This is a genomic window from Methylobacterium sp. AC690, assembly GCF_979256535.1.
Genome location: NZ_CEEDOX010000012.1, coordinates 1 through 52295 on the forward strand (window position 1 = coordinate 1; position 52295 = coordinate 52295).

General features: G+C 67.9%; 66 protein-coding genes and 4 pseudogenes (1 of these 70 running past the window's edge). 46 read left to right on the top strand and 24 right to left on the bottom strand.

What is annotated here, in order from left to right; translation table 11 throughout:
• Positions 1-74: 74 nt before the first annotated feature.
• A pseudogene (locus AC0IY1_RS14795) lies at positions 75-584 on the top strand (IS5 family transposase); the annotation flags it as partial.
• A 44-nt stretch (positions 585-628) separates the two neighbouring features.
• Here the strand turns inward: AC0IY1_RS14795 and istB are convergent.
• From istB to AC0IY1_RS14815, 4 genes and pseudogenes are all read right to left on the bottom strand, one after another.
• Positions 629-1363, bottom strand: coding sequence for an IS21-like element helper ATPase IstB (istB, locus tag AC0IY1_RS14800; protein ID WP_471770448.1), 735 nt, complete (start codon positions 1361-1363; stop codon positions 629-631).
• 8 nt (positions 1364-1371) lie between these two features.
• Positions 1372-2859, bottom strand: a pseudogene (gene istA / locus AC0IY1_RS14805) (IS21 family transposase); the annotation flags it as partial.
• A 117-nt stretch (positions 2860-2976) separates the two neighbouring features.
• Positions 2977-3174: pseudogene (locus AC0IY1_RS14810) on the bottom strand (integrase catalytic domain-containing protein); the annotation flags it as partial.
• 422 nt (positions 3175-3596) lie between these two features.
• A complete protein-coding gene (locus AC0IY1_RS14815; RefSeq protein ID WP_471770450.1) occupies positions 3597-4487 on the bottom strand; it encodes a helix-turn-helix domain-containing protein in 891 nt (296 codons plus the stop codon).
• A 223-nt stretch (positions 4488-4710) separates the two neighbouring features.
• Here AC0IY1_RS14815 and AC0IY1_RS14820 point away from each other — a divergent pair, with 223 nt between their 5' ends.
• The 3 genes from AC0IY1_RS14820 to AC0IY1_RS14830 are packed head-to-tail and all read left to right on the top strand — an operon-like array spanning position 4711 to position 6516.
• Complete coding sequence (locus tag AC0IY1_RS14820) at positions 4711-5628, top strand: catalase family peroxidase (RefSeq protein WP_471770451.1); 918 nt, start codon at positions 4711-4713, stop codon at positions 5626-5628.
• A complete protein-coding gene (locus AC0IY1_RS14825; RefSeq protein ID WP_471770453.1) occupies positions 5615-6043 on the top strand; it encodes a cupin domain-containing protein in 429 nt (142 codons plus the stop codon). The genes AC0IY1_RS14820 and AC0IY1_RS14825 overlap by 14 nt, the downstream gene beginning before the upstream one ends.
• A 17-nt stretch (positions 6044-6060) precedes the next feature.
• Positions 6061-6516 (top strand): carboxymuconolactone decarboxylase family protein, encoded by a 456-nt coding sequence (locus AC0IY1_RS14830; RefSeq protein WP_471770454.1) that lies wholly within the window; start codon positions 6061-6063, stop codon positions 6514-6516.
• A gap of 796 nt (positions 6517-7312) precedes the next feature.
• Here AC0IY1_RS14830 and AC0IY1_RS14835 read toward each other — a convergent pair.
• The 4 genes from AC0IY1_RS14835 to AC0IY1_RS14850 form a co-directional block, all read right to left on the bottom strand.
• Positions 7313-7957, bottom strand: a complete 645-nt coding sequence (locus AC0IY1_RS14835; RefSeq protein ID WP_471770456.1) for a DUF1003 domain-containing protein — start codon at positions 7955-7957, stop codon at positions 7313-7315.
• A 435-nt stretch (positions 7958-8392) separates the two neighbouring features.
• Positions 8393-8509 carry a DUF2474 family protein gene (locus AC0IY1_RS14840; protein ID WP_471770457.1) on the bottom strand — a complete coding sequence of 39 codons (117 nt, stop codon included), beginning with the start codon at positions 8507-8509 and terminating at the stop codon, positions 8393-8395.
• 11 nt (positions 8510-8520) lie between these two features.
• Positions 8521-9534 carry a cytochrome d ubiquinol oxidase subunit II gene (cydB, locus tag AC0IY1_RS14845; RefSeq protein ID WP_471770459.1) on the bottom strand — a complete coding sequence of 338 codons (1014 nt, stop codon included), beginning with the start codon at positions 9532-9534 and terminating at the stop codon, positions 8521-8523.
• Between the two features lie 6 nt (positions 9535-9540).
• The gene (locus AC0IY1_RS14850) at positions 9541-10983 is read right to left on the bottom strand and encodes a cytochrome ubiquinol oxidase subunit I (protein WP_471770461.1); all 1443 of its coding nucleotides are present in this window, start codon (positions 10981-10983) and stop codon (positions 9541-9543) included.
• 263 nt (positions 10984-11246) lie between these two features.
• Between AC0IY1_RS14850 and AC0IY1_RS14855 the strand changes: the two genes are divergently transcribed.
• The 4 genes from AC0IY1_RS14855 (at position 11247) to AC0IY1_RS14870 (ending at position 14872) form a co-directional block, all read left to right on the top strand.
• Positions 11247-13163, top strand: coding sequence for a heavy metal translocating P-type ATPase (locus AC0IY1_RS14855; protein ID WP_471770463.1), 1917 nt, complete (start codon positions 11247-11249; stop codon positions 13161-13163).
• Positions 13164-13268: 105 nt separating this feature from the next.
• A complete protein-coding gene (locus AC0IY1_RS14860; RefSeq protein ID WP_471770465.1) occupies positions 13269-14084 on the top strand; it encodes a universal stress protein in 816 nt (271 codons plus the stop codon).
• Positions 14084-14407: a c-type cytochrome gene (locus AC0IY1_RS14865; protein WP_471770466.1), complete on the top strand. Its 324-nt coding sequence runs from the start codon at positions 14084-14086 to the stop codon at positions 14405-14407. Before AC0IY1_RS14860 ends, AC0IY1_RS14865 begins: the two co-directional genes overlap by 1 nt.
• Before the next feature lie 69 nt (positions 14408-14476).
• Positions 14477-14872 (top strand): BLUF domain-containing protein, encoded by a 396-nt coding sequence (locus AC0IY1_RS14870; protein ID WP_471770468.1) that lies wholly within the window; start codon positions 14477-14479, stop codon positions 14870-14872.
• Positions 14873-15128: 256 nt separating this feature from the next.
• On the opposite strand, the gene AC0IY1_RS14875 is transcribed toward AC0IY1_RS14870, so the two are convergent.
• Positions 15129-15989 carry a universal stress protein gene (locus tag AC0IY1_RS14875; protein WP_471770470.1) on the bottom strand — a complete coding sequence of 287 codons (861 nt, stop codon included), beginning with the start codon at positions 15987-15989 and terminating at the stop codon, positions 15129-15131.
• 333 nt (positions 15990-16322) lie between these two features.
• Here AC0IY1_RS14875 and AC0IY1_RS14880 point away from each other — a divergent pair, with 333 nt between their 5' ends.
• From AC0IY1_RS14880 to AC0IY1_RS14890, 3 genes are all read left to right on the top strand, one after another.
• Positions 16323-17873 (top strand): PAS domain S-box protein, encoded by a 1551-nt coding sequence (locus tag AC0IY1_RS14880; protein WP_471770472.1) that lies wholly within the window; start codon positions 16323-16325, stop codon positions 17871-17873.
• Positions 17863-18471, top strand: a complete 609-nt coding sequence (gene fixJ / locus AC0IY1_RS14885) for a response regulator FixJ (RefSeq protein ID WP_471770475.1) — start codon at positions 17863-17865, stop codon at positions 18469-18471. The genes AC0IY1_RS14880 and fixJ overlap by 11 nt, the downstream gene beginning before the upstream one ends.
• An 88-nt stretch (positions 18472-18559) precedes the next feature.
• The gene (locus tag AC0IY1_RS14890) at positions 18560-18958 is read left to right on the top strand and encodes a response regulator (protein WP_108040622.1); all 399 of its coding nucleotides are present in this window, start codon (positions 18560-18562) and stop codon (positions 18956-18958) included.
• Positions 18959-19472: 514 nt separating this feature from the next.
• Here the strand turns inward: AC0IY1_RS14890 and AC0IY1_RS14895 are convergent.
• Entirely contained in the window at positions 19473-19784 is a 312-nt protein-coding gene (locus tag AC0IY1_RS14895) for a phasin family protein (protein WP_471770476.1), read from the bottom strand.
• Between the two features lie 254 nt (positions 19785-20038).
• On the opposite strand from AC0IY1_RS14895, the gene AC0IY1_RS14900 reads away from it, so the two are divergent.
• From AC0IY1_RS14900 to aqpZ, 7 genes are all read left to right on the top strand, one after another.
• Positions 20039-20407 carry an SPW repeat protein gene (locus AC0IY1_RS14900; RefSeq protein WP_108040618.1) on the top strand — a complete coding sequence of 123 codons (369 nt, stop codon included), beginning with the start codon at positions 20039-20041 and terminating at the stop codon, positions 20405-20407.
• A gap of 95 nt (positions 20408-20502) precedes the next feature.
• Positions 20503-20727, top strand: a complete 225-nt coding sequence (locus AC0IY1_RS14905; protein WP_471770478.1) for a hypothetical protein — start codon at positions 20503-20505, stop codon at positions 20725-20727.
• Between the two features lie 116 nt (positions 20728-20843).
• The gene (locus AC0IY1_RS14910) at positions 20844-21536 is read left to right on the top strand and encodes a helix-turn-helix domain-containing protein (protein ID WP_471770480.1); all 693 of its coding nucleotides are present in this window, start codon (positions 20844-20846) and stop codon (positions 21534-21536) included.
• Positions 21537-21691: 155 nt separating this feature from the next.
• Positions 21692-22039, top strand: a complete 348-nt coding sequence (locus AC0IY1_RS14915; protein ID WP_471770482.1) for a DUF1476 domain-containing protein — start codon at positions 21692-21694, stop codon at positions 22037-22039.
• Positions 22040-22088: 49 nt separating this feature from the next.
• Complete coding sequence (locus tag AC0IY1_RS14920) at positions 22089-22739, top strand: BON domain-containing protein (RefSeq protein ID WP_471770484.1); 651 nt, start codon at positions 22089-22091, stop codon at positions 22737-22739.
• Between the two features lie 11 nt (positions 22740-22750).
• Positions 22751-23227 (top strand): hypothetical protein, encoded by a 477-nt coding sequence (locus AC0IY1_RS14925; protein WP_471770486.1) that lies wholly within the window; start codon positions 22751-22753, stop codon positions 23225-23227.
• A 242-nt stretch (positions 23228-23469) separates the two neighbouring features.
• Positions 23470-24210: an aquaporin Z gene (gene aqpZ, locus AC0IY1_RS14930; RefSeq protein ID WP_471770488.1), complete on the top strand. Its 741-nt coding sequence runs from the start codon at positions 23470-23472 to the stop codon at positions 24208-24210.
• Positions 24211-24351: 141 nt separating this feature from the next.
• Here the strand turns inward: aqpZ and AC0IY1_RS14935 are convergent, their stop codons facing one another.
• Positions 24352-25467, bottom strand: a complete 1116-nt coding sequence (locus AC0IY1_RS14935; protein ID WP_471770491.1) for an acetate/propionate family kinase — start codon at positions 25465-25467, stop codon at positions 24352-24354.
• Between the two features lie 9 nt (positions 25468-25476).
• Entirely contained in the window at positions 25477-28023 is a 2547-nt protein-coding gene (locus tag AC0IY1_RS14940; RefSeq protein WP_471770492.1) for a phosphoketolase family protein, read from the bottom strand.
• A gap of 145 nt (positions 28024-28168) precedes the next feature.
• On the opposite strand from AC0IY1_RS14940, the gene AC0IY1_RS14945 reads away from it, so the two are divergent.
• From AC0IY1_RS14945 to AC0IY1_RS14965, 5 genes are all read left to right on the top strand, one after another.
• A complete protein-coding gene (locus tag AC0IY1_RS14945; RefSeq protein WP_471770494.1) occupies positions 28169-28357 on the top strand; it encodes a hypothetical protein in 189 nt (62 codons plus the stop codon).
• 32 nt (positions 28358-28389) lie between these two features.
• On the top strand, positions 28390-29037 hold the full coding sequence (locus tag AC0IY1_RS14950; RefSeq protein ID WP_471770495.1) for a BON domain-containing protein: 648 nt from the start codon (positions 28390-28392) through the stop codon (positions 29035-29037).
• Between the two features lie 445 nt (positions 29038-29482).
• Complete coding sequence (locus tag AC0IY1_RS14955; RefSeq protein ID WP_471770497.1) at positions 29483-30298, top strand: universal stress protein; 816 nt, start codon at positions 29483-29485, stop codon at positions 30296-30298.
• 44 nt (positions 30299-30342) lie between these two features.
• Positions 30343-30639, top strand: coding sequence for a c-type cytochrome (locus AC0IY1_RS14960; protein ID WP_471770754.1), 297 nt, complete (start codon positions 30343-30345; stop codon positions 30637-30639).
• Between the two features lie 19 nt (positions 30640-30658).
• Positions 30659-31519, top strand: a complete 861-nt coding sequence (locus AC0IY1_RS14965; protein WP_471770499.1) for a universal stress protein — start codon at positions 30659-30661, stop codon at positions 31517-31519.
• A 41-nt stretch (positions 31520-31560) separates the two neighbouring features.
• Here AC0IY1_RS14965 and AC0IY1_RS14970 read toward each other — a convergent pair whose 3' ends face one another.
• The 7 genes from AC0IY1_RS14970 to AC0IY1_RS15000 all read right to left on the bottom strand — a co-directional run bounded on the left by AC0IY1_RS14970 (position 31561) and on the right by AC0IY1_RS15000 (position 37258).
• Positions 31561-32613: a linear amide C-N hydrolase gene (locus tag AC0IY1_RS14970; protein ID WP_471770500.1), complete on the bottom strand. Its 1053-nt coding sequence runs from the start codon at positions 32611-32613 to the stop codon at positions 31561-31563.
• A gap of 50 nt (positions 32614-32663) precedes the next feature.
• Positions 32664-33473 (bottom strand): universal stress protein, encoded by an 810-nt coding sequence (locus tag AC0IY1_RS14975; RefSeq protein ID WP_471770502.1) that lies wholly within the window; start codon positions 33471-33473, stop codon positions 32664-32666.
• A gap of 85 nt (positions 33474-33558) precedes the next feature.
• On the bottom strand, positions 33559-34206 hold the full coding sequence (locus AC0IY1_RS14980) for a BON domain-containing protein (protein WP_471770756.1): 648 nt from the start codon (positions 34204-34206) through the stop codon (positions 33559-33561).
• A gap of 566 nt (positions 34207-34772) precedes the next feature.
• A complete protein-coding gene (locus AC0IY1_RS14985) occupies positions 34773-36107 on the bottom strand; it encodes an NRAMP family divalent metal transporter (RefSeq protein ID WP_471770503.1) in 1335 nt (444 codons plus the stop codon).
• A 5-nt stretch (positions 36108-36112) separates the two neighbouring features.
• Positions 36113-36403 (bottom strand): hypothetical protein, encoded by a 291-nt coding sequence (locus tag AC0IY1_RS14990; RefSeq protein WP_471770504.1) that lies wholly within the window; start codon positions 36401-36403, stop codon positions 36113-36115.
• A gap of 25 nt (positions 36404-36428) precedes the next feature.
• Positions 36429-36644: a hypothetical protein gene (locus AC0IY1_RS14995; RefSeq protein WP_311274049.1), complete on the bottom strand. Its 216-nt coding sequence runs from the start codon at positions 36642-36644 to the stop codon at positions 36429-36431.
• Entirely contained in the window at positions 36641-37258 is a 618-nt protein-coding gene (locus tag AC0IY1_RS15000) for a potassium channel family protein (protein ID WP_471770506.1), read from the bottom strand. The genes AC0IY1_RS14995 and AC0IY1_RS15000 overlap by 4 nt, the downstream gene beginning before the upstream one ends.
• Positions 37259-37468: 210 nt before the next feature.
• Here AC0IY1_RS15000 and AC0IY1_RS15005 point away from each other — a divergent pair, with 210 nt between their 5' ends.
• The 5 genes from AC0IY1_RS15005 to AC0IY1_RS15025 all read left to right on the top strand — a co-directional run bounded on the left by AC0IY1_RS15005 (position 37469) and on the right by AC0IY1_RS15025 (position 40472).
• Positions 37469-37708 carry a biotin/lipoyl-containing protein gene (locus AC0IY1_RS15005; protein WP_471770508.1) on the top strand — a complete coding sequence of 80 codons (240 nt, stop codon included), beginning with the start codon at positions 37469-37471 and terminating at the stop codon, positions 37706-37708.
• Positions 37709-37824: 116 nt separating this feature from the next.
• The gene (locus AC0IY1_RS15010; protein ID WP_471770509.1) at positions 37825-38202 is read left to right on the top strand and encodes an SPW repeat protein; all 378 of its coding nucleotides are present in this window, start codon (positions 37825-37827) and stop codon (positions 38200-38202) included.
• Positions 38203-38252: 50 nt separating this feature from the next.
• Complete coding sequence (locus tag AC0IY1_RS15015) at positions 38253-38558, top strand: c-type cytochrome (RefSeq protein WP_471770511.1); 306 nt, start codon at positions 38253-38255, stop codon at positions 38556-38558.
• A 26-nt stretch (positions 38559-38584) separates the two neighbouring features.
• A complete protein-coding gene (locus AC0IY1_RS15020; protein ID WP_471770513.1) occupies positions 38585-39619 on the top strand; it encodes a glucokinase in 1035 nt (344 codons plus the stop codon).
• 34 nt (positions 39620-39653) lie between these two features.
• Positions 39654-40472, top strand: a complete 819-nt coding sequence (locus AC0IY1_RS15025) for a universal stress protein (protein ID WP_471770515.1) — start codon at positions 39654-39656, stop codon at positions 40470-40472.
• 406 nt (positions 40473-40878) lie between these two features.
• On the opposite strand, the gene AC0IY1_RS15030 is transcribed toward AC0IY1_RS15025, so the two are convergent.
• Positions 40879-41292, bottom strand: a complete 414-nt coding sequence (locus tag AC0IY1_RS15030; protein ID WP_471770517.1) for a hypothetical protein — start codon at positions 41290-41292, stop codon at positions 40879-40881.
• Positions 41273-41533, bottom strand: coding sequence for a PepSY domain-containing protein (locus AC0IY1_RS15035; RefSeq protein WP_471770520.1), 261 nt, complete (start codon positions 41531-41533; stop codon positions 41273-41275). Before AC0IY1_RS15035 ends, AC0IY1_RS15030 begins: the two co-directional genes overlap by 20 nt.
• A 393-nt stretch (positions 41534-41926) precedes the next feature.
• On the opposite strand from AC0IY1_RS15035, the gene AC0IY1_RS15040 reads away from it, so the two are divergent.
• The 18 genes and pseudogenes from AC0IY1_RS15040 to AC0IY1_RS15125 all read left to right on the top strand — a co-directional run bounded on the left by AC0IY1_RS15040 (position 41927) and on the right by AC0IY1_RS15125 (position 51501).
• Complete coding sequence (locus AC0IY1_RS15040) at positions 41927-42391, top strand: Mov34/MPN/PAD-1 family protein (protein WP_471770522.1); 465 nt, start codon at positions 41927-41929, stop codon at positions 42389-42391.
• 247 nt (positions 42392-42638) lie between these two features.
• Positions 42639-42851, top strand: a pseudogene (locus AC0IY1_RS15045) (GTP 3',8-cyclase MoaA); the annotation flags it as partial.
• 189 nt (positions 42852-43040) lie between these two features.
• Positions 43041-43640: a cysteine hydrolase family protein gene (locus AC0IY1_RS15050; RefSeq protein ID WP_471770523.1), complete on the top strand. Its 600-nt coding sequence runs from the start codon at positions 43041-43043 to the stop codon at positions 43638-43640.
• Between the two features lie 204 nt (positions 43641-43844).
• Complete coding sequence (locus AC0IY1_RS15055; protein WP_471770525.1) at positions 43845-44186, top strand: hypothetical protein; 342 nt, start codon at positions 43845-43847, stop codon at positions 44184-44186.
• 437 nt (positions 44187-44623) lie between these two features.
• A complete protein-coding gene (locus AC0IY1_RS15060) occupies positions 44624-46369 on the top strand; it encodes a hypothetical protein (protein ID WP_471770526.1) in 1746 nt (581 codons plus the stop codon).
• Between the two features lie 283 nt (positions 46370-46652).
• The gene (locus AC0IY1_RS15065; RefSeq protein WP_471770527.1) at positions 46653-46943 is read left to right on the top strand and encodes a hypothetical protein; all 291 of its coding nucleotides are present in this window, start codon (positions 46653-46655) and stop codon (positions 46941-46943) included.
• Positions 46944-47130: 187 nt separating this feature from the next.
• A complete protein-coding gene (locus tag AC0IY1_RS15070; protein WP_471770528.1) occupies positions 47131-47484 on the top strand; it encodes a hypothetical protein in 354 nt (117 codons plus the stop codon).
• Complete coding sequence (locus tag AC0IY1_RS15075) at positions 47481-47828, top strand: hypothetical protein (RefSeq protein WP_471770529.1); 348 nt, start codon at positions 47481-47483, stop codon at positions 47826-47828. The genes AC0IY1_RS15070 and AC0IY1_RS15075 overlap by 4 nt, the downstream gene beginning before the upstream one ends.
• Positions 47825-48058, top strand: a complete 234-nt coding sequence (locus tag AC0IY1_RS15080; RefSeq protein ID WP_471770531.1) for a hypothetical protein — start codon at positions 47825-47827, stop codon at positions 48056-48058. Before AC0IY1_RS15075 ends, AC0IY1_RS15080 begins: the two co-directional genes overlap by 4 nt.
• On the top strand, positions 48058-48633 hold the full coding sequence (locus tag AC0IY1_RS15085) for a lysozyme (RefSeq protein WP_471770532.1): 576 nt from the start codon (positions 48058-48060) through the stop codon (positions 48631-48633). Before AC0IY1_RS15080 ends, AC0IY1_RS15085 begins: the two co-directional genes overlap by 1 nt.
• A gap of 1 nt (position 48634) precedes the next feature.
• Positions 48635-48820 carry a hypothetical protein gene (locus AC0IY1_RS15090; protein WP_471770534.1) on the top strand — a complete coding sequence of 62 codons (186 nt, stop codon included), beginning with the start codon at positions 48635-48637 and terminating at the stop codon, positions 48818-48820.
• Positions 48813-49196: a hypothetical protein gene (locus tag AC0IY1_RS15095; protein ID WP_471770536.1), complete on the top strand. Its 384-nt coding sequence runs from the start codon at positions 48813-48815 to the stop codon at positions 49194-49196. The genes AC0IY1_RS15090 and AC0IY1_RS15095 overlap by 8 nt, the downstream gene beginning before the upstream one ends.
• Entirely contained in the window at positions 49193-49423 is a 231-nt protein-coding gene (locus tag AC0IY1_RS15100) for a hypothetical protein (protein ID WP_471770537.1), read from the top strand. Before AC0IY1_RS15095 ends, AC0IY1_RS15100 begins: the two co-directional genes overlap by 4 nt.
• Positions 49420-49599: a hypothetical protein gene (locus AC0IY1_RS15105; RefSeq protein WP_471770539.1), complete on the top strand. Its 180-nt coding sequence runs from the start codon at positions 49420-49422 to the stop codon at positions 49597-49599. Before AC0IY1_RS15100 ends, AC0IY1_RS15105 begins: the two co-directional genes overlap by 4 nt.
• Entirely contained in the window at positions 49596-49766 is a 171-nt protein-coding gene (locus AC0IY1_RS15110; RefSeq protein WP_471770540.1) for a hypothetical protein, read from the top strand. Before AC0IY1_RS15105 ends, AC0IY1_RS15110 begins: the two co-directional genes overlap by 4 nt.
• On the top strand, positions 49753-49986 hold the full coding sequence (locus AC0IY1_RS15115; protein WP_471770542.1) for a hypothetical protein: 234 nt from the start codon (positions 49753-49755) through the stop codon (positions 49984-49986). The genes AC0IY1_RS15110 and AC0IY1_RS15115 overlap by 14 nt, the downstream gene beginning before the upstream one ends.
• A gap of 134 nt (positions 49987-50120) precedes the next feature.
• Positions 50121-50954, top strand: coding sequence for a BRO family protein (locus AC0IY1_RS15120; protein WP_471770543.1), 834 nt, complete (start codon positions 50121-50123; stop codon positions 50952-50954).
• A gap of 100 nt (positions 50955-51054) precedes the next feature.
• Positions 51055-51501, top strand: a complete 447-nt coding sequence (locus AC0IY1_RS15125) for a hypothetical protein (protein WP_471770544.1) — start codon at positions 51055-51057, stop codon at positions 51499-51501.
• On the opposite strand, the gene AC0IY1_RS15130 is transcribed toward AC0IY1_RS15125, so the two are convergent.
• The 3 genes in view from AC0IY1_RS15130 to AC0IY1_RS15140 are tightly spaced (at most 14 nt apart) and all read right to left on the bottom strand, a layout consistent with a single transcriptional unit that may run on beyond the window.
• Positions 51498-51923, bottom strand: a complete 426-nt coding sequence (locus tag AC0IY1_RS15130; RefSeq protein WP_471770546.1) for a hypothetical protein — start codon at positions 51921-51923, stop codon at positions 51498-51500. The genes AC0IY1_RS15125 and AC0IY1_RS15130 overlap by 4 nt on opposite strands.
• Before the next feature lie 13 nt (positions 51924-51936).
• A complete protein-coding gene (locus AC0IY1_RS15135; RefSeq protein WP_471770548.1) occupies positions 51937-52266 on the bottom strand; it encodes a hypothetical protein in 330 nt (109 codons plus the stop codon).
• 14 nt (positions 52267-52280) lie between these two features.
• Positions 52281-52295, bottom strand: partial view of a hypothetical protein gene (locus tag AC0IY1_RS15140; protein ID WP_471770549.1) — the 3' end only. 225 nt of this gene lie beyond the right edge of the window; only the last 15 of its 240 coding nucleotides appear in the window; its start codon lies off the right edge, out of view — the gene reads right to left on this strand; it ends in the stop codon at positions 52281-52283.

Genomic DNA, 52295 nt, shown 5'->3' on the forward strand with positions numbered 1-52295 from the left:
CGCTCCATCCCTCGTGTGAGCCACACTGCAAACCTAGCAGTGAAGCCCAGTGAGGGGCGGGCCATCCATAAAGGGGGCCTGCCACCGGCCCGAACCCGACGGACCGGGGCAAGCCGGGCACGAAGCGCCACCTCGTCACCGATGCGCGAGGCACGCCACTCGGCTTCTGCCTGAGCGGGGCCAACCGGCACGACAGTGTCATGATGGCGGAGGCGCTCGATGCCATCCCGCCCCTGCGCAACGGTCGGCGCGGGCGACCGCGACGCCGTCCAGACAAGCTGCACGCCGACAAGGCCTACGATGCCAGACCCCGCCGTCAGGAGTGCCGGGCACGGGGGATCGTCCCGCGCATCGCGCGTCGGGGCATCGAGAACAGCGAGACACTCGGTCGTCACCGTTGGGTCGTGGAGCGCACCCACGCCTGGTTCAACCAAGTCCGGCGATTGCCCATCCGCTACGAGCGACGCGCAGACTGTCAAACAGCGTTGAACATTGACCCTGGATCGGCGTCGAACTTTGACCCCCTGGATAGGTATGGCGGGACGCCCCTGATCAGCCCGGCGAAGCGGGTCGGGGTGGCGTAGCCGGGCTGATCAGGGGTCCAGCAGGCGAGACGTGTGCGCCGACCTCAGGCGCGGTTCTTGAAGCGCCAGCTCTCGTTGCCGGTCTCGACGATCTCGCAATGGTGGGTGAGCCGGTCGAGCAGCGCCGTGGTCATCTTGGCGTCGCCGGCGAATACGCTCGGCCATTCCCCGAAGGCGAGGTTGGTGGTGACCACGATGGAGGTGGTCTCGTAGAGCTTGCTGATGAGGTGGAACAGGAGCTGGCCGCCCGACTGCGCGAACGGCAGGTAGCCGAGTTCGTCGAGCACCACGAGGTCGAGCCGGGCGAGATGGTCGGCGATGCGGCCCTGCCGGCCGGCGCGCGCCTCGGCTTCGAGCCGATTGACGAGGTCGACGACGTTGTAGAACCGGCCCCGCGCGCCATCCCGGATGCAGGCCCGTGCGATGGCGATGGCGAGGTGGGTCTTGCCGGTCCCGGTACCGCCGACGAGCACGACGTTGCGCTGGTGAGCCAGGAACTCACCGCCGGCGAGGTCGCGCACCAGACCCTCGTTGATCGGGGTGCCGTCGAAGGCGAACTCGGCGATGTCCTTGGCCAGAGGGAGCTTGGCAATCGTCAGCTGGTAGCGGATCGAACGCGCCTGCTTCTCGGAGATCTCGGCCTGGAGCAGGTCGCCGACGATCTGCTGCGGCTCGTGGGTGCGCTTCACCGCGACCTTGATGATCTCGTCGTAGGCGGCCTTCATGCCGAAGAGCTTCAGCTCGCTCATGGTGGCGAGGATGTTCTGGCGTTCCATCATGGGGGGCTCCTCAGGCTGTCGTAGCGGGCACAATCCGCGACCGGCTCGTGGCGCAGCCGCAGGCTCTCGGGGGTCAGGATGGTGACGGGCGGGGTCGGCTCGCGCTGCCGGGCGAGGATATTGAGGACGACGTCGGCCGAGTGGACGCCCTCGCGCAGCGCCTCGGCACAGGCCGCCTCGACGGCCGGCAACCCGTCGCCGAGCACAGCGGTGAGGATCTCCACCATCTGCCGGTCACCTCCGGCACTGCCGGCGAGCTTGCGTCGGACCCGGTCGAGGGTGGGAGGCAGCACCCAGTCCTTGAACGGTGCGCCGTTCCGGAGCGCGCCGGGCTTGCGGGCGAGCACGGGGACGTAGTGCCAGGGATCGAACACGGTCTGATCCCGGCCGAAGGCGCGCTCGTGCTCGGCGACGACGCGACCGTCCTGCCGGATCTCGACGCGCTCGGCGTAGGCACGGACCTCGACCGGGCGGCCGATGGCAGAGGCCATGACCGAGTATCGGTTGTTGTCGAAGCGCACGAGGCAGGTCGTGGACACCGAAGCGCTGATGGCGTGGAAGCCGTCGAAGCGGCCGGCATAGGGAACGAGGGCTGCCCGCTCGGCCTCGAACCGCTCCCAGACGGTGTGTTCGCGCTCCTCGGGATGAGGATGCGCCTTGGCGTAGGCGATCACTCCATCGAGCAGGAGCGCGTTCAGTTCCTCGTAGCTCTTCACGCGGACGCGCGGGGTGAAGAAGCGCTCGCGCACCAGTCCGACCTGGTTCTCGACCTGCCCCTTCTCCCAGCCCGAGGCCGGCGTGCAGGCGACCGGATCGACGAGGTAGTGCGAGCACATCTGCAGGAAGCGGCGGTTGTAGGCGCGCTCGCGCCCGACGAAGATCGTCTCTACCGCGGTCTTCATGTTGTCGTAGATGCCGCGCTGGCAGGTGCCGCGGAAGAACGCGAACGCCCGGTCGTGGGCGTCGAACACCATCTCCTGGCTCTCGCGCGGATAGGCCCGCACGAACAGCATGCGCGAGTGGCAGAGCCGGACGTGGGCGACCTTGACCGTGACGGTCGTGCCGCCGATCAGCACGATCTCGTGGCTCCAGTCGAACTGGTAGGCCTCGCCCGGGGCGAACGACAACGGCACGAAGGCTTGGGCCGTGACCGAGGCGCGCTCGCGCTTCCAGGTCTTGGCATAGCGCCGAACGGCATCGTAGCCGCCCTCGTAGCCAAGCCCGCGGAGCGCCTCGTAGATCCGGATCAGCGTCAGCCGCTCGCGGGCAGACCTGCCGGCGTTGGTGGTCAGCATCCGATCGAGATCGTCGCGCCACGGCCCGAGCTTGGGCAGCGGCTGCACCTCACGCTCGTAGGCGAAGCCGGTGGCCCCCGACCGGATGACCTTCCGGACCGTGTTGCGGGAGACGTGCAGGTCGCGGACGATGTCCTTGATCGCGCGACCGCGGGTGAAGAACTCGCGCCGGATGCGCGCAATCGTGTCCACGCCCTTCATCCCCCTACACCACCCTTCCGGCCGTACCGGAGAGCAGTCTGCGAAAACGAGGTTAGGGGGTCAGAATTGGACGCCGATCCCCCGCCTCACGGGGTCAAAGTTGCACGCCGAAACACATCCTGGTGCAATATACTGGATCTGCGGGCCGGTTTTGGCGACCCACTTCCGCAAAGCCTTCGCGATCATCTCCGGGCCGTTGTCGCAGCGGATGTTCTCCGGGATGCCATGCAGGCACATCGCATCGGCCAGCGTCTCGATCACACCCAGACTGTTGATGCGCCTCGCGACCTTTAGCGCCAGGCAGGCGCGACTGTGGGGGAGCCTGCCAGCGGGAGCTTCGGCAACCTCACTCCCGCTGACGTCGACTTCGGACTCGGCGAAGGGATCTTGGCTGATCCGGGGCAAGACGAGATCCTGATCGCGTTTGAACGGCTGCTACGACAAGCGGTTGCCGAGATCATCCGTGACTTGAAAGCACGGCCTGGCATCGTCAGCGTCGAGGATGTGCAGGACCAACTCTGAACCCACCTCCATGCACGGTTTGAGGCGGGACTAAAGTTTGGCAGCACCGACGAGCCACGTGCAGAAGGCGCGTATGGATGCATCATCAGCGCGTGGCTCCGGAACGTAGGTGTAGTAGCTCCGCGCCGGCAGCGCCGGACCTGCGAAAGGTCGTGTCAGCCGACTGATCGGATCGCTGGGGGCATGCGCGGATGCGGTATCGCGCCGGCCATCTTCTATGCGGATTGTCGGCGATATGCGAGCGGACTTGTCCCGGTCGCCCGACGGAAGGCCCGCGAAAAGTTGGACTGGGACGAAAAGCAACAAGCAAGGGTAATTTCTGCGACGCCAAGATGCCCAAGTGCCAGGAGTGACTTCGCCCGTTCAAGCCTCATGCCGGCAAGGTACCTATGCGGCGGCGTTCCCATACGTCGTGCGAACATGCGGAGGAAGTGGAACGGGCTCAAGCAGGCCACTGCGGCCAGGTCATCCAGGCTGATATCGTCCTCGACATGCTGGGCCATGTATTCCAGCACGCGCCGCAACCGCCGTTCGTCGAGTTGGTGCTGCCGCTCCTGGCCTGAAGTGCTGCATCCCGCGGCATAGCGCTCGGCGATCCGGGCCGTCATGCGAAGAGCCAGGCTCTGGACCAGAACCTGTGCAGTCGAGGTCGGCTCCCGCATCTCTGCCAGAAGCGACCAGCCGACCTGCCGGATTTGATCGTCTCGGAGACCAGCGAGATAGCGTACGGAGCCCTGTGCGACCACCGGTCCGCCATTCTCGTTGCTATGGCGCGCGAAGCAGTCCGCGGGCAGATAGAGGTGGAGAATATCGTGCCACTGCGAGATCCGGATATCTTCCTCCTGCACCCCGCTTGGGCAGAGCCAGGCGATCCCGGGCTCGACCCGGGTGCGCTGCCAGACGCCCTGGCCGCGCCGTGTCACGACACAGTCGTCGTGGCACGCCACGGCGATGCAGATCTCAAGGGCTTTGGGTTCGAAGGGCGGCAGCTCAGCCGCCTCGTGTCGGCGCAGGTCCGCCACTAGCCCAGTCCAGGCCCGTCGCCGGGACGTGGCGATGACGTTCAGCCCACCGTATTTGCGGGGACCGTCAGCTTCCAGATCCATGAGGCGGCCTCCCGGGGGCAAGGCGCATGGCGACCTAGGGGGTATCGGATAGCATCTCCGCGAAAACAGCAATCCGGGAACGGACGGCCAGCGGCTCGCGTGGGATCCTCGCTTCGTCTTCACTTCCGGCGAGGAGCCAGCAATGCCCGCACCCCAGGGGTGGATGGCCGTGGCTATCCTGACGAGCATACAGGTCGCCGGCACTCTCCTAGGAGGATCAGCCATGGCCGAGACGGACGGACCGGATCTTCCGGCGCAACTGGTCCGGGACTTCCACGGTGCGTTCGGAGATCACCACGCCCGTGCTGTCCACGCCAAAGGCGTCATCCTCGAAGGCCGGTTCGAGCCCAGCCACGAGGCCCAGGCTGTATCGAAGGCTGAGGTGTTCACCGGCAACCGGCAAGTCACTGTCCGTTTCTCCGATTTCACCGGACTTCCCGATATCCCGGACACGAGCGGCGATGCCAATCCGCGCGGTCTGGCCATCAAGTTCGACCTGCCCAGTGGGGCGACCTACGATATCGTTGCGCACAGCTTCAACGGCTTCCCAGTGGCCACGGCCGCCGAGTTCAGCACGCTCTTGAAGGCTCTTCCGCTGAGTGGCCCCGATGCCGCCAAGCCGACAGCGCTCGATCGGTTCTTCGCCGACCATCCGCGGGCGCAGGCCTTCTTCGCCACGCAGAAGCCGCCGCCAGAAAGCTTCGCCACCACGGCCTATTTCGGGGTGAATGCCTTTACCTTCACGGACGCGGCCGGGCGGACCCAGACCGTCCGCTACCGCTTCGTGCCGGCCTCCGGAGAGCACTACCTCGATCCGGATGCGCTCAAGACCCGCTCGGCCAGCTACCTAGGGGACGAGATCGGCCCGCGGGTGGCGGCGCATACCGCCGCCTTCACGTGGCAAGCGCAGATCGCGGAGCCTGCAGACAGGCCGGACGATCCCTCGACGGCGTGGCCGGAGACCCGGCGGCTCATCACGCTGGGCGTTATCACCATAGACAAGGCGATCGAGAACACGCCCGAGCGCGACCGCGCACTTCTCTTCATGCCGGGCAATGTGCCGCCCGGGATCAGCATTGCCGACCCGATGCTCGCGGTCCGCAACGCCGCCTACCCGGTGTCTTTCAGTGAACGGCAATAGGCGGGCGGTCCTGGCCGCAGCGATCGTTGCGGCCGGGATCGCGGCACGGGGCGTGTTCGCGTCGCCCGCACCCGCCGAAACTCTGCGGCCCCTGGTTCAAGAGGCGCTCCCAGACGTTCCAGGCTACCGTTTGACGGCGGTTGAGGTCAGCTTCCCACCCGGCGCGAAGGCAGTTCCGCACCGTCATGGCAAGGCCTTCCTGTTTGTCCACGTACTTGCCGGTTCCGTTCGCAGCCAGATCGAAGGCGAACCCGTACGCACATTCAGGACCGGCGAAAGCTGGACCGAGAAGCCAGGCGATCATCACGTCCTCACGGAGAATGCCAGCGCCGGGGAAGTCGCAAAGCTGCTCGTCGTCTTCATTGCCCCCGAGGGAAACGCCCTGAAGGTCGATGACTCGCACATCGAGCCCTGAACGAACTGGAGCTCTCCATGAACCAGCGCCTCAATTACGAGTCCCGGTCGCCGGAAGGTTTGAAGGCACTCGGCGAGGTCTACGCCTATGTCGCCAAAAGCGGGCTCGGCAAGGCCCTGGTGGACCTTGTCTATCTCCGCGCGTCGCAGATCAACGGCTGCACCTACTGCATCGACACGCATGCCAAGGACCTGCTCGGGGCTGGCACTCCGGCCCGGAAGCTGCTGCTGCTGACGTCCTGGCGAGAAGCGAAGCCATGGTTTACGCCTCGGGAGCAGGCTGCCCTGGCATGGACCGAGGCCGTCACGGAAGTCGCGACAAGCCATGTCCCCGACGATGTCTTCCAGGCCGCGAGTACTCAGTTCGACGAAAAGGAGCTGACGGACCTGACCATCGCCATTGGCCTGATCAATATCTACAACCGCATCGCGATCGGCTTCCGGCGCGGCCCCGCCGCACCTCCTGAGAAGTAAGGTCTCACTCCGCATCGTCACCCGTGCAATAGAGGTCCCGTGGCGCGCCCTCTCGGAGCGAGGAACCGGACGAGGTGATGAGCTCCGCAACAGGCTTCCATTGCGACGAAGCAAGCTGGATCCTGCCGCATCCGAATGAGAGCAGGCGAGCGGACGTGCGCCCTAATCTACTCGGCGATAGAGGTAGCTATCAGGCTCGGACAAATATGCGCCGCCGTTTCTGGTTTGAGGCTGCGGCGCACGTGCACGAACGGGTACCGGCCTTCCAGTTCGCTTCTGAAGGAGGCTCTCCAAGCGCTGCTGCCTGCCACCTGATCGGCTGGAGGACGAAAGTTCCTGCCTCTGCTTGGTCCAGAATAGGTCAAGCAGCATGAAGACGATCCAAGGTCCTCCGATGCCTAAAAAGAACGACATGGCCACGCCTCGTTTCGCAAGCATTGCGATATGCCGGCACTAGGTGCCTCTAACTCACTTCCAAACTCAAGACAAAATTGAGAACGCTCAAGCTAATGCTCGGTGCCGGGACGATTTTGGCGAGGCGTGCTGCCGTGTTGTTCAGTAAATGTCGATCGCTTTGGATCACCCTTTGATTGTGCAACTCGAGCAGGCATCCAGAGCGCCGCGCCAATCACAATGGCAAGCGTAGCCACAGCGAGCAAAAGAATTAGGTATTCGATATTCCTTTCCGGCTCCAAAATTTGGAAGTTCTGGATGCAAGCTAGTTATGGCTGGGAAGTTCCCCGTCCATGGTCCTCCTCGGTTCAGACACCCTTCATCGGCGCCTGAAACGAGCCCATCAATCAGTCACCGGTATTAAGGGGACGACGCCGACCGCCGCGGCGATGGCCTCGATCCGGATTGATTGCGTGGCCATCAGGCTTTCGAGCCCCTCCATACGGATGCGGTCCAGCTTGTCATGCAGGGACATGATCTCGACCTCTGCCTTCAGGTTGATCTCGTAGTCCAGTCCGGCCGCCAGCCGGTCGCGGGCCGCTTGGCGGTTCTGTGACATCAGGATCACCGGGGCCTGAAGCGCCGCGACCATCGACAGGATCAGGTTCAGGAAGATGTACGGATAAGGATCGAATCCGCCGACTTGGCCGAGGATTACGGTATTCACGATTACCCAGGCGACGAGCATTCCCGTAAAGATGAGGATGAAGCCCCACGAGCCGCCGAGCTGGGCCACGCGATCCGCAAGGCGTTCGCCGAAGGTCTGGAGCTCGACGACGACATGGTTCACATCCTGGGACACGTGGCATCGTCTGGCGATGTGGAGGATCACCCGGCGTTCACGCCCGGACAGACCCTCCAAGCCGGCTTCTGTCAATCGGCGGGCCAAATGTGCGACCGCAACGTCGACGGAAGGGTTTTCGCCGCCCTCCGGCTTCGCATGGTCGGCGAGGGGGGCCGTCGCGGTCGGCATGAGGTGTTGGGACATCGGTGGCTCACGAGACTGCGGATGGGGGCGTGGCGCAAAAAGTCCCGGATGACGCCTGCCAGAACCGTTTTCCGTTCTCAGCCATGACCGTAGGATACGAGGACGGCCCCGTCCGTCGCGTCCTCGGTCGAGAAGGCGGGACAGGACCCGCTCCTTTCGACCGCGCTGGTCGCGAACGGCTTCGTCAGCCGGGAGCAGGATGCCTAGTGCTTCCTGTCTCGCCACCCGGGTGAGATGGCAAATTCCTAGCGGCGCTGGGGAGCAGATGGGCTTCGTGGTCTGGCTTGTCCGACGGCATGGAAGGCTCGCTCTGGGCGACGGAAGGGGCTTGTCACGGATTCGGCCTGGGGAGCGCGGTAGGCGATCCGTCCCAGGCCCGGACTTCCGATCACGTGGAGGAGGCTGACGGTGGAACGGATACCTTCGAAGGTGGCGTCACACCGCTTTGAGAAGCCATCGCAGGGGCAAGGCGACCGCGGTGAGACAGGCGATGCCGCCCGCCCACAGGGCCACGAACCAGCCAATACGGTGCATCGAGTTGGGAATGGTCATGCCGCGGCCCCTCAGTGGTAGCCCGGCGCGCCGGCGGTGACCTTACCCCGGAACAGCCAGTAGACGTAGGCGGTGTAGCCGAGCACCATCGGCAGCAGCACCACCGTCCCGACGAGAAGGAAACGCTGGCTGCTCGGGTGGGTGGCTGCGTCCCAGATTGTCACCGCGGGCGGCACGATCATCGGGAACAGGCTGATGCCGAGTCCGACATAGGAGAGCAGGAACAGGCCGAGCCCGCACAGGAAGGGCACCACCTCCTCCCGCCGTTCGAGGGCGTCGCGCAGGCGCCAGCCCAGAAGGCCAACGAGAAGCGGGACCGGGGCGACGAAGGCCATGGCCGGCCAGGTCAGCCAACGACCGCGGAAGGCGGGGCTGAGGAACGGCATCGCCAGGGACACGACGGCGATGGCGAGGAAGGTCGCCAGGCCGAATGCCCGTGCGAGGCGATAAGCCCGGAGCTGGAGTTCGCCCTCCGTCTTCCAGATCAGCCAGCACGCCCCGAGTAACCCGTAGCCGGCGACCAGCGCGAGCCCGGTGAACAGGGAGAACGGCGACAGCCAGTCCCACCACCCTCCGGCATAGGCCCGCCCCTCGACCCGGACGCCCTGCACCAGGGCGCCGAGGCAGATCCCCTGGCAGAAGGCGGCGACGAAGCTCCCGACCGAGAAGGCGCCGTCCCACGTGGTCCGGGATAGACGTGTGATGGTCCGGAACCGCATCTCGAACGCGACGCCGCGGAACACCAGTGCGAGCAGCATCAGCGTCAGCGGAATGTAGAGGACCGGCAGCAGCGTGGCGTAAGCTAGGGGGAACACTGCGAACAGGCCGCCACCGCCGAGGATGAGCCAGGTCTCGTTGCCGTCCCAGACCGGGGCGACGGTGTTCACCATCACATCCCGGTCTGCCTTTTCGCGGATGGCCGGGAACAGGATGCCGACCCCGAGGTCGAAGCCGTCCATGACCACGTAGAGGAAGATGGCGGTGGCGATGAGGAGCGCCCAGACGAGGGTGAGATCGATGGCCATGGGGGACTACTCCGCAGGCTGGAGGGCGGGACGGCTGGCGCCGTGATGCGGCGTGTCGAGCGCCGGCGCCGGGGTGATGCCGGCGGTCCGGATCGGCACGCCGGTCGGCGGTCCCGATTCGTGCACCTGCGGGGTCTGGTTGAAGAGGTGGAGCAGGTACCAGATGCCCGCCCCGAACACCGCGAGGTAGACCACCGCGAAGGCGGCGAGCGAGGCGGCGACGGCGGGGGCGGCCACCGGCGAGACGCTGTCGGCGGTGCGCAGCAGACCGTAGACGGTGAACGGCTGGCGGCCCGTCTCGGTGACGGTCCAGCCGGCGGTGACGGCGATCAGACCCGAAGGCCCCATGGCGACCGCGAAGCGCTGGAACCAGGCGGTGTCGTAGAGCCGGGCCTTCCACCGCAGCCACAGCGACGCTAGGCCGAGGGCGATCATCAGCAGGCCGAGCCCGACCATGACCCGAAACGACCAGAACACCAGCGGCAGGTTAGTCGGCCAAGTCGCGCGGGGCATGTCCTTGAGCCCCTTCACGGTGCCGTTGAGGTCGTGGGTGAGGTAGAGGCTGGCCAGGCCCGGTATGCCGAAGGCGCCGCGCGTCTCGCCGGCCTCGGCGTCGGGCCATCCGAAGATCAGGGCGGGAGCCCGGCTTTGCGTCGCGAAGTGCCCTTCCATCGCCGCGACCTTGGCGGGCTGGTGCTCGTAGGTGTTGGCGCCGTGCAGGTCGCCGATGACCAACTGGGCCGGTGCGACGATGGCTGCCATCCACATCGCCATGGAAAACATGACGCGCGCGCGGGGGTTCTTGGCGTCGCGAAGGAGGTGCCAGGCACCGACCGCGCCCACGATCATCGCGGTGGTCAGGTAGGCACCGGTCACCGTGTGGGCGAAGCGGTAGGGGAAGGACGGGTTGAACACGATGGCCCACCAATCGGCGGGGGCGAACCGGCCGTCGGCACCCATCGTATGCCCGGTGGGAGTCTGCATCCAGGAATTGGCCGAGAGGATCCAGAAGGCCGAGGTCAGGGTGCCGAAAGCCACGAGGCAGGTCGCCAGGAAGTGAAGGCGCGGACCGACGCGCTCCAGTCCGAAGAGCATGACGCCGAGGAAGCCCGCTTCAAGGAAAAAGGCGGTGAGCACCTCGTAGCCGAGCAGCGGCCCGAGAATCGGCGCCGTACGGTCGGCGAAGACCGACCAGTTGGTGCCGAACTGGTAGGACATCACCAGGCCAGAGACGACGCCCATGGCGAAGGCCACGGCGAAGACCTTGAGCCAGAAGCGGTAGGTGTCGAGGTAGACGGCCTTGCCGGTGGCCAGCCAGCGGCCTTCCAGGACGGCGAGGAAGCTCGCCAGGCCGATGGTGAAGGCCGGGAACAGGAAGTGCCACACGACGGTCAGGGCGAACTGGGTGCGGGCCAGGTCGACCGCGCTCAGCAGGGTCAGGGAAGACATTTGGATCTCCGGGCGTCCAGGACGTGCGCCCGGAGCGATACGCCCGACGATGCAGACGCCACGACGCCGCCTCCTTGCGCTGGATCAACGACGCCGGAAAAATTTTCCCTCGGAGATGCCCGGTCGGCCGGCAACGCGGCGGTGACCGTCGGGAGGCTTCGGCCCTCTCCTCCGGTTCCACGCGCGCGTTGATCCAGCGCAAGGCTCCTCGGGCAGTACGGGCGCAACCCAAAGGCCCGCAACAGCCGGAAGCGAACCCGAGAATGACGACGACGGCCATTGACCCAAGTGCGGCACAACGGCCGGCTGTCGCCGACGCGTTCCCACGCCTCCGCGGATGGCTGGCGGTTCTGCCCCTGGTCGGCCTCTGCACCGGACTATCGGCCGAGGCGCTCGCTCGCCCGGACATCGCGGCCTTGGCGTGGGCGCTTCCGACGCTCGCGGTCCTCGCCGTCCTCGCGGCCCAGGTCGTGACCAGCCTGGCGCGAGGGGACGTCGGGCTCGACCTTGTCGCCTTGCTCTCGATGGGCGGCGCGCTCGCCCTGTCGCAGCCGCTGGCCGGTGTCGTCATCGCCCTGATGTATGCCGGTGGCCAATCGCTGGAAGCCTACGCCTCCGGACGCGCCGGCCGTGCCATGACGGCCCTGCTCGCCCGCCAGCCGCGCACCGCCCTGCGCGAGGAATCCAGGTCCGTGAAGGAAGTACCCATCGCGATGCTGGCGCCGGGCGACCGCATCCTCGTGCGCGTGGGCGACGTCCTCCCGGTCGACGGCCGCGTCGCCGCAGGTCGGGCCATCCTGGATCAGGCGACGCTCACCGGCGAGGCGCTGCCGGTCGCGTTCGAAGTGAACGCCGCCGTGCTCAGCGGCACGGTCAACGTCGGTGCGCCGTTCACGCTCCTGGCCGAGCGCGGGGCCGCCGAGAGCACCTATGCGGGCATCGTCCGGCTCGTCGAGGCAGCCCGGGCCCAGAAGGCCCCGATGGCGCGCCTCGCCGACCGCTATGGCCTGGCCTTCCTCGGCCTGACCCTGATGCTGGCCGGGGCGGCCTGGGCGGCCACCAGCGATCCCGTGCGGGCCCTCGCGGTGTTAGTCGTCGCCACCCCCTGTCCGCTCATCCTCGCGGTGCCCGTCGCCCTGATCTCCGGTCTCTCGCGGGCGGCCGGCATCGGCGTGATCATCAAGGGCGGCGGTGCCCTGGAGACCTTGGCACGCGTGCGCGTGCTCGTGGTCGACAAGACCGGCACGCTGACCCACGGGACGGCGCGACTGACCGCCGTGCACATCCTCGGCTCTATCGGGGAACAGGATGTCCTGAGGCTGGCAGCCTCCCTCGACCAGGCCTCCGGTCACCCGACGGCCCGTGCGCTGGTCGATGCGGCCCTCGCACGCGGGCTCACCCTGACGCAACCGACGCAGGTGGCCGAAGTCCCCGGCGAGGGCGTCACGGGCCTCGTGGAGGAGCAGCCTGTCCGGGTCGGCGGCCCCCGCTTGATGCGGGCGCACGGCATCCCCTTCCCGGAAACGGACGCCGCCCGGACCGCGGACGCGGTGGCCGCGACGGTCCTGGTGGCCGTGGACGGCAAGGCCGCCGCGACCCTGAGCTTCGCCGATCCGCTGCGAACGGACGGCGGGCGGACGCTGGCGGACCTGCGCCGGTGCGGCATCCAGCGCGTCGTGCTCGCGACCGGTGACCGGCGCAACGTCGCGCAGGCGCTGATCGAGGGCCTGCCCATCGATGCCCTGGAGGCGGACCTCGATCCTGCGGGCAAGACGCGGATCGTGGCGAACGAACGGGTGCATGGACCGGTGATGATGGTGGGGGACGGCGTCAACGACGCGCCGGCCCTGGCCGCCGCCGACCTCGGGGTCGCTCTCGGCGCCAGGGGCGCGGCAGCGGCGGCCGAGGCGGCGGACGTCGTCCTGCTGATCGACAGCCTCGCGCGCCTTCCGCATGCCATAGGCATTGCAAAGCGGTCCCGGGTCATCGCACTCCAGAGCGTTCTGGTCGGCCTTGGCCTGTCGCTCGCCGGCATGGTCGCGGCGGCCCTCGGCTTCCTGTCGCCGCTGCAGGGAGCCCTGTTGCAGGAGGCCATCGACGTCGCCGTCATCCTCAACGCCATGCGGGCACTCGGAGGTCCGATGACCACCAAAGCACCGGATGCCCAGGGATCTGCGTAGCCGGACCACTTACCGCGGGCAGTCCCTTGAGATGGATCAAGGCAGGCGGAACCGGGAAGAACCAGGATCCCCTTCCGCTGGGTTCGGCGGGCTCGGGAGACGGCCGTGAGTTACGCGAACATCCTGGTATCCGTGGACTTGGATCGCGGTTCCGCCGACCGTGTCCGACTTGCCGCCGGGCTGGCGAAGCGCTTCGAGGCGGACATGACGGGCGTGGCGGCTCGGCCGATCCCCGGACCTTCCGCATTCACGAACCTGCAGGAGGACGGCATCCTGCGTGCAGCCGAGGAACGCCGATACCGCGACGAGGCTGCCCGGGTCCGGGACCTGTTCACGCGCAATGCCGGCGGAGCCCTCCGCACCGACTGGCATTGCACCGAGGGGCACCCCACAGCCAATCTCGCCCGGGAGGCACGCGCGGCAGACCTCGTGGTGGTCGGACGCCATAGCGAAGCCGATGGTGTCCCGGGCGCGATGGCGGTGCTGCCCGGCCCGTTGCTGATGGAGGTGGGGCGTCCGGTTCTGGTCGTTCCTCCGGATGCCGAGCACCTGGGCGCCGACCGCATCGTGGTCGCCTGGAAGGACACCCTTGAGGCACGACGGGCCATCCCGGCGGCGATGCCTTTCCTCCGTCAGGCAGACCATGTCTATCTCGTCTCGGTCGGACCCGAGGGGGCGTCCCAAGGGACCGAGGCGGTGGCCGACCACCTCAGGCGACATGGCGCCAACGTCACCATCCATGTTTTGGAACCGTCGCTTCGCGGCGAGGCCGACGACGTCATCCGGTTCGCGCGTCGCGAGTACGCCGACCTCATCGTCATGGGGGCCTACGGCCATTCACGGCTGCGGGAATGGGCTTTCGGGGGCATGACCCAGGACATCCTGCAGACGGCACCCGTCTGCTGCCTGATGAGCCACTGATGAGCCGCCCCCACATCACCGCAGCGCTTGCGGTGTTCCCGCTCGTCTTTTCGACCGCCTTCGCCCGTGAGGGTTCGGCATCCCGGGGCGAAGCGTTTGCTCGCACGACCTGCGCGCGATGCCATGGCGTCGGTTCTCAGGGCGCAAGCCCGATGCCCGAGGCACCGACGTTTCGAACGCTCGCCGGCCGGTTCCCCATCGATGACCTTGCCGACATCCTGGTCGAAGGTGTCGACCGGCGTCATCCAGCCATGCCCGACTTCCGCCTGGACCCGGTGGATGCCGACGACCTGACCGCGTATCTGAAGACCTTGAATCCGTGACAGGCCTACGCGGGACCGCTATCCGGCGGCTGGACGAAGACGAAGGTGGACGAAACGATGGAGCGATCCTTGCTCTACGTCAGCCGCAGGCAGGCGACGGAGGCGGACATCCGGGACATCGTGGAGACCGCACGGGTCAGGAACGCACGGCTTCAGGTCACCGGCGCGCTGATCGCCACCGACACGCACTTCGCCCAAGTCCTGGAGGGCTCCCGCGCCGCCATCAATGAGCTGATGGACAGCATCCTTCGTGACCGGCGCCATGAGCAGATCGACGTTGTTCAAGACCGGCAGGCCGACCAGCGGGGATTTCCGACTTGGTCGATGGCCTATTCAGGCCGCTCAGTTTTCGCCGAAAGCCTGATCGGCGCTCTTGCGACGAGAGGGTCCGAAGAGCCCGAAGGCCGTCACCTCAAGCGCCTGCAGGACTTCATGCGAGAATTCGCCCGCACCTCTCCTTCATAGAGCCTGCGCCGCGTCGATGCGCCTGCCCGGTCTATTCTACAAAGCCCCAAGCGGCTTCCAGCGCCCGCAGGTCGTCCTCGTCGAGTGGCTTCATCCAGTCTTCTTCGATGCAAGCACGGTCGGGTGTCCCCAATGGGGCTGACACCCGTTCCCTATCGGGGCGCCAGCCCGGCCGCGGCTGGTTGTTGATCCGCGCGACCCTTGCCGCCGCGCTGCAGCCGGAACGTCTCCTCGGGTTCATGACCGTATCCCCTCCTCAATGCGCCAGGAACAGCGGCGCCGGGCTGCTCTTGAGGAGCGAGCGCGTGACGCCGCCGAAGAGGAGTTCCCGGATGCGGGAGTGCCCGTAGGCCCCCATCACGATCATGTCGGCCCTGAGCATCTTCGCCTGGTTGCGCAGCGTCTCGGCCACACCGTCCGTCACCGGCACATCGACGACGGTCACGTTCACGCCGTGTCGCGCGAGATGCGGTGCGAATTCCGCTCCGGGAACTGACATGTGGAGTTCCTCCGGTTCGGTGACGGAGACGATCTCGACCACCTCGGCCGCGCGCAGGAACGGCATCGCGTCGTTGGCGGCCCGTGCCGCCTGGGCGCTGCCGTCCCAGGCGACGATGATGCGTCGTGCAGAAAAGGCGTCGGAGCCGGGCGGCACGGCGATGACCGGACGACCGCTCCCAAACAACGTCTTCTCTATGGTCTCGATGTCGATGGCATGGATCCTTGGCCATGCATCCAGCACCGTCAGATCGTGCAGGCGCGCCCGGACCGCCAGGCGGCCCACGAGGGCAGGGTAAGGCAGGCTCGGCGTTTCCGTCGTACAGACCACCCCTGCCTGCGCCGCGTCTCCGGCCGAGCGGACCGCGATGGATCGGGCTAATTCGTCGAGGCGGCGGTCGACGATAGCGACGCCTTCATAATCGAAGTCGCCGAGCCAGGCATCGTCGCCCGAGAGGCGCCATGAGGCGGACTGGATCGTGAGGTGTGCACCAGCGGCCCTGGCCAGCGTCAGGCCATATCCGATGGCCGAGGAGGCGTCATCGCCTTCGCCCTCCACGGTGGTTCCGACCAGGATGTCGCGAATGACCGCGAGCGGGGACGGGGGCTTCCGGAGCATGGTCATTTCCCTCGGTAAGGTAGCCCCATATTCCTCCCGTCCGTGCGAGGCGGCGTTGATCCATCTCAAGTCATGATCGTCCGTCCCTGAGCGGTATCACCCGCCCGCGGAAGACGTGCGCCGCGGAAGGAGATCATAATGAAAGAGCGCCGGGACTCACGGCTGTCGTCAGGGGCCGAAACACGGTAGCCTGTCATCACGAGGTCGTGATGCGAGCCGTGACTGGGAAATCCATCTCCTCACCGGTGGAGCGCATTTGTAGGGAGGGCTCCATATGGGCGTCTCCGGTGATGACCAGCACCGCCGCTCCGGCGACCTCTTCGGGTGTGAACGATGATCGACACCCGCGACGCGCCCGGCATTGGCGAAGGCGAGGACGGAGCGCTGACCGTCGATGAGCTCCGGCAGACGCTGGACGATGTAGGCATCTGCATCTGGTCTCTGGACATACCAACCGGCCGCGTCACGGTCACGCCGACCTGTGCCCGGCTCTTCGGCGTTCCGCCGGAGCGACTGACCACCTTCGCCGCCTCCCAGGTCCTGGTGCACCCCGATGACCGCCAAGCGCGGGCGGATGCCATCCAGGGAGCGTTGCGGGAGGGCGGGAGCTACGAGGTCGACTATCGGGTCATGCGACCGGACGGTCATGTCTGCTGGCTGCGCTCGCGCGGACGCGTGAGCCTCGATGGGGATGGCCGACCGGCGCGTCACCGTGGCGTCGTTCTCAGCATCCACCTGCAGAAGCAGGCCGAGGCGGACCTGCGCGCCCGCGAGGCGCACCTGCGTTCAATCCTCGACACCGTGCCCGAGGCCATGGTCGTCATCGACGAAGCAGGCATCATCCTCTTGTTTAGTTCGGCGGCCGAGCGCCTCTTTGGCTACACAGCGGCCGAAGCGACCGGACAAAACGTCAGGATGTTGATGCCCGAGCCGATGCGCGGCGAGCACGACGGCTACCTCGACCACTACCGGAGAACCCGGGAGCGCCGCATCATCGGGATCCATCGGGTCGTGACGGGCCAGCGGTCAGACGGCACGACATTCCCGATGGAGCTCGCCATCGGCGAGATGCGCTCGGGCGAGCAGGTGTTCTTCACCGGCTTCATCAACGACCTCACCGAGCACCAGAGGACCCAGGCAAGGCTTCAGGAATTGCAATCCGATCTCGCCCACGTCTCCCGCCTGAGTGCGATGGGCGAGATGGCGTCCACCCTGGCGCACGAGATGAACCAGCCTCTCGGCGCCATCGCGAACTACACCAAGGGCTGCCGTCGCCTGCTCGCGAAGCCCGACCCCGAGGCCATCGCAAAGACTATCGAGGTCCTCGACAAGACCGCAGAGCAGGCCCTGCGGGCTGGCCAGATCATCCGCCGCCTCAGGGAGTTCGTCACCCGGGGCGAGACGGAACGCCGGCTTGAGCCGGTCTCACGGCTGATCGAGGAGGCGAGCGCCCTGGCGCTGGTCGGCGCTCGCGAGCAGGGCATCGTCGCCAAGGTCCGCGTGGCCCCAGGCCTCAGAGCCGTGTTGGCCGACCGGGTGCAGGTCCAGCAGGTCCTGGTCAACCTCATGCGCAACGCGCGCGAGGCCATGCAGCACAGAGAACGGCGCGAGATGGCCGTCGACGCGCATGCGCTCTCTCCGGAGTTGGTCGAGATCTCGGTGTCGGATACCGGCCCCGGCATCGCGGACGAGATCGCCGACAGGCTGTTCCAGCCGTTCGTCACCACCAAGGCCAGCGGGATGGGTGTCGGGCTCTCGATCTGCCGTACCATCATCGAGGCGCATGGCGGCCGGCTCACGGTCGAGCGTAACGCGGCTGGCGGGGCCACCTTCCGCCTGACGCTGGTGACAGCCTCCGAGGGAGACGCGCTCCATGCCCCCTAGCCTCGTGCATGTCGTGGACGACGACCCGGCCATGCGGGATTCGGTCGGATTCCTGCTCGACACGGCCGGCTTCGAGGTCGCGCTCTACGAGGCAGGGACCAACCTCCTCGATACGCTGATCAAGCCGGCGCGCGGGTGCGTCCTGGCCGACATCCGCATGCCCGACGTCGACGGCTTGGAACTGCTACGCCGCCTGCGGGCCAACGGCCACACGCTTCCCGTGGTGATGATGACGGGCCACGGGGACGTGCCCCTCGCGGTGGAGGCGATGAAGCTCGGCGCCTGCGATTTCATCGAGAAGCCCTTCGACGACGAGGCGTTGTTGCAGGCGCTGCGCTCCGCCCTCGACCGGGGCGATCCAGCCCAGGCCGTCGATCCCAACCTCCAGGAGTTCATCCGTCGCGTCGAGACCCTGAGCGAGCGCGAGCGTCAGGTGATGGACCAACTCGTCGCGGGCGGCTCCAGCAAGGACATCGGCCGTACGCTCGACATCAGCCCGCGGACCGTCGAGATCTATCGTGCCAAGCTCATGGCCAAGACGCAGGCAGCCAGCCTGCAGGAATTGGTTCGCTGGGCGGTCCTGGCCGGCCTCGCGTAGGGTTGAGGCAGGTCAAGGCAGGCACAGGCACGTTACGCCAAGGTTTTGGTCTGAGGTATTCGGACCCGCGGTTGGCGCATCAATCATCATGTCGACGAACCTTGCATCCCCCATCTACGTCGTGGACGACGACCCGGCGGTCCTGCACTCGCTCTGCTTCCTCCTCGAAGGCGAGGGACACCGGGTGGAAGCCTTCCCGAACGGCCGGAGCGTACTGGCCGCCTTCCCGGGGCCCGAGCCTCGCTACCTCGTTCTCGACTACGTCATGCCGGACATCGATGGGATCGAGGTGTTTCGGCAACTGCGCGCGGCCGATGTTCGTGCACCTGCGGTCCTGATGACCGGGGATCCTGCGCCCGTCGTGCGCCAGAAGGCCCGGGCCATCGGACTGGCGCTGATCGAGAAGCCGCTTGCCTTCGAGCCGCTCCTGGCCATGCTTGCCATGGGTGGCGACGCCGCCGCTCGGCTTCCCGCGATCCGACGCTGACGTTGAACCGGGGGCTCGCTCCGGGGGATCGTGGATGCGGGAGTTCGCGCCGGCCGTCCCGTGGTGAAGGTGCGGTGGGATGGCTTCAACCGCCGCTGGCTTCCTTCAGTCAGACCTGTCCGGATGGTCCGTCGCAGCCATGCAGGGCAACCCGCCGTGTCCCTGGAAACGGTGACGTCCAGGGACGCATATGCCTAGGGGACAGGCTCTCGCAGACATGGTGGAAGAGGTAGAACCCGAACGCCGAGGTGGCCTCTCGGGCCGGCGCGGGCTGGAATCCGAAAGGCAGGCTGTCGTCGTCGCATACGTTCACACCGAAATCCCAAATCCCCGGGCGGACGAAGCTCGGGATCAGCATGGTCTCGCGCACGGCGCAACACAGCCCCGGCTGTCGCCGATGCTGGAACACTTGATAGCGGGTCGGCAAAGGGCTTGTCGCCGGCATCGCGCACCCCGCTTGGGTCTGTCGGATCACGAGGGTCGCCAGGGTCGCGAACGGCCCCGGCGGAGCAAGTCAAGCTGCCTTCGGAAAGGTTGCCCGGGTCACGTCCTGCGACAAGGTCGTCGCCTCCATTCGGTAGTCCGACAGTCCCTTGGTCGCGAACGTCGTCTGAAGCTCGACCGCATCCTTCAACGAGCCGCATCGGGCCAGGGCCGCGAGGTGGTCCGCCTGAGCCTGCAGGCGGCGACCGGTGAAGCGCATCGTCTCCGCGGCAAAGCGCAAGGGCAGGTCGATGGCGAGGGTGCGCCACGCATTCAGGCCAGCTCCGATGGTCTCGGCGGTCTCGGCAGGAGCGTGGGGGTGGATCGTGTGTCCGGAATGCATGGGACCTCTCTGTGATGCTAGTTCCGACAGGGTGGCGCATCCCTGATGGGAAACCTTGATCCAGATCAAACCGGACAATCCGTGCACCCGAACAGAGATGCCCTCCACCAAGCCCCAGTAAAAGCCACGCTCATAGCGCTCATTTCACGATGGTTCTGGCTTGAGCCAGATCAATGCCCTGACTTCGCCGTCTGGGATGCTCTGCCGATAAACGGCAGCGGAGGTTCTGCCGCTTGCTCCAACAGGAGAGGCACATGCGAACCATCGACAACCGAGCCGAGGACGCGGTCCTGAACGGATTGAACGTCTTCCTCGGCCTGATCCTGTTCCTGGCGCCCTGGTACCTGGAACTGGCCAACGAATCCGCTGCGGCGCTCAACGCCTACGCCTGTGGCGGCGCCATCGCCGTCGTCGGGATGCTCGCCTTGAGTAAGTCCTACGATTGGGAGGAGTACCTCAACCTCACCATCGGCATCTGGGCGGCACTCGCCCCATGGCTTCTCGGCTTCGCGGACGCCCCACTCGCCACGGCCGCCCATGTCGTTGTCGGGCTTGCCGTGGCCGCCCTGGCCGGGGTCGAGCTTCGCCGGCTGTACCGGTCACCGGAAGCGTACTCCGTCTGATCGATCCCCCGGTCACCGGGGAACGGTCGTGCCGACGCGACCCCTTCGGCGCGACCCAGACGTGGGCCGTCATAAGGCCCATTCGGAACGGGACCATGCCCCTCGATCCTCTCGCATTCGCCATCGCGGCATCCTTCACCGCGGGCTGCGCCTCGATTCACGCCCTCCGCTTCCACGCCGATTGCATCACGCTCGTGCTGGGCCTGTCGGCCTACGCCCTCGCCACGGCGCTCGCCTCCCTCCTCGCTGCCCGCAGCGGCCTGATTTCGGTTCCCGACCCCGTGGCCGGTTGGGCGTTCGGGGCGGCCTCCATCTTCTGAATGCCGCGCATACGTGATGGCCCCTACGTAGGTCCCCTTAAGAGAGCGGCCGGAATATCGCGGCATCCCCATGCCGGCCATTGTCCTCCCATCCGATCCGGACGAGGAGCAGACCAATGGCGCCCGAGACCGCACTGCCGAACAACTCCCCTGCCGCTGCGTACCTCTGCGCTCCCGTCGCAGGTCTTCATCGGAGTGGCCTTTTCGCCGACTGCCCCGAGCTCATCGGGACACCCTTCGCCTACGACCGCGAGGAGGAGATTTACGGCGAGGGCGAGGAGGCGGAGTTTGTCTACAAGGTCGTCGCGGGTGCGGCCCGAACCTACAAGCTTCTGGGTGACGGTCGTCGGCAGATCACCGGCTTCCACCTGCCCGGCGACCTGTTCGGCTTCGAGCAGGGCGAGAGCCACCGGCACACGGCAGAGGCGCTCTCGGCTACCAAGGTCCTCATGTTCCGGCGCCGGCAGGTCGAGCGCGCCGCCACGAACCGGGTCGAGGTGGCCTGCCACCTCTGGGGCATGGCGACGGACACCCTGCGCCACGCCCAGGATCACATGCTGCTGCTCGGGCGCCGCTCGGCCCAGGAGCGCGTCGCCGCCTTTCTCATCAACGTGGACGACCGCCTGGGCGGCACCGGCACCTTCGACCTGCCGATGACCCGCCGGGACATTGCCGACTATCTCGGCCTGACCATCGAGACCGTCTCGCGCACGATCTCGCAGTTGGAAAGCGAGGGTGCCCTGCTGCGCGTGGGGGGGCGGCAGGTCGCCCTCCGCCGTGGCCGGATGCGCCGCATGGTCGAGGACTGATAGCCTGGATCGAGTTCGGGAAGCCTCGGCAGACAGACCGGGAGCCGCCCGCTCGGCCTTGATCTGCCTCAAGGTGCGCGCGTCCCGCGGGGCCGAGCGAGAGTGAGCGAGCCGTTTCGACGTGGTCCGACATGGACCTACAGATGAGGCGCCCCATGAGCACGACGTTCGATGAGCGCGAACGGGCCTTCGAAAGCCGCTTCGCCCAAGAGGAGGAACTCCGCTTCAAGGCGCGTGCCCGCCGCAATCGCCTGCTGGCGACCTGGGCGGTCGAGCGGATGCGGCTGACCGGGGACGCTGCCTCCGGCTACGTCACGTCTTTCACCGAAGAAGCCGTCGTCGCCAGCGACGAGGCACTGCTCGCTCGCCTTGAGGCGGACCTCCGGGCCTGCGGGATCGACGAACCACTCCCAACCCTGCGCAGGGAAATGGAGCGCTGCATCGCTCTCGTTCGCGCCGAAGGGCGCGTCGACCTTGCGCTGGATCAAGGCTCCTCCGCTTGAGGCACCCCATCCTCGTCCGGCCTTTAGAAAAGCAAACGGGAGAGACGCCATGACCGACAAGGACCTTCGCCGCGACGTGCTCGACGAACTCGACTTCGACCCCAGCCTGGATGCGGCCGATATCGGCGTCGCGGTCTCGAATGGCGTCGTGACCCTGACGGGGCATGTCGGCAGCTATGCCGAGAAGGTCGAGGCCGAGCGCGCGGTCAAGCGGGTCAAGGGCGTGCGCGCCATCGCCCAGGAGATCCAGGTGCGCCTTCCCGACGCGAAAGCCGTTGAGGACGACCAGATCGCGGCGCGGGCCCTGGCCATCATCGACTGGTCCGTCCATCTCCCCAAGGATGCAATCCAGGTGAAGGTCGCAAGGGGCTGGGTCACGCTCACCGGTGCGGTGTCCTGGCAGTACCAGGCGATGGGCGCCGAGGCGGCGGTCCGCAAGCTGTCCGGCGTGGCCGGCGTCTCGAACCTCATCGAGGTTAGGCCGGAGGTGCGACCGACCGCCGTCAAGGAGAAGATCCTGGAGGCGTTCCGGCGGAACGCGCTGTTCGAGGCGGACGCGATCAAGGTCAGCGTCGAAGGCGATCAAGTCACGCTTGAAGGAGCCGTGACGGTCGGCGTCGAACGGGACGCCGCCGAGCGGGCGGCCTGGTCCGTACCGGGCGTCCGGACCGTCGTGGACCACATCGTCGCCCTGCGCTGAGGAGACATGACATGACCCATGGGACACAGGAACCCGCCCCCTCAAGGCCCCGGCACGGCAAGCCTCCTGGAAAGCATGCCCTGCCAGCCATGCTGCATCGGGTGACCCTGACGCTGGCCCGCTGCCCGGAGTACCCGGATGGCAGCGTGGCGCGAGGCTACGAGATGATCGCGCCGCTGGGGCCTGATGGCCATCTCGATGCCGGCCTCTGGCGCGAGACGCGCGACACGTGCCGCGTGCGCCGCTTCTGGACGGGCGAACGCGACCGTGATGGCCGTCTCGTCCACCGAGCCGGTGGGGATGGCGGTGCGACCTGGCTGATCGACTACGAGGATTGGACGAACGAGGACGACGAGCCGGGCTATCACCTCGGGGACCACGCCTTCGTTCCGGGGGAATACGTCTCGATCCGCGACGCCGGCGACGAGGTCTACCGCACGTTCATGGTCGCCCGGGTCGGACTCGCAAACTCCGGAGGCCGCTCATGACTTCGAGGATCCTGCGCTTCTCCACGGGCGGACCAGGCTCGGAGCTTCCGGTAGGCGAGAGCCCGTGGCTGGCCCTATGGCGTGCGTTCCGAACGCTCCGTCCGATCATCGGGACGACAGGGATGCACGCCTTCCCGCCCGACGCGAGGCAGTACCCGTCCTCGCACTCGATCCGACCACACCAGACCTGAAGCCGTAAGCTTGAGACCCGTTCATAAACTTGGACAACAGGAGGTAGTGCCGTGGATCATGACACGATGCGCCGTGCGACGGCCGAGCTCTTCGGTACCTTCTGGCTGACCTTCGGCGGCTGCGGTGCCGCCGTCCTGTCGGCCGCCTTTCCGGAACTCGGCATCGGGTTCCTCGGGGTCGCCTTCGCCTTCGGCCTCACCGTACTCACGATGGCCTATGCCGTGGGCCACATCTCGGGCGGTCACTTCAATCCCGCCGTCACACTCGGGCTCTGGTCCGCTCGCCGTTGCGCGACCCGGCACGTACTGCCCTACATCGCTGCTCAGGTCATCGGCGCGATCATAGCCGCCAGTGTGCTTTACGTCATCGCGTCGGGTAAGGCCGGTTGGGTCCCGAACGGTTTCGCATCGAACGGCTACGGTGATCTCAGTCCCGGCAAGTACAGCGTCGTGTCCTGCTTGCTCATCGAGTTCCTGATGACCTTCTTCTTCATTTTCATCATCGTCGGCACGACGTCGAAGGGAGCCGCGACGGGCTTCGCCGGCATTCCCATCGGGTTCGCGCTCGTGCTGATCCACCTTATCTCGATCCCGGTGACCAATACCTCGGTCAACCCGGCCCGCAGCACCGGACCGGCGCTGATTGCAGGCGGCGAGTACCTCGGACAGCTCTGGCTGTTCTGGCTTGCACCCATTGGAGGCGCCATGGTTGCCGGAGCGATGTCGCGCTGGCTCTACGAGCCCGCCGACGTCATCGACACGACCGTGGTCGAGAAGCGGGCGTCGGCATAAGCCCGGTCGCCACAATGGCGCTACGTCATCGCAGCGAGGCGATACCGTGAGCGGCGGCGCCCCAGATCCCGACCTCAAGGGTGTTCTCTGGACGGGCTCACGGGTTGGTTGCTGAGCCAGGCAACGCCCGTGAGGAGCGTGTCATCCGCTGTCGGTCAGGACATCGACCGCGAGCGCGATCTCATGCTCCTCGTCCGCGGGCACGATGCGGATGCGTACCTTCGGTAAGCGAGCGTCACAACAGGCATTGCCTTGGGTGTTCGCGATCTCGTCAAGGGCGACACCCGCGAAAGCCAACCCACCACAGACGGCCTCACGGACTTGCGTCGCGTGCTCTCCGATACCGCCCGTGAACACGAGGGTGTCGAGGCCGCCGAGCGCTGCGATCAGCGAACCCGCCTCGCGCACGATCCGGTAGGCGAACAGGCCGAGGGCCTCCCGGGCCTTCGAATCGTCGCTTGCCTCCAACACCCGCACGTCGTCGCTGATGCCCGATACGCCGAGAAGTCCTGACCGCTCGTTCAGGAGCTCGGCCACGGCATCGGGCGACATGCCACGCTCCCGGATCAGGTGCAGCACGAGGCCCGGATCGACCGCCCCGCTCCGCGTCCCCATCATCAGCCCGTCGAGCGTCGTGAATCCCATCGTGGTGGCGACGCTGCGTCCGTCCCGGATGGCGCACAGGCTCGCCCCATGCCCGAGATGTGCGGCGAGGACGCGCCCGCGCGGAAAAAGCCGTCCGACATGGGCGTAGGAGAGGCCGTGGAAGCCGAAGCGCACGAGCCCCTCGTCGATCAGTGCCCGTGGCAGCGGGTAGAGCTGGGCGAGCCGGTCCTGGGTGCGGTGGAACGCGGTGTCGAAGCAGGCCACCTGCGGAAGGTCCGGCCAGGACTCCGCGACCGTACGGATACAGGCGAGTGCCTGGGGCTGGTGCGCTGGAGCCAGCGGAACCAGGCTCTCCAACGTGGCCAGGACCGCCGCATCGAGGCGCACGGGCGCCGCGTAGCGCAGTCCGCCGTGGACGATGCGGTGGCCGGCCGCTGTCGGCGGGAAGGGGAGCCGCGCGAGCAGCCACCGGGCGACGGTCGCGTGGCCGCCCGATGGTGGGCGCTCACGGTCCGCGGCTCCCCCTTCGACCGCAAGCTGCGGGTCCTTCCCGATGCCGGAGACGTGCGCGCGCCAAGCCGGGGCGTTCTCGCCCGGGCGGAACAAGGCACACCGTAGGCTGGAGGAGCCGGCGTTCAAGACAAGGATCATGTCGATGGCTCAGGTCTGGATGGTCCAGCCATCGACGGTCTCACCGCGGCGGGACTCGTTCTTTTGGGTCGGGCAGGCCTGCATGATGTCGCCGGCGGTGCGACGGTCGGGATGGTCGAGCCGTTGCCTTTCCGGCCAGGCCCAATCCTTCACCTCCGGGAGGTCGTCGCCGGTCAGGCAGACGTATGCCCGATGGGCGGCCAGGGCCTCCCTGAGCGCTTGCTCGGCATGCTCGCGATGGGCTCCGAGCCGGGGCGCCGCCTGCAGGGCAGCGAGTGCGAGGTGGTAGCGGTCGAGCCGGTTCAGCACGCACATGTCGAAGGGCGTGGTCGTCGTGCCTTCCTCGATGAAGCCATGGACGTGGAAGTTCGCGTGGTTCGTCCGCTTGTAGGTCAGGCGATGGATCAGCCAGGGATAGCCGTGATAGGCGAACACCACCGGCCGGTCGTGGGTGAACAAGCCGTCGAAGGTCGGATCGTCGAGACCGTGCGGGTGCACCTCGCGCGAGGCCAGGGTCATCAGGTCGACGACGTTGACGACCCGGACACGCAACTCGGGGACATGCCGGCGCAGCCAGTCCACGGCCGCCAGCGTCTCCAGGGTCGGCACGTCCCCGGCACAGGCCATGACCACGTCGGGCTCGGCCTCGCCCTCGTTCGTGGCCCAGTCCCAGATGGAGGCACCGGCCGTGCAATGCCTGGCCGCGTCATCCAAGCTGAGCCATTGCAGGGCGGGCTGCTTGCCGGCCACCACGACGTTGATGCGGTCGTAGGTGCGCAGGCAGTGATCCATGATGCACAGGAGGGTGTTCGCATCCGGCGGCAGGTAGATGCGGGCCGTGTCCCCGCGCTTGTTGGCCACGAAGTCGATGAAGCCCGGATCCTGGTGGCTGAAGCCGTTGTGGTCCTGGCGCCAGACATGGGACGACAGCAGGATGTTGAGCGAGGGCACCGGGCGGCGCCAGGGGAGCGCGCGCACGCCCTTCAGCCACTTGGCGTGCTGGTTCACCATCGAATCGACGATGTGAATGAAGGCCTCGTAGCAGGCGAACACGCCGTGGCGCCCGGTCAGGACGTAGCCTTCGAGCCAGCCCTCGCAGAGATGCTCGCTCAGGATCTCCATTACCCGGCCATGCCGCGCGAGATGGTCGTCGCCAGGCAGGAGCGCTTCCTGCCAGACCCGGTTCGTGACCTCGAAGGCGGCGTCGAGGCGGTTCGAAGCGGTCTCGTCCGGACCCATGATGCGGAAGTTGCGGGCCTCGTCGTTCAGAGTGAGAACGTCGCGTAGGAACGTTCCGAGCACCCGCGTCGCTTCGGCCGTGGCCGTGCCGGGGCTCGGCACCGTGACCTCATACCGGCGCAGGTCCGGCAGGCGGAGCGCTTGGGCATGCCGGCCACCATTGGCCTGCGGGTTGGCGGAGAGGCGTCGCTCGCCGGTCGGAGCCAGGGCCGCCAAGCGGCCGATCAGGCGCCCCCGCTCATCGAAGAGGTCCTCGGGTCGGTAGGAGCGCAGCCACCGCTCCAGGATGGCCCGATGCTCCGAGTTCTCCCGGACCGCGGCGACGGGCACCTGATGCGAGCGCCAGGTCCCCTCGACGGCCTTGCCGTCGACGACCTTCGGCCCCGTCCACCCTTTCGGGCTGCGCAGCACGATCATCGGCCAGCGCGGACGCTGGACCTCCCCGCCCCGTGCGGAGCCTTGGATCTCCGCGATGTCGTCCAGGGCGGCATCCAACGCCGCTGCCATGGCCTGGTGCATGCGGGCCGGGTCGTCACCTTCGACGAAGGCCGGCTCGTAGCCGTAGCCCACCAGGAGGCTGCGCAACTCGGCTTCCTGCATCCGGGCGAGGATCGTCGGGTTGGCGATCTTGTAGCCGTTGAGGTGCAGGATCGGCAGGACCACGCCATCCGTCGCGGGATCCAGGAACTTGTTCGCGTGCCAGGAAGCGGCGAGCGGGCCCGTCTCGGCCTCCCCATCGCCCACCACGCAAGTGACGATCAGGCCAGGATTGTCGAGTGCGGCCCCGAACGCATGTGCCAGGGAATAGCCGAGTTCGCCGCCCTCGTGGATCGAGCCCGGCAGCTCTGGCGAGGCATGGCTCGGGATGCCGCCGGGAAACGAGAACTGGCGCATGAGCCGGCGCAGGCCCTCGGTGTCTTGTGCGACGTCCGGGTAGACCTCGCTGTAGGTGCCCTCCAGGTAGGCGTTGGCCACAAGGCCTGGCGCGCCGTGTCCCGGCCCCCAGACCGCGATCATGTCGAGGTCACGCATCCGGATGACCCGGTTCAGGTGGGCGTAGATGAAGTTCAGCCCCGGCGTCGTGCCCCAGTGGCCGAGAAGCCGCGGCTTGAGGTGCTCGACCTTGAGGGATTCCTGCAAGAGCGGGTTGTCCATCAGGTAGATCTGTCCGACGGACAGGTAGTTCGCGGCGCGCCAGTAGGCGTCGATGTCCTGCAGCCCGTCCGGTCCGAGGGGACCCGGTACGAACGCCAAGCCCTCCAGGTGATCATGCCGGGGGTGGACGCGGTGTTCGTCCCGTCCGGGTGTCAGTTCCATGCCGGTCTCCAGGCGAGCTTCGGGTCTCCCGTCGAGTTTGCAGGCCCTGAACCGGAACGGCTTTGATCCATCTCAAGGCCATCTCCGGTCCGACGGTCATCATGGTTCCCGTAACCGAGAACGGGAGCCGGCAATGACCTTGGTCATGAGATCCACCTACGTCCGGTCGGTCCGGCATGTCCGGGTGCCGGTCACACTCCAGGCGCACAATACGGATGCGCCCTCGGTGGTTACGGACGGCTACCGCTACCGAAGTATCGGCAGCCTGCAGGCCTTGGGCCTCGCGATCCTGGCCTCGCTGGTGACCCCCACACTGCTGTGGCTGGTGCTGTGAAACCTTAAGTGAACCTGAGCCGGAGACGGACGATGGATGACAGGACCCTGCGCCAGCACGTGCTGGAGGAATTGGAGTTCGATCCGAAGGTAGACGCCGCCCATATCGGAGTGGCCGTTCGCGACCGCATCGTGACGTTGTCCGGCCACGTCGCCACCTATGCCGAAAAAGTCGCCGCCGAAAGGATCGCACAGCGCGTCCGTGGGGTCCGGGCCGTCGTCGAGGAGATTGAGGTCCGCTACCCAGCCGACGAGAGGACCGGCGACGAGGAACTCGCCTCTCGCGTCGTGAAGGTTTTGGCCTGGAACGTCCAGGTCCCGGACGAGACGATCAAGGTCAAGGTCGAGGATGGCTGCGTCACCCTCGATGGCTGCGTGCCCTGGTACTACCAGCGGGCGGCGGCGCAAGCCGCGGTGGCGAAACTCGCGGGCGTTCGCGAAGTGCTGAACCTTCTCGCGGTCAAGCCGCCGGTGCGGTCGGCCGACGTGAGGGCGAAGGTGCTCGCGGCCTTGAAGCGGACGGCGCGGGACCCCGACGGCATCACGGTGCGTGTCGAGGGCGACACGGTGGTCCTCGACGGATGCGTCGACCTCTGGCGGGAGCGCGAGCTCGCCGAGCGTGCGGCTTGGTCGATCCCGGGCGTCCATGCCGTCGAGGACCGCCTGACGCTGGCCTGGTAGGCGACCACCCCGAAGATCGACCGATGCGGGCGACGCCCTGCGCCGTCGAGGTTCCTGACGGTCACGGGGGAGAGGTGGAATGGTTGCCAAGGATCATGGATGCTGGGTTCCGAGGCGCAAGCCTGGGCGCCTGCTGCCACGTTGGATCGGCGCCAAGCTGGGAAGGCGGCCAAGGCAGGTCGGCAGCGAGGCACGCAAGCGGACCGTCCGATGGACATCGAGGCTCTGCTCCGGGTCGTCCAATCGGTGGTCGCGGGTGGGCTCGGCTCCTCTCCGGCCACCCTGCAGTCCCGCCTTCGCGATGAGTCCCCGTCACCGACGAGCCCCCGGGCAAGCGGGCGCCGATGGCAACGAGGCTTTCCTTGAGATGGATCAAGGCCCGGCAGGCAAGCACCGGACAGGATGCCCGCATCAGGTCGAGACATCTCGTCCAGGGGAGGCAGGCATGAAGATCTCGAACGTGATGGTGTCCCTCGATCTTGGGGCCGCGGCTGCCGACCGGGTCCAGCTCGCCGCGGGCATCGCCGGGCGCTTCGAGGCCAGGGTGATCGGCGTCGCCGCTCGGCAGGTGCCCGCCCTCATCGCCGTCAACGACGTCCGCGAGGCCGAGCGCATCTACGAGATCGAGGACCGTCGCGCGAACGAACAGCTCGCCGAGGCGAAAGCCTTGTTCGAGCGAGAGGCCGACCGCGGCGTCCGGACGGCTTGGCGTGCCGCAATAGCCGAACCGACGGCCTACCTGATCGAGCAGGCGCGTGCCGCCGATCTGGTGGTGGTGGGGCGCCACGGACCGGCCGACGGTGATCCCGGGCTGATGGGCGTTTCGGCCGGCGCGCTTCTGATGGAGGTCGGCCGCCCCGTTCTCGTCGTGCCACCCGGGATCGAACGACTTACGGCTAAACGGGTCGTCGTGGCCTGGAAGGACACGCGTGAGGCACGCCGTGCGGTCCACGACGCTTTGCCGTTCCTGACCAGGGCCGATGCCGTCCATGTCGTGGTGGTGGGAGCGGGCGCGCATGGGGAGGGCGCTGAGGACCTAGCCGCCTACCTGTCGAGCCATTGTGTCACCGTCACCACCCACCTGTTGCCGAGCCCCACGGTCGGCGGGTCCGAGGAGATCCTGCGGTTCGCGCATCTTGAGGACGCCGACCTCGTCGTCATGGGCGCCTACGGGCACACTAGGCTGCGCGAATGGATCTTCGGCGGGGCCACCCGCGACGTCCTGCAGACCACGTCCCTCTGCTGCCTGATGAGCCACTGATGCGCCACCTCGGCCGCCTTCGTAGCCTCGGCGCAGTCACGATCATGCTCACCGCGGTCTTTCCGGGTACGTCCGCCTCTGCCTGGGACCGGCGGGTCAAGCAGGGCGAGACCATCGCCCTGACGAACTGCGCGCGTTGCCACGCCGTCGGACGACTTGGTGCGAGCCCTCTTCAAGAGGCGCCCCCCTTCCGCACGTTGCACACCCGCTACCCCGTCGAGGACCTCGGCGAGGCCCTGGCCGAGGGCATCACGACCGGCCACCCGACCATGCCCGAGTTCAGGCTCGAACCCGACGAGGCGGACGCCCTGATCGCCTACCTCAAGTCGCTTGAGCGCTGAGCCTGCCCGGAGATCCCCGATGTTCCTGCGCTGCCTCCTCGTCCCGACCGCCCCCGGCATCGATCCGACGCGCCGCATGGATGCGGCGCTGCGTCTGAGCCGGCGCCTGCACGCCCACATCGGCGTGAGCTTCATGGCGCCTGGACCGGAGCATGTGCTGGCCAACATGGCGAGCCTGATGCCCGTCGATGACATGACCATCACGGCCATCGAGCAGGGCGTGCGCGAGGCCGCGGACGCCGGAAAGGCCGCGATGCAGGCCTGGTGCGCGCAGCGGAAGGTGGCGTTCATGCCTTCGGGTGAGCGGCTCGACGCCACCTTCGTGACCTGGGACGAGCTCTCGGGAGAGGTCGAACCCCTCCTGACGCGCGTCGGGCGCGTCAATGACTTGCTTATTGTAGACCGGCCCGATCCCGCGCAGCCCTTCACGGGGCGCGCGCTCGACACCGCCCTCTTCTCCATTGGGCGGCCGACACTAATGATCGGCGAACCTGTGACGTACGATCCCTTGTACCACGTGGTGATCGCCTGGAACGGCAGTCTGGAGGCGACGCGCCTGATCGGACAATCCATCACCCTTCTGCGCGAGGCCGAGCGGGTCACCGTGCTTCACGCGAGAACGGAGCGGTTCGAGGAGGCAGGCGCGGCGGACCTGTGTGGCTACCTTCGCTGGCACGGGATCGTGGCGGATGCGGTCACCTTGCCGGTGAAGGAGGGCATTTCGGTCGGCGCCGCCATCCTTGCGGAGGCCGAGGCCCGGGATGCTTCCATGCTCGCGATGGGTGCCTACACCCACAGCCGCGTGCGCGAGTTCCTGCTCGGTGGCGTCACCCGCCATGTCATCGAGAATGCCCGCCTGCCGGTCCTCATGGCGCATTGATGGATGCACTAAATCCAGGCCAGGGTTTCGGCCCGACGCGCTCAGAACGGTGCGGAGGCGCGTTTCGTGAACCGGGCAGACACGTTGCCGGACAGGTCGATGCTATCGGGATTGAGCTCCAGCACCGGGCTCCCGGGCATCAGGGCGAATGTCGTAAGATCGGCCCAGACGACGTTCGGGCTCGTGGTCAGCTCGAAGAAGTAGCGCCTGTTGGAGAGATCGGCGACGGTCCGATACTCGGTATTGTAGATGCCGAACCCCTTGTAGGGCGCACCGAACGGGACCGACAGGTTGCGGACGATGGCGAACATGGCCGCGGCCGCTTCGCGGTCCGTCCTCGGCGCCGGCAGCATCGCGCTGAAGTAGGCCGCTCGCTGAAAACGGTCTCGCGGGTTCACGTTGCCAGGAACGGACGTGTCGCTGCTCGGCCTTGAGAAATCCCGTGCTTGCAGGAGCGTGAGCTGCTCGTCGTAGGGCGGGTCGTTCGTCATGATCCGGTACTGCCGGCCATGATGGATCAGGGGCTTGCCGCCGACGTACTCGACGATGGCCGAATCGCCGCCGGCATCCTCAAGGGCGAGATGCACGGTCGTCTTGGTGCCGTGCGTCTCCGCCATTACCAGCTGCACCGTTTCGAGTAGGGCGAGGGCTTCCGTCACCGTGGCGGCGTTGTCGAGGACGTATTGTGCCCAAAGCCCCGCCTGCAGCCCAGGCCTGGCAGGATCGCGTGGCCCGAAATCGGTTCCCTGGAGAAACAGCATGTGCGCGGCAAGCCCGCGCTCGTTGAGGCCGTCGGCCGTCCCGAGGCCGTAGATCGTGGTCACCAGGCTTCCGTACAGCGACGTCCACCGCAACCCATTCTCCGGGACAACCTCGACCGCTCCGAGACGTGCGCCATCACGGTTCATGCCCTGGGGCAGGACCATCAGCGTCGGCTCGGTCGATTCCGGCCAGTCCATCGTCCGGCCGACGAGCACGCCAAGTCCATTGTCGTTCCAGAGAAGGCGCGAACAGGCCGCCGCCCCGCCCAGCGAGAGGACCGTCGCTCCCATCAACGCCGTGAGACTGACGAGGCGTGCGTGCGTTCGCGTCATCGGCATCGGGATACTCCTGTCGCCAAGGATACGGGCGATGCGAGGAATGTTCAGTGGCTCATCAGGCAGCAGACGGGACAGCCGGCGAGCAGGTCGCGGGTGACGCCGCCGAAAGCCCATTCGCGCAGGCGGCCGTGGCCGTAGCCGCCCACCACGATCAGGTCGGCCGCCTGCTCCGAAGCCGCGTCGATCAGCGCCTCTGCGGTCGTGGCGCCGTAGGCATCCTTCTGAACCGCTGTGGCATGAACGTCGTGGGCCTGGAGGAAGCGGACGGCGGCCTGGGTGTCGGCCGCACCCGTTCCGTCATCGATGGACAACACGACGACGTGCGAGGCCCGCTTCAGGAACGGCAGGGCATCCCCAACGGCGCGGCGCGCCTCGCGGGTGTTCTTCCACCCGATGGCGACGCGCCGGGCGTCGAGATGATCAACCATGGGAGGAACGACGAGCACGGGTCGTCCGAGTTGCATGACGGCGCTACCCGGATCGACCGTCATGAGCGGGTTTCCCTCATCGTCCCTGCCGAGGACGATGAGGTCGGCAGCGACGGCCTGGCGCGCGAGGAAGGCGTTTGGAAAGTCGAGGTTCGAGCGCCACTCGATGCGGCTCCGGCCATGGGCGGCCTCGTCGAAGGCCGCATGCGCGCTCTTGAGGTCGGCCAGGACCGCCTCCTGCACCGAGGCCATGCAGTAGCCCCCTCCCAAGGTCGGACCGACCGGCACGGCCTCGTAGGCCGGCATCTCGGCCGCGACTCCGATGAGGCCGGCGTTGAAATCGTCCGCGAGATGCCCTGCGAGGCGGATGCGGTCGTGCGCATGCTCGCCGAGGTCGACCGCGACCATGATGCTTGCGTAGGACATGGAAGACCTCACACGGAATGGGGATGTCGAGGTGCGATCCGACGAGCGACCGGAACCGGGGCTTGGGCCGGTCCCGGTCGGTGGTTCAGGCGAGCGTCAGGTGGTCCACGACGGAGCGCACGCCGGAGGCGGACCAGGCGGCGTTCTCGGCGAGCCGGCGCTCGTACCAGGCGTGTACGGACCCATCGAGCGTGACCGTGTCGCCCTTGACCGACACCGTGATGTGGTCGGCCTCGACCTCGGCGTTGCGCTTGAGCGCCGCCTCGATCTTCGAGCGTACGTCCGTGGCGCTCGCCCGCGGCTTGACCTCGATCATGTTGATGATGCCGGAGACGCCGGAGAGGCGCTTGAGGGCGGCCCGGGCCTCCTCCTTCTGGTACTGCCACGCAACCTCGCCCGTGAGCGTGATCCAGCCGTCCTGCACCCTCACCTGGATGGCGTTCGGCGGAACGGTGACGGACCAGTCGAGCATCTGCACGGCGCGCTTGGCCAGGTCCTCGTCACGGGGCAGCGCCTCGCCTGCGAAGCGGACCTTGATCTCCTCGACCACGCCGCGCACGCCGCGCACCTTCCGGGCTGCTTTTTCGGCCGCCATCCGCTCGGCGTAGCTGCCGACATGCCCGGTGAGCGTGACGATGCCGTTGTCGACGGCCACGCCGATATTGGCCGCCTCGATGCTCGGCTCGAAGTCGAGCTCATCGATGATGCTCTGTCGCAGGATCTTGTCGCTCATGGGGAAATTCCTTGGATGAGGAGGGTTCGGCGACGTATCCTGGCCCCCGCAAGCCGGCGGACATTGATCCAGCGCAAAGGGCACCCCGGCTCGGATCCTGTCCTCCATTGGGCATTCCCAGCACTCCGCCTGGTCCCCCTCCGCCAAGCGGCCCATCCTGACAGCCCGTGCGACAGCATCGGTCAGGCAGGGCCGGTCAAGCATCGGGACGTCGCCGAAAGCCTGCGGAACCGGGATGGAGCCCGAGAACATTGCGAAGGGGATGCCGCGCCGGCGCAGCGCACAGGCGAGGGTAAAGCAGGGTCCTTCCTGCAGGTCGACGCTCACCACCGCGAAGGCCGGCTCGCTGCGTGCCAGCCCCTCCAGGGCCGCGTCGCAGGAGACATAGGGACCTGCGACGGCGTAGCCTTCATCGGTCAGGATGTCTTCCAACCACATGGCCGGCAGCGCCTGCGGCTCGGCGACGAGCACGACGGGTTTGCAGGCTGGATCGTTCCCCGGCATGGCGCGCCCTTCCAATATTGGAAGCGCCTAAGATTGGGCCTGCGGGCCGGTCCGGCCTTGATCTACCGCAACGGAAGGACCGCGCTTAACAGCATCGCGGCGACCGCGAGCAGCATGCAGGCGGTGGCGACCCAGCCAAGCCACCGAAGCGGCCCGCGGATGGCGAAAGTCCCCATGATGTCGGTGCGGGCGGCGGCCAGCATCATCACGGCCATGATCGGCACCGCGATGACGCCATTGACGACGGCGCTCCAGTACAGCGCCCGGATGGGGTCGACGGCACCCAGGCTGATGATCATGCCGACGAGGGTGGCGAGCGCCACGGTCCCGTAGAAGGCGCGGGCCTCCAGCAGGCGCCGGCCGAAGCCCACCGGCCAGCGCTGTGCCTCGCCGACCGCATAGGCGGCCGAGCCGGCCAGGACCGGCACCGCCAGGAGGCCGGTGCCGATGATGCCAAGCGCGAAGACGCCGGCCGAGAGGGGCCCGGCGATGGGACGCAGCGCCTCCGCGGCCTGGGCCGAGGTCTGGATGTCGGTGATGCCGCGCGGGTGCAGCACCGCGGCGGTGGTCACCATGATCGCCAGGGCGACGACGTTTGAGAACGTCATGCCGACGAGGGTATCGACCCGGATTCGGTGAAGGGCGGCCTTTCCCTGCTCGGGGGCATGCGCGAGGTCGCGCCGCCGCGGAAAGGCGTGCAGGTCCTCGGCCTCCTCCGCCGCCTGCCAGAAGAACAGGTAGGGGCTGATGGTGGTGCCGAAGATCGCCACCAAGGTCGTGAGGCTTGCCCCGCTGCCGTCGAGACGAGGCACCGCCATGGCCCATCCGAGCTCGGACCAGGAGACATGGGCGAAGATGACCACGCCGAGATAGGCGAACAGACTCATGGTCAGCCACTTCAGCACGGCGACGTATCGTGTGTATTGCAGAACCAACTGCATGTAGACGCAGGTGCCGGCGAACAGCGCGACGTAAAGCCAGCGTGGTCCCGGCAGCAGGAGGTTCAGAGCGTCCGCCATCGCCCCGAGATCCGCGCCGAGGTTCAGGACGTTGGCAAAGAGAAGGAGCATCACCACGGCCTGCAGGAGGCCGTTGGGATAGTGCTGGCGCAGGACTCCGGCGATGCCGTGGCCGGTGGTGCGCCCAATCCGCGCCGAGACCATCTGCACGGCAGCCATTAGGGGCAGGCTGTAGAGCATGGTCCAGCACAGCCCGTAACCGAGTTGCGCTCCAGCCTGCCCGTATGTGGCGATGCCGCTCGGGTCGTCGTCAGAGGCCCCCGTAATCAGTCCCGGTCCGAGAACGCCTAGCAGGCGTGGTTTTGACGGACCGACCGCGGCACTCAGGCCCTCCGGATCGTCCGGCTCGCCCAGGATGCCGGTGACTGGTACCGGCACCTCCGTCATAGGCCGATGCCCCGCGTGTCATCAGGGCAAATGTCGTGCGTGAGTGACGACAGGGCATCGGGCGCGGAGCAGATCGTGCGGGCGACCTTCAAGGTAGCGTCCAGGTCATCGCGGTCCGTACCATAGCGACGGCATAGGGCTTCGAGCCACGGCAGCGTGCCGTCAGGCCCTGGCCAGATCGCCGTGGCCGAAACGTGGTACATTCCGTCGAGGGCCTCGATGCCGTAACCGGTGACGGCCCATTGCCGCCCCCGCCAGTGCACCGGTTCGGTAAGCTCGTGTCCCATGACGTCACTCCCATTCGAAACGGGGTTACGTGAGTTCTTCCTGCACTTCCGCCGCGTCGCAGGCATCCGCTCGAAGCCGCCAATCCACCAAGCCATTGGCTTCGCAGAACAGGGTCTGCCCGGCTGTGATGGCAGAATCCGATGACGGAGCCGGGACGAGGACCTGATGCTGGAGCGCGCGCCGCTCATGGCCGGTATCGTCGCTGACCTGCTTGTGGAACGTGACCAGGAACATCCTCATCGGGTCGCCTCCGTCCTCTTGTGACGAGACGCCGTCTCGTCCTTCGCGATCGGAGATGAGGCCGGAATCGGATGGTCGCCTTGATCTGCCGCAAACCCGGCCCCCGCGTGTGGGTAGAAGCGGGCGCGCTTCGGCGAACGAAGCGCGTCGTGGGGGTCGGAGGACGCCACTCGATGGGCATGGGCCTTGCCGTGCAGCGGCCAGTACCGCTCCATCGCGAGATAGGTGAAGGAGGCCGACCAGCCGATGAGCAACAGGCCGTTCAGCGCCTCGACGCCGGAGATCAGGCGGGCATGCCCGACGGGGAAGTGGTCGCCGAAGCCGAGCGTGGTGTAGGTCACCACCGAGAAGTACAGGCAGTCCTCGAAGGTGGTGACCGGCACGCCCGCGAAGGCGCCGTTGCCGAGTTGGAGGACGAGCAGCCAGTAGGCACAGGCGTAGATCCACACCGCCGCCGTGTGTCCGACGAAGGCCGCCAGCACCACCACGAGGATGCGGGCGCGCGGCGGAATCGGAAGTTCCGCCAGGTGCTCCGAGGTCAGGCGCAGGACCTCGTACAGCACCAGGATGGTGGTGATGACGAGGATGACGCTGGCGGACATGGCGAGAAGCATGTGGTTAGCCCGGGAAGGAACCCGGGAGGAGCATGCCCCGCACTGCGACGGTCGCCTTGACCTGCCTCAACGCAGCCCCGGACGCCCGCACCAGCTTTCTGGTCCGGAGGTCAGCGGGCCCTGATCCAGATCAACGCGGGACCCGATCCCTTGCCGTCTCCTGGTGGATGCGCCCCAATCCCGGGCGTGCGTCAGCAAGGGAGGCCGGCCATGCCGGACGTTCGCGTATCCGAGGATCTGTGGTCCACCGGAATGCTGCCCGAGGGCATCCTGGAGCGCTGGCTGGTCGAGGACGGGGCCAGGGTGAGGGCCGGGGAAGCCGTGGCCGCCGTCCGGATCGGCGAGGCGCTGCACGACATCGTCTCGCCGGCCGGGGGACGCCTGGAAGTGGTCGCGCCAGCCAGCGAGGTCGTCGACCCGGGATGCATCATCGCCGAGGTTCATTCCTGACGCCGCGCGGCTGCCGGACCTTTGAGGGAGATCAAGGCCGGCCGGCCCGCGAGGCGAGAGGATGACGGGAGCGAGCCGCGGCGGAGTGCGCCGCGGGCACCGGTCGGAGGCTTCGCATGGCACAAACCAACCTGCACGCGCGCCCCTCGCCGTCGGGATGGCCGACGGACGAGATCCTGCTCGGCACCCTCCAGCACGCGGTCGGCGTCGTGTTGGTGCTGGTCGCATGGGTTCTCCTCCTCGTCGACCAAGGCCGCGCGGGCGCCTCTGCACTCTTGCCAGGCCTTCTGGTCTTTGGGCTGTCGACCGCCAACCGGCTTCGCTTCCGCGCCGTGCTGGAGCGCGCCGTCGCGCTTGCCGGTGCCTGGACGCTGCTGGCCCCCTGGATGCTCGGGTTCGCCGCCAACGACGTGGCGACCTGGGCCCACGTGACGCTCGGTGGCGTGACCCTCGCGTCCGCGCTGGCCTGGCTCAAGCTGGCGAGAAAGCCATGACCGGAGCGTCATCACCCCTAGCCGGCATCCTCGCCCTGGCGGGATTGGCGATGGTCGCCATTACGTTCCCGGCTGCTGCCGGCCCGGATGAGGATCACCGCATCCAGGGCTGGACCGTTGCCGCGCAGCTTTGCAGCCGGTGCCACGTCATCGGCAAGGAGCCACAGGAAGGCGGACACGTCGGACCGGACTTCCGGACCATCGCCGCCATGCCGTCGACCACGGGCGTGGCGCTCAATGTCTTCCTTCAAAGCCACCATCAATGGATGCCGAGCGTGCGACTGGACCGGGACGAGCTGGATGCGGTCATCGACTACGTCCTCAGCCTCAAGACGGCGGAGCCCGCGAGGCCGTGAGGCCGTGAGGCCGGAGATCGAGAGCGATGCTTCCCTTTCCCGTACTCCTGGCCGACATCGGCGGCACCTACGCCCGGTTCGCCATTCTGCCGCGGCCGGACGCACACCCGACGCCGATCTGGAAGGTGGCGACGGCAGGCTTCCCCGGCCCGGTGGAGGCTATAAGGTCCTATCTTGATCGGCCCGAAACGATCAGGCCCTGCGCCGCCTTCCTCGCCGTCGCGGGTCGGGTCGGGAGCGGCGTAACGCGCCTGACCAACGCACCCTGGCGGTTCGACCTCGCTGAGATCGGCGTCGCGCTCGGCCTCGACGCGATGCGGGTGGTCAACGACTACGTGCCCCTCGCGGCGGCCCTCACGATTCTGGACCAGGCCGACCCCGCCGAACTGGCGCGGATCGGTCCACCGGTGACCGGCGCGGGCACGCGCCTCGTCATCGGGCCGGGGACGGGCCTCGGCGCGGCGGCCCTGATCCCGGCAGGCGAGCGTTACCTGATCCAGACGACGGAGGCCGGGCATATCGGGTTCGGACCCTGCGAACCGGATGACGGCCTGCCATGGCGCCGGCTGATGCCGTCGGAGGGCAGGCTGACGGCCGAGACCTTGTTGTCCGGTCCTGGCCTTGTGAGGATCGCACGGGCGCTCGCGGCGGCACGCGATGCGGAGGTCTGCTGGCGCCTGCCGGCGGAGGTCCTCGACGACAGGGCGGGGAACGCGGCCGCGAGGCAGACCGTCGAACAGTTCGCACGCCTTCTGGGCCGCTTCGCTGGCGACCTCTCCCTCGTGTTCGGGGCGACCGGAGGCGTCTTCCTGGCCGGCGGGATCGCTCCGCGGATCATCGCGGACTTGCAGGGCGACGCGTTCCACGCCGCCTTCGAGGACAAGCCGCCCTTCCATGAGGCGATGCGCGCCGTCCCGCGCTTCGTCATCACACGTCCGGAGCCCGCCATCGATGGACTGGCCGCGCTTCTGGCAGACGAAGACGGCTTCCTGATCCCCGGCCAGGACTGGCGCAGGGTTGAGGCAGATCAAGGTCGTGCACCGACGCCCGCTGCACCATGAGGGCCTCTCGCGGTCGAGCTCAGGAGCGAACTCGATGTCCTATGCAAGCCTCATGGTCGCGGTCGATGACGGACGCCACGCATCAGGGCGGGTCCGTCTCGCCGCCGAGCTCGCCCACCGCTTCGGCGCGCGCCTGGTGGGGGCGGCCGGCTGCCTCCCGGAGTATCCGCAGGGCTTCGGCGAGACCATCGTTCCGGCCGGCATGGCCATCGAGGAGATTCGGCAGGCCGCCCTAGACCGTCTGGCGGGCGTTGAGCAGGTCTTCCGGCAGGCCTCCTGCCTGAACGACCGGATCACCTGGCGCTCCGACTTGACCGCCCCGGTTCCTTTCCTGGAGCAGCAGTCGCGGGCATCGGACCTAATCGTCGCCGGCCGCCCCGCGGATGACGAAGGCGTATCCCCCGGAATGATGGTCGGCGTCGGTGACGTCTTGATGGGCAGCGGCCGACCCGTTCTCGTGGTCCCGCCGGGCGTCGAGCACCTGGGGGCCCGGCGGGTGATCCTGGGATGGAAGAACACCCTTCAGACGCGCCGGGCCGTCTCGGACGCCCTGCCGTTCCTACGGCGGGCCGAAGCTGTCCAGGTGTTGCGGGTCGCCGATGGCGAGGATCGGTCCGAGATCGAGGACGTCGTCGCATTCCTGGCCCTGCACGACGTCAACGCGGCCGCGCACGTCGTGAAGCCCTCGGTATGGACCGTTGCCGACGACCTCAGGACGGCGGCCAGCGAGTTCGACGCGGACCTGATCGTGACGGGGGCCTACGGCTACAGCCGCCTGCGCGAATGGTTCTTCGGCGGAGTCACGCGCGACCTCCTGTCGAAGGGCCCCGTTTCCTGCCTGATGTCCCATTGATCGCGAGTCCGCTCATGTCCAACCCGGGCAACCCCGAACATCCCGAGCCGAGTTTCCCGCCACCGTCGCCGGCGTTCCCGCCCGACCCTGGCTGGGATCCCGTGCCGGAGCCCTTGGGCGTGCCGACCTGGGAGCCCGAGGGCATTCCGCCGGCGAACGAGCCCCTGGGCATTCCTGGCGGGATGCCGCCTGAGATCGTCCCCTGATGCTTGCGGGCGCCGCAGCAAGCCGGAGGTAGATGGTGCACCTGATGCCCATCGTGGCGTGGTACCCAACTCCCGGCAGACGAGGGCGCGGATGCGCCGCTTGGAGGCACAAGCCCGTCGCCGGGCCTGAGATGCACCCAAGTCCTGATTTGATGCCGTTCTTGGCTCGACGCGAAACAATGTCAGACGTTAATTCCGCCTCAGTGAAGCCCATCCGTTGGCCAGTGAACGAGGCGGATCCCATCCCACAATTCGAAGTGTTTGTCGTCGGCCATCAAGATTGCGATGCCGAGCGCTTCAACGTCGTCCATCGCGAAGATGTCCCGAGAGTCGGACCAGTGTCCGTTGCACAGCAGGAAGAAGCACGTGTAACGGGTTCCGTGCCCGTTCGAAGCCGTGTCCAGCGACTGATCATGGTCATTGGGCATTGTAAGATCGCCCGTTGAGATGCCCCTGCCGCCAGGGGGACAGCTTTTTTCAGTATGGTTCGAGGAGGTGCTTACGCCTTGACCCTGATCAAAATACGCGACCGCATCGCCGGCCTTTCGCAGCATGGATACGATGATCGCTCGGAAACCGGTGAGACCTATGATCTCATTTTTCCACTTCTCCAAGTATATCGCCGGTCTTAGGGTCCAGGTCGAACTGCATTGCTTTACCGTTTTTCAGGCCTTCACCATCCCAGTGACCATCGTCAGCCTCGATCTTGGTGATCGAGGTGTAACCGGACGACATGAGCTTCTGCTTGACCTGATCCAGGGGCATCCAATCCGGCCCCGGCTGGTCAGCCAGGGCGACACCGTGAAGGCATACGCCAAGCGCCACCGTGCAGGTCAACATCGAAAATTTGGTCATATTTCACACCTGGGATAGATGTTAGCCGCGGATCAAGACTGCGGTATCAGTTGTACAATAGAGCATTGTCGATGCTCCACGCACATTTGGTGCGGCTTCCGGTCACCGCGCTCTCGGGATGTATTCAGCGTTTCAAACGTAATGGCCAGTCCCGGTGTCGGGCCAGGCTGGTTGTCTGTCACGGAGCGATCAGGTTCCGTGGCAGGCGACCGCCGAGCGGGCCGCCGTACGGGCCGGTTAGGATGCGACTCCGAGGGTATCGCGTATCGGATAACGTTCGGCAGAACGCGTTATGCCAGCGGGAAGGTGGTGACGAGGAGGTTTGCACGAGGATGGAGATGGCGCGGGAGGCCCTGACTGGCTTTCTCACCGACCTGCTCGGCCAGCACACTCATGAAGATCCTCCTGCCTAGGGCAGTCTCCGCCCTCTGGCGCTCGGAACTCAAGCGCGCCGGGCGCCGGGAGATCGGTGGCGTCTTCATGGGCGAAGCCCTCGGCGGGGATGGATTCCGGGTCGTCCAGGCAAGCGTGCAACGCGACGGAGGCAGCCCGACTCGCTTCGTCCGGGACCCGGAGCACCACGGGAAGGCCATCCGAGAATTCCACGCGCGTACCGGCCACGACTACCTACGTTTTAACTACCTTGGCGAGTGGCACTCGCATCCGTCCTTTGCGACGCAGCCAAGTCGTGACGATATCCTCGCCATGCAGGAGATCCTCGGGGACTCACGCGTGGGCGCCGCGTTCGCCTGCTTGCTGATCGTTCGCCACCGGCCTTTCCGACGGCTGGATATCGGCGCCAACGTCTTCACGCTGGACGGAGGCATCTCGTCCATCCCGGTGGAGCACGAGCGGTAACCGCAGTACGTCGCCAAGCCTTCCCATCCTGCGACCAGGGGCGGCCCTATCCTTCGCATTGCACAGCGCTCAGGGCGTGCTTGGCAACGACGCCGGACGCGGACATGTACCGGCGAGAACGAGGCGTCTCGTTGGTACCGGGTACATCGAATGTCATGTATGATGCGTGTCTGGCTGGGTCGCTCGCCCCATCTCGCCCAGGGTTCCCTGGGCCCTGACGCGCGTTCCCGGTTTTGCCCGGGATCCACAGTTGACCTGCACGGGCAAGCTCTACCTCTGTCTCGGCCAGGACGATGCCGCCAATTTGCGGTAGCCCCTGCGCACGTCACCGCACGATGACGGGCCCGTCACGAGGGCGTTGGTCGACGCCATCGCACGTAAGCCGAAGGGCCACGATTTCGTCATCGAGCGGGCGCGTCCCGCCGCGGTCCGGCGGCACATGAGCGTGATGGGCGGATAGACGGCAGCTTCGCGCCAACGATGATGCCGACCGAGCAGGTGCGGCGCCAGTGCGGATCGAACACGGCGCGACCTTCCGGCGTCCGGTTGCACCTTCGGACGGGGTGCTTGCCGGACAGCGGGGGGGTAAAAGCCCGACCGACGCCAGAGGCCGACGCGGTAGCACCACGACGGCAAGGGAGAGCACAGCATGTCGGATCTCGCCACCCTGCGTAGCCTCTCCGGGCTCAGCCCGGAGCCCGCGACCCTGAAGGGTTCGGCCCTTGTGATGGTCGACCTACAGAACACCTATCGCGAGGGGGTTATGCGCCTCGAAGGCGTCGAGCCGGCGCTCCGCGAGGCAGCCGCCCTTCTCTCCCGCGCGCGCGACGCGGGCATCCCCGTCTTCCACATCCAGCACGACGCGGGGCCGGGCTCGCCCTACGACGTCAGGGCGGCCATCGGCCGGATCAGTGACGAGGTCGCCCCCCGGGGAGACGAGCCGGTGATCACCAAGGCCTACCCGAACTCGTTCGTCGGCACCGACCTCCAGGCGCGGTTGGATGCCGCCGGGGTGAAGGACCTCGTGCTGGCGGGTTTCATGACGCACATGTGCATCAACTCTACCGCGCGCGGCGCATTCAGCTTGGGGTTCCGGCCCACCGTGGTCGCCTCCGCTACGGCCACCCGTGATCTACCCGCGCCTGACGGTTCGGTCGTCCCCGCCTCGCAGCTTCAGGCGTCGAGCCTAGCCGCCCTTACGGACCTCTTCGCCGTGGTCGCACCGAGGCAGGGTGACATTCGGGGCTAAGGTGCCTTGACGGCGGATGGGGACGGGCAGCCTCTGGGACGAGCCGACAGCCTTCTGCGGTTGCCATGGGTCGAGAATAGGCCGTCCCCATCCGGCATTCCCGCTTTGAAGCGTACACTTCGCCATCGGACGGAACCTGCCGACCGTCCAACGTCCGCCCCGATTACTCGATGCTCGGAAGCCGACAGTCAGGTATCCACCGAGTTGAAGAAGACGGGGCGCAAGCTCACGAACGCGCAGGTCGTGGGCGAGTACGGGCTCCAGAAGGTGGCCTACGACGTGACGAACGTCAGCTTGGGCATACTGATGATGCTCGACCTATACGACCTGGGAGGCGGTCAGCCGGACGTCGCCGAGCGGATCTCGGCCCACCACGTCACGCCGCCCTGGGGACGACGGAGCACGCCGTCGTCCTCTTCCGGCTTCAGGGACGCCGTAAGACCCCGTCTAAACTTTGAGGATGCCGAGGTCCCGCCGTGGGCCCGTCTCCCGTCACCGGCCCGGCTTCGACGCGTCGAAGCCGGGCCGGCTGGAGGTCTGAGGTGAGGTCGATGCCGGCCACGCTGAGTCAAGAATCGTTGGCCATGCGCATCAGGAATGGTTCGTACATCCATTCCCATGCCCGCCCATGGAGCCATGCATCCGCCCCCCGATGCCCCTGGCGCAGGTCATGGGCGGCGAAGCCACCCCGAAAATAAAGTCCGAGGTTCAGGGAGGGTCGCCAAGCGGTCTGAAGATGAGGAATGAGAAATATGACCCGGCGCTCAAAGTCATGGCCGTCCCATGGCTCATTTCCCGTTTTTCATGGGGCCAGACCCCTCTCCCTACCCCCATGGGGAACCGCTCCATGGGCGGCATGGGCTCGGTGCGGGCGACGGCTAAGCGCCTCTGGTCACTGGCCTTCCCGCAGGTGAGCATGGTCGCTGTCGCGTCGGGTGTGGTGCCCCGGCGAGCCGACATGACCGTCTCGGGGATCTGTCATCATGAGCCGTTTCGTGCAGGGGGACGACACCCCCCTGTCCTACGTGTGGCGGGCCGACCAGGCCGCCATGGAGATGCTCGACATGCAGCCGGGCCGTACCGCCGCCGACCGGGCCGTCCAGGCCTCCGTCATCGCCGCGGCGCTGATCGAGCACGATGGCCAGGGTCGTCGCATCAGCTACAGCCGAAACCGGAACTTCTATACTGAGGCGCGCTACGAGGGCTCGCCCATGTCGTACGACCGGCTCGTGCCGTTCGTTGACGCGCTCGACGTCGCTGGTCACATCCACCACTTCAAGGCCGAGCAGGGCGCACATCTTGCCCCGGAGGAGCGGGACCGGCTGCAGTCGGCATTCTGGGCGACCGAGCAGATGGCCGAGACCCTGCGGGGCTTGAAGTTGGCCCACGTCGGTCCGACCTCGCCCATCATCCTCAAGGATCTGGACGACCGTCCTATGGCCCTGCCGCGGACCGACCGCGTGCACCGGCTCCGGCGCGGGGTCGACGAGGTCAACGCCGGCCTGGCCGGCATCCGCCTGACGGTCGACCCCGCCGCCGACCCGGCCAACTGGGCACGCTCCGACTATCACCTTCGCGCCCGGAAGGTGCGCGCCGACGGCTCGGAAACATGGGCCTGCACGCTGCCGACGCCCAAGCCCTTCGTCGTCCGTATCTTCTCTCGCGGGACCTTCGACCTCCACGGCCGCTACTACGGGCACTGGCAGGGCCTCCCGAAGGCTCGCAGGACTGAGCTACTGATCAACGGCGAGATCATCGTGGAGCCCGACTTCCACTGGCTGCACCCGACGCTGGTGTACGCGATGTGTGGGCACACCCTCGCGCACGACCCCTACACGACCGGCTACTGGCCGCGGCCCGCAGGCAAGCTCGCCTTCAACACCTACCTGAACGCACCGACGACGTCGCTGGCAATCGGCGGCTTGATGAAGAAGCGCAACGAGAAGGGCGACGACGGAAAGCCGGTCTGGCGGTACGGCTACCGGCAGACGGCCCGCATCCTCGACGCCATCAAGGAGGCGAACCCCCGCGTCGCCCACATGTTCGGGTCCGACGCCGGGGTGAGGCTCATGGCCATCGATAGCACCATGGCGGGCAAGGTCATGAAGGCCTGCCGGAAGGCTAAGGTCGCCTGCCTGCCGGTACACGATTCCTTCATGGTGCCGGCGTCGAACGGCGGGTTCGTCGAGGGCGTCATGGCCTCTGTTCTCGACGAGACCATCGCCGCCGTTAAGTCAACGTTCTCAGAAACTTCGATCCAATCCATCTTACATAGTGCTCCCCTCTCTCTTCCCGGGTCGTCCCGGGCGGAGCCGGGAGAGACCTTCTCGCCGGAGACCGGGGCTACCCTCCCTGGGGCCGTGGGAGCCTCTCTGGCGGAGCCGGGAGAGGCCTTGCCGCCGGAGACCTGTGTAACCGTCCCTGGGACCGGGGAAGACACCCTGGCGGAGCCGGGAGAGACCTTCCCGCCGGGGGCCGGGACAACCCTCTCTGGGACCGTGGGTGCCTTCCGAGCCGTCGTGCCTCTCCCCCCGTCCCGGGGTCGCCTCCGTGCCGTAGCCGTGGCTCTCTCCCCTTCCCGCCGGCCGCCTCCCTTCCCAGCCTTCCACGCCGCCCTGCGGGACGAGCTCCGTGCCGAGGCCCCCGTCGCCGCCTCCGGACCCGTTCCGCGTCCCTCTGGTCTGGCCTCTCTGGCCCGCTCCCTGCCACCCTCTGCCGAGGCCGCTTGATCCTGCCTCCCCCGTTGTGGGTCCCTCGCGGTCACGGTAGAGTGTTGGCGTCCTGAGACGGGCCCCTGCACCACAGGTGTGAGACGCCTCGCGCTGGCCTCGCCGCGCGGGGCGTCTTCGTTCAGGTTCCCTCCGGCAGGGACCGCGAGGGGCACGACCTGGCACCGCCTCTCTCCCGTCCCGGCCCCGACGCGCGCACCCTCTCCTGACCTTCCCTCAGGAGCCCTGCCGTGTCCCTCGCCCTCGCCGTCGCCCCGCCCGCCGACCCGTCCCCGGCGCCGGCATGCGCCTCGCACGACCGCTCCTGCGGCTACCGCGCCAGGCCTACGCAGCACGCCGTCCGCCGGTTCGCCGACCGCGTCATGGGCCTGGAGCCGGTCCTGGAGGGCCTGACGGACAGGGGGCCATCGAGGCGCTCCACGGTCTCGGCTACGACCTCGACGGCATCTGGCACCGGCTGGCGTTCTATGGCTACTCCGGCCCCCGCTACGGGGCTCGCGGTGTCGTCGTCGGGCGCGTCGGGCTTGTCCTCTCCGGTGACCGCGTCGTGACGGTCCTGATGCGGGGCGCCTAAGCCGCCCCTGGCGTGGCCTGGAACTGGCCACGGGCGGGCGCGCACCGTTGGGCATCCCGGCCCCGCGTCGGCGGCCCACCGAGGCCCGTCCCGTGCACCGCTACCTCCCATTCAACGGGCATCACGAACGCCGCGAGGCCGAATGGGTCGGCGCGCTGGTCTGCCTTGGCGTCGCCATCGCCCTGCTATGCCGGGGCCGACCTTCTCGCGGCCCACCTTCTACCAGTTCGGCGCGATCGCCCCTGAGGGCACGTGGGGCATGGCCCTGCTCTGCGTCGCCCTGATGCGCATGCTCGGCCTCTGGGTGAATGGCTCGAAGCGGCACTCGCCCGTCATACGGTTCGCCACGGCCACGGCCGGCGCCCTGCTCTGGGGCTGGGTCACCTGCCTGCTCTGGAGGGACGGCTACCCCGGCGTGAACACCGGCTGCGGAGCCTACGGCGTCCTCTGCTTCGTCGACACCTACTGCGCCTTCCGGGCGCTGTGGGACCAGGGTCGCAACGACCAGCGCGCCGCCATCGTCCGGAGGGCAGCCCGTTGATCGACTGGCTCGTGACCCTCACCACCCTTCCGGCGGACGCCCTCAAGGCCATCGGCACGGTTGCCGTCGGCGGCCTGCTCGCCAGGGGCACCTATGTCCTGTCCCGCATCAAGGAGGCCCGCCGGCCCGTCGAGGCTGCGCCGTACCTTCCCCGAATCGGGCTCGGTCCGGCTGACCGCGACCTCGGCTTCACCCTCGTCCGGACCGGCACCGACCTGACGCGGGCGCTGCACGAGCACGGCGAGATCCTCCGCCGGTCGCTCCGGGACGATGAGGACGGTGGCGGAGGCGTGCCCCCGTCCCGGCCGCCGCTGCCCCGTCCCGGTCGGAGGGCGCACCCGTGAGGCGCCCCCGGCTCGCCCCCCACCAGAAGCGCATCGCCCGGCACAGCCGGGTGGTCTGGCTGTCGGGTGCCGGGTTCGTCTTCTCCGCGCTCCAAGCCGGCAAGGCCTGCCTGGCGTCCGATCCGCCGTTCGGCCCGATCCCGTTCGCGGTCGCCACGACCGCCGTGTCGCTGGCGGCGCTCGTCCTGCCCTTCCTCGCCAACTCGGCGCTCTCCGGGGACCAGTCCTGATGGGCCTGCTCGCATTCCTGCGTCGGAAGGCGCCCGCCGCCCGTCCCCCCGCCGCCCGCGCCGCGGCCAAGCCCGCCGGGACGGCCATGGCCCGCAACCGCATCCTGGCGGCCCTCGTCGCCGGCGGCATGACCACGGGCGTCGCGACCCAGGCCGTCAACTTCACCGGCCCGAACGAGGGCCTGAAGCTAGTGGCCTACAAGGATCGGCTCGCCCGGGACCTGCCGACGGTCTGCTACGGCGAGACCCGGGGCGTGCAGCTCGGCATGCGGTTCACCAAGGCCGAGTGCGACGCCATGCTCGCGAAGGCGCTGGGCGAGTTCGCCGACACCTCGGTCGAGCGCTGCATCAAGGCGCCCGTCCCGGACGCGGCCTACGTCGCCTTCCTCGACCTCGCCTACAACATCGGTTCCGGCGCCTTCTGCAAGAGCACCGTGGTCCGCCTCTGGAACGCCGGGGACCGGGCCGGGGCCTGCGACGCCGTCCTCAGATTCAATCGCGCCGGCGGCCGCATGGTCCCCGGCCTGACTGCCCGGCGCCAGCGCGAGCGCGCCCTCTGCCTGAAGGGGATCTGAGATGAACACCTGCACCGCCGCCGCAGCGCCGGACGCCAAGCCTTCGATGACCTCATGGGAGCGCGAGGGCTTCGACACCGACCTGGCCATCGCGGCGAAATGGATCGCATCCGGAGACCCGGCCATGCGCCAGCGCAGCGAGGACCTCCAGGTCTGGGTCGCAGAACAGGTCGCCCTCTATGCTTGACTCGGCGGCTGCCCTGCTCTGGAGCCCGCTCGGCGTCGCGGCCCTCGTCGCGGTCCTGTCCACCGTTGTGGGGCTGGTCTACGCGCCCCGGCTCGCCTTGCCGGTCGCGCTAGTGGCCGTCACCCTCGCCGGGGCGGCCTACGTGTCCCGGATCAGGGACGAGCTCGCCGGCGCCCGGGCTGAGGCTGCGGCCGCGAAGGCTGACGCCGCGGGCAAGGCCGCCGCCATCGAGGCCCTGGAAGCCGACGCTGCCGAGAGGGTGCGACGCGCCAAGGCATCGGCCGGGGCCCATGCCCGCATACGCCGGGCCCCGGCCTCCGACGACGGCCCGGTCGCCCCGGTGCTGCACGACGCCCTGGAAGGTCTCCGGCTATGAGGCACCTGCTCCTCGCCGCCGCGGCCGCCTTGCCGCTCGCCGGCTGCCACGACAAGCCGGCCCTCTCCGTGCCGGCGAGCCTGCTGCGATGCGCCTCGCGTCCCATGCCCCCGACGGGCGGGACCCGGCGCGACGTGGCCGGCTACGTCGTCGACCTCGCAGACGCCCACGCCGACTGCGCGGGTAAGCTCGGTCGCGTCCGCGGCTTGGTGGAGGCGGTCCGGTGAACGGCCCGGCCGCCGTCGTCGCGCTCTACTGCATGGCGGCCGCCCCGGCGCAGACGGTTGGCTCGGAGGTCTATCGCGCGCTCCGGGGCGAGACCGTCGCCGCGGCCCCCGCCCGGGATGTCGTCGCCGATGCTGCCCGGGGCGCGGTCACCCGGCATCGCCGGAGGCACCCATGAGCAAGGCATCCCGCGCCGTCATCCGGGCCGCCCGCCAGCTTGTGCGCAGCCGACGCTGGAGCATGGAGCTCCCGCCGGATCGCCCGCTTCCCGCTCACCTGGAGGGGACCCTGGAGCGCGCCCTGGCCGCCCTCGATGCCGAGGAGGCCGCCCGTGTCCGGGGCTGATCCCTGCCGCCGGGCACTGTCCCTGGACGAGGAAGCGGGCCTGTTCGCCGGGGACGCGCTCCGGGCTGCCCGGCACGTCATGGCCGGAAATCCAGCGGACGAGACCGACGCGGCCTACCTGGCGGTCTACGTAGTCCTCGCCGCGGCCGCCCTCGGGCAGGACCGCCCTCGGGGCTCGAGGGGGTTCGGCTCAGGCGACGGCCTCGGCGTCAAGCCCTAGCGCCGGAAAGTCGGCGGAGGCCTGGCGGTATGGTTAGCGAATCGCTTTAATCGCGTGCAGCCCGCTGAAGGGTCGGCCCCCGGCCGGTGGTGAGACACCGCGCCGAGGACCTCACTCCAGACCGGATCGAGCCCGTGTCAGAAGCTGCCTTCCACCATAACACCCTGCCGGCGCCAGTCGCGCCCCCGGTACCCGCATCCACCTTCTTCTTCGACGGCCACCCCGTCCGCGTGGTGACCCTGGCCGGCGAGCCCCGCTTCGTCGCCGCGGACGTGTGCGATGCCATCGAGCTCCGCGACGTGTCCGACGCCGTCGCCAAGCTGGACGAGGACGAAAAGGGTCGGGCTTCAATCCCGACCCCCGGCGGGCTCCAGTCCCTGCTCGTCGTCTCCGAGAGCGGCCTCTACACCATGGTCCTGCGGAGCCGCACCGCGACGACCGTCGGCAGCGTGGCGCACCGGTTCCGACGCTGGGTCACCGGCGAGGTCCTGCCCGCGATCCGCCGCACCGGCGGCTACGGCACCCCGGCCCCCGCCCAGGGCGCCGCGCTGATGGACCTGATGCGCAATCCCGCCATGGCGCTGGAGCTCATCGGGCACTACGCCACCGCGAACCTCGCGCTGCAGGAGCGGGTCGAGCCCGCGGTTCCCGCGGTCGCCTTCCAACAGGCATTCGTCGAGACCGACGATACCTTCGGCCTGCAGCAGGCGGGCAAGGCGCTCGGGCAGTCCCCCAACGGCTTCGTGAACTGGCTCCTCGGCCGGGGCGACATCTACCGCCGCGCGGGGAGCCTCTGCGCCAAGCAGGTGCTGATCGACCGGGGACTCATGACGGTCCGGTGGGAGCCCTACGGCGGCAAGCCCCGGCCAATGACCCGCATCACCGGCAAGGGCGTCGTCCACTACGCCCGGCTCCTCGGCGTGAAGCCGCCGCCGGCACCGTCCCAGGCCAGCCTGCCGGGCATCTGATCCCGCGCGCCTAATCCGTAACCAGACCGCCTTCGCTACCGATGGGCCGGCCCGCATCCAGCGCGGCCGGCCCCGCGCCCCTCGAATTCAGGAGGCCCGCGTGGCCGACAGCCTCAGCCCCTTCGAGCCCCATCCCGACCAGATCCACTTGGAGGACTGGCTCGCCGCGAACCCGGCGCCGGCCGCTCCCACCGGCAACGGCGGCCCCGCCCTGGAGGAGGAGCCCTCCTACGAGGCTCTCGCCCGCATCGGCACCGCGGTGCATGGCAAGCTCTGGGAGGGCAAGGTCTCCGAGCACCTAGGCGAGGGCCCCCGTACCATCCGTCGGTGGCGCAATGGCGAGGGCCGCCCGAGCGGGCGGACGATGGCTTGGGCCCGGGAGTGGGCCCTGCGGACGGCGGCCGATGTGCTGGCCGCGGCCGGGGAGCAGGACCTCGCGGACGATGTGCTCGCACGTCTCCAGGCGATCAAGCGCCGGGCCGCCGAGCAGGGGCGGGCCGCGTTCCGTGCCGCACAGGCCGAGGCCGCGGCGACGCCGGCCGCCTAGTCCCCGGACGAGAGGTCGCCGACGCCGCGCCAGGGGCACATGTCGACGCCGACCATCTCGCCAGCGAGGCGCAGGTTCTCAGGCCGAACGCGATCCTGGCTCACAACGAAGTTCCCGCACCTACCGTCCGGCAGGTCCCAGCGCCCCCCGAAGCCCGGGGCTCGTCCCCTTGTGCTCTCGCCGGTGCCGACGACGCGCTGGAGGACGCGCCCGGTGCGCGTGTCGCGGACGCCGCACTCGACCCTGACGGCCCACCGCGCCGAGTGTCGAGGCTCCGCGTCCACGATGCCGTAGCGCTCTCGGCCGGGACCGGCGGGCTCCTTCAGGACGTACTGCCAGCCGCTGTCAAACGTGGGCCAGAGGTCGCCCGCAGCCGCGACGGAAGGAAAGGCGACGGCGAGGGCAAGGATCAACAGGCGCATTCTTCGAGGTCCTTTAGAAGGGGTTGAAGGCCCACGCGCTGCCGTCGGCTTCGAGCCAGACGAAGGTGGCGCGGGTGATGATTTCGCCGGTGTCTCGGCGCCGGAAGCCGGGTTCGCTTAGGCGGTACCCGACGCGGACCGCGTCCTCGGTACGGGACGCCTCGGAGGGGTCGCCAACCACGACGGCATGGACGTCCCGTGCGCCCCGGAGGCACCGTAGCCGCCCGGCTTCCGATGCCCGGAAGGTGCACCCTGCGAGAGTCAGGGTAGGCACGTGGGCGACGACGAGGCCGCCCCGGCGGACGCTGAAGAGAAGCTTCCGCCGATGCCAGTACGCTTCCACTGGTATGAGCGGCCTCAGAGCGAGATGAG

Bases quoted from the DNA above. Each gene is read 5' to 3' on its own strand.
- AC0IY1_RS14830 (WP_471770454.1), top strand. From the start codon at position 6,061: ATGAACCAGCGCCTCAATTACGAGTCCCGGTCGCCGGAAGGTTTGAAG.
- AC0IY1_RS14905 (WP_471770478.1), top strand. From the start codon at position 20,503: ATGCCCCTCGATCCTCTCGCATTCGCCATCGCGGCATCCTTCACCGCG.
- AC0IY1_RS15110 (WP_471770540.1), top strand. From the start codon at position 49,596: ATGAGCAAGGCATCCCGCGCCGTCATCCGGGCCGCCCGCCAGCTTGTG.
- AC0IY1_RS15005 (WP_471770508.1), top strand. From the start codon at position 37,469: ATGCCGGACGTTCGCGTATCCGAGGATCTGTGGTCCACCGGAATGCTG.
- AC0IY1_RS14955 (WP_471770497.1), top strand. From the start codon at position 29,483: ATGAAGATCTCGAACGTGATGGTGTCCCTCGATCTTGGGGCCGCGGCT.
- AC0IY1_RS14925 (WP_471770486.1), top strand. From the start codon at position 22,751: ATGACCCATGGGACACAGGAACCCGCCCCCTCAAGGCCCCGGCACGGC.
- cydB (WP_471770459.1), bottom strand. From the start codon at position 9,534: ATGGCCATCGATCTCACCCTCGTCTGGGCGCTCCTCATCGCCACCGCC.
- AC0IY1_RS15070 (WP_471770528.1), top strand. From the start codon at position 47,131: ATGCCGGGGCCGACCTTCTCGCGGCCCACCTTCTACCAGTTCGGCGCG.
- AC0IY1_RS14965 (WP_471770499.1), top strand. From the start codon at position 30,659: ATGTTCCTGCGCTGCCTCCTCGTCCCGACCGCCCCCGGCATCGATCCG.
- AC0IY1_RS14975 (WP_471770502.1), bottom strand. From the start codon at position 33,473: ATGTCCTACGCAAGCATCATGGTCGCGGTCGACCTCGGCGAGCATGCG.
- AC0IY1_RS15015 (WP_471770511.1), top strand. From the start codon at position 38,253: ATGGTCGCCATTACGTTCCCGGCTGCTGCCGGCCCGGATGAGGATCAC.
- AC0IY1_RS14915 (WP_471770482.1), top strand. From the start codon at position 21,692: ATGAGCACGACGTTCGATGAGCGCGAACGGGCCTTCGAAAGCCGCTTC.
- AC0IY1_RS15095 (WP_471770536.1), top strand. From the start codon at position 48,813: ATGCTTGACTCGGCGGCTGCCCTGCTCTGGAGCCCGCTCGGCGTCGCG.
- AC0IY1_RS14970 (WP_471770500.1), bottom strand. From the start codon at position 32,613: ATGACGCGAACGCACGCACGCCTCGTCAGTCTCACGGCGTTGATGGGA.
- AC0IY1_RS14865 (WP_471770466.1), top strand. From the start codon at position 14,084: ATGAGCCGCCCCCACATCACCGCAGCGCTTGCGGTGTTCCCGCTCGTC.
- AC0IY1_RS14855 (WP_471770463.1), top strand. From the start codon at position 11,247: ATGACGACGACGGCCATTGACCCAAGTGCGGCACAACGGCCGGCTGTC.
- AC0IY1_RS15085 (WP_471770532.1), top strand. From the start codon at position 48,058: ATGGGCCTGCTCGCATTCCTGCGTCGGAAGGCGCCCGCCGCCCGTCCC.
- AC0IY1_RS14850 (WP_471770461.1), bottom strand. From the start codon at position 10,983: ATGTCTTCCCTGACCCTGCTGAGCGCGGTCGACCTGGCCCGCACCCAG.
- AC0IY1_RS14880 (WP_471770472.1), top strand. From the start codon at position 16,323: ATGATCGACACCCGCGACGCGCCCGGCATTGGCGAAGGCGAGGACGGA.
- AC0IY1_RS15100 (WP_471770537.1), top strand. From the start codon at position 49,193: ATGAGGCACCTGCTCCTCGCCGCCGCGGCCGCCTTGCCGCTCGCCGGC.
- AC0IY1_RS14840 (WP_471770457.1), bottom strand. From the start codon at position 8,509: ATGACCATTCCCAACTCGATGCACCGTATTGGCTGGTTCGTGGCCCTG.
- AC0IY1_RS14835 (WP_471770456.1), bottom strand. From the start codon at position 7,957: ATGTCCCAACACCTCATGCCGACCGCGACGGCCCCCCTCGCCGACCAT.
- AC0IY1_RS14935 (WP_471770491.1), bottom strand. From the start codon at position 25,467: ATGATCCTTGTCTTGAACGCCGGCTCCTCCAGCCTACGGTGTGCCTTG.
- AC0IY1_RS14820 (WP_471770451.1), top strand. From the start codon at position 4,711: ATGGCCGAGACGGACGGACCGGATCTTCCGGCGCAACTGGTCCGGGAC.
- AC0IY1_RS15025 (WP_471770515.1), top strand. From the start codon at position 39,654: ATGTCCTATGCAAGCCTCATGGTCGCGGTCGATGACGGACGCCACGCA.
- AC0IY1_RS15000 (WP_471770506.1), bottom strand. From the start codon at position 37,258: ATGCTTCTCGCCATGTCCGCCAGCGTCATCCTCGTCATCACCACCATC.
- AC0IY1_RS15065 (WP_471770527.1), top strand. From the start codon at position 46,653: ATGCGCCTCGCACGACCGCTCCTGCGGCTACCGCGCCAGGCCTACGCA.
- AC0IY1_RS15020 (WP_471770513.1), top strand. From the start codon at position 38,585: ATGCTTCCCTTTCCCGTACTCCTGGCCGACATCGGCGGCACCTACGCC.
- AC0IY1_RS14950 (WP_471770495.1), top strand. From the start codon at position 28,390: ATGGATGACAGGACCCTGCGCCAGCACGTGCTGGAGGAATTGGAGTTC.
- AC0IY1_RS14815 (WP_471770450.1), bottom strand. From the start codon at position 4,487: ATGGATCTGGAAGCTGACGGTCCCCGCAAATACGGTGGGCTGAACGTC.
- fixJ (WP_471770475.1), top strand. From the start codon at position 17,863: ATGCCCCCTAGCCTCGTGCATGTCGTGGACGACGACCCGGCCATGCGG.
- AC0IY1_RS14895 (WP_471770476.1), bottom strand. From the start codon at position 19,784: ATGCATTCCGGACACACGATCCACCCCCACGCTCCTGCCGAGACCGCC.
- AC0IY1_RS15035 (WP_471770520.1), bottom strand. From the start codon at position 41,533: ATGACCAAATTTTCGATGTTGACCTGCACGGTGGCGCTTGGCGTATGC.
- AC0IY1_RS14980 (WP_471770756.1), bottom strand. From the start codon at position 34,206: ATGAGCGACAAGATCCTGCGACAGAGCATCATCGATGAGCTCGACTTC.
- AC0IY1_RS15050 (WP_471770523.1), top strand. From the start codon at position 43,041: ATGTCGGATCTCGCCACCCTGCGTAGCCTCTCCGGGCTCAGCCCGGAG.
- AC0IY1_RS14890 (WP_108040622.1), top strand. From the start codon at position 18,560: ATGTCGACGAACCTTGCATCCCCCATCTACGTCGTGGACGACGACCCG.
- AC0IY1_RS15040 (WP_471770522.1), top strand. From the start codon at position 41,927: ATGAAGATCCTCCTGCCTAGGGCAGTCTCCGCCCTCTGGCGCTCGGAA.
- AC0IY1_RS15130 (WP_471770546.1), bottom strand. From the start codon at position 51,923: ATGCGCCTGTTGATCCTTGCCCTCGCCGTCGCCTTTCCTTCCGTCGCG.
- AC0IY1_RS14960 (WP_471770754.1), top strand. From the start codon at position 30,343: ATGCTCACCGCGGTCTTTCCGGGTACGTCCGCCTCTGCCTGGGACCGG.
- AC0IY1_RS14900 (WP_108040618.1), top strand. From the start codon at position 20,039: ATGCGAACCATCGACAACCGAGCCGAGGACGCGGTCCTGAACGGATTG.
- AC0IY1_RS15060 (WP_471770526.1), top strand. From the start codon at position 44,624: ATGAGCCGTTTCGTGCAGGGGGACGACACCCCCCTGTCCTACGTGTGG.
- AC0IY1_RS14875 (WP_471770470.1), bottom strand. From the start codon at position 15,989: ATGCTCCGGAAGCCCCCGTCCCCGCTCGCGGTCATTCGCGACATCCTG.
- AC0IY1_RS14945 (WP_471770494.1), top strand. From the start codon at position 28,169: ATGAGATCCACCTACGTCCGGTCGGTCCGGCATGTCCGGGTGCCGGTC.
- AC0IY1_RS14920 (WP_471770484.1), top strand. From the start codon at position 22,089: ATGACCGACAAGGACCTTCGCCGCGACGTGCTCGACGAACTCGACTTC.
- AC0IY1_RS14940 (WP_471770492.1), bottom strand. From the start codon at position 28,023: ATGGAACTGACACCCGGACGGGACGAACACCGCGTCCACCCCCGGCAT.
- AC0IY1_RS14990 (WP_471770504.1), bottom strand. From the start codon at position 36,403: ATGGGACACGAGCTTACCGAACCGGTGCACTGGCGGGGGCGGCAATGG.
- AC0IY1_RS14910 (WP_471770480.1), top strand. From the start codon at position 20,844: ATGGCGCCCGAGACCGCACTGCCGAACAACTCCCCTGCCGCTGCGTAC.
- istB (WP_471770448.1), bottom strand. From the start codon at position 1,363: ATGATGGAACGCCAGAACATCCTCGCCACCATGAGCGAGCTGAAGCTC.
- AC0IY1_RS15010 (WP_471770509.1), top strand. From the start codon at position 37,825: ATGGCACAAACCAACCTGCACGCGCGCCCCTCGCCGTCGGGATGGCCG.
- AC0IY1_RS15090 (WP_471770534.1), top strand. From the start codon at position 48,635: ATGAACACCTGCACCGCCGCCGCAGCGCCGGACGCCAAGCCTTCGATG.
- AC0IY1_RS14995 (WP_311274049.1), bottom strand. From the start codon at position 36,644: ATGAGGATGTTCCTGGTCACGTTCCACAAGCAGGTCAGCGACGATACC.